Below are 54792 nucleotides of genomic sequence, written 5' to 3'. Positions count from 1 at the left end.
CATCTCCAACGCCGACGTCGCCCAGATCGACGTGGCCCGCGAGGTGCTCGGCGGCCGGCTCGTGTCGGTGCAGAACCAGTTCTCGCCCGCGTTCCGCTCCAGCATGCAGGAGCTCGAGCACTGCGCCGACCTCGGTATCGCGTTCCTGCCGTGGAGCCCGCTGGGCGGCATCGGCAACGCGAAGGACCTCGCGGAGCGCCACGGAGCGTTCCAGCAGGTCGCCGACGAGACCGGCGCGAGCGTCCACCGGGTCGCCCTCGCGTGGGAGCTCGCGCTCGCACCCGTCGTCATCCCGATCCCCGGTGCCTCGCGCCCCGAGAGCATCCGTGACTCCGCCGCCGCGGCCGACCTCCAGCTCACGGCCGACCAGATCGCACGCCTGTCCGCCTGACGCGTCCACGCCGCACACCTCCAGGCCACACACCTCCAGGCCCTACCGAAAGAGCCATATGAAGACCTTCACCCTGCCCGGCACCGACATGGTGGTCCCGAACGTCGTCCTCGGTCTGATGCGCATCCAGGAGATGAGCGACGAGGCGGTGCGCACGCTCGTGCACACCGCGCGCGACGCCGGCATCACCTTCCTCGACCACGCGGACGTGTACGGCTCGGACACGCACGGCTGCGAGCGCCGGTTCGCGGAAGCGCTGGGGCTCAGCTCCTCGGAGCGTGAGCAGTTCGTCATCCAGTCCAAGGCCGGCATCGTGCGGGACGGCCCGTACTTCGACTTCTCCCACGAGCACATCGTGCGGTCGGTGAACGGCTCGCTCGAAGCCCTCGGCACCGACTACCTCGACATCCTGCTGCTGCACCGCCCCGACGCGCTCGTCGAGCCGGAGGAGGTGGCCCGGGCCTTCGACGAGCTGTCGGCGGCGGGCAAGGTGCGTGCCTTCGGTGTCTCCAACCAGACGCCCCGGCAGCTCGACCTGCTGCGCAAGTACGTCAGGCAGCCGATCGTCGCCAACCAGTTGCAGCTGTCGATCACCCACGCGCCGATGATCGCGCAGGGCGTCGCCGCGAACATGCAGGGCCTGGACCAGTCCATCGTGCGTGACGACGGAATCGTCGACTACTGCCGCCTGCACGACATCACCATCCAGGCATGGTCGCCCTTCCAGGCCGGGTTCTTCGACGGCCCGTTCATCGGCTCCGAGCGCCACCCCGAGCTGAACGCGGTGATCGACCGGCTGAGCGCGAAGTACGGTGTGCCGGCCGAGGCGATCGCGGTCGCCTGGATCACGCGCCACCCCGCGCGGATGCAGGTGGTGCTGGGCACCACCACACCGGAGCGGGTCCAGGCCGCCGCGCTCGGCTCGGACCTCCCGCTCACCCGCTCCGAGTGGTACGAACTGTTCCGCGCCGCCGGCTACACGGTGCCGTAACCGTCGTCCACTCCCGGGACGGTCCGCGCGGCCGATGGCTGCCGGATGCCGCCCCCGGCCCGTGGTCCGGGCCGGGGGCGGGTGCGCGGTGCCGTGCCACCGGGGCCGGGGCGTTCGTCCCCTCAGGCCGCCATCAGCGCCGCCAGGGCTCGGTCCATGGCGGCGTTCAGCTCTTCCGGAGCCAGGGGCAGCCGCGACTTGACGTCCCGGCTCCACTGGTCGGCGAGGACCTCGGCCGAGCCCGCCTCGACACCGTCGAGCGCCGCGTCGGCCAGGTCCGACGGGGCGATCTTGGCCACCGGCCAGCCCGCGGCCATGTCGGTGTCGGCCAGTCCGAGGTGCACCGCCGTGACGAGCGTGCCCTGTTCGGCCAGCTCCAGGCGGACGCCGTTGGTCATGGCCCAGGCGGCGGCCTTGGACAGGTGATAGGCAGTGGCACCCCTGCCCCCGAACCACGACATGGCGGAGAGGACGTTGACGATCGCGCCCCCGCCGTTCCCGGCGAGCGCCGGCGCGAACGCCCGGACCATCTCCAGCTGGCCGAACATGTTGGTCTCCAGCTCGTGCCGCACCGCGTCCGGCGGACCGGTCACCAGGTCGGCACCCGTACTGATCCCCGCGTTGTTGATCAGCAGTGAGACGTCGGGGGCGGCCTCGGCGGCCGCCTTCACGGATGCGGGGTCGGTGACGTCGAGGGGCAGTACCTCGACCCCGGGCAGGTCCACGGTCTCCGGCCGGCGGGCCGTCGCGTAGACCTTGCGGGCGCCCCGTTCGAGCAGACGCTGGGAAAAGGCGCGGCCCAGGCCGCGGTTGGCACCGGTGACAAGGGCGACGGAGTTGTTGATGTCCATGTCCGGTACGCTAAAAGCTGACGCTAACGTCAGAGGCAAGTGCCGACCGCCAGACCCAGGGTGAGAGGAATCACCATGTCTGTCACAGTGGACCCGACCGAGCGGCTGATCCGCATCGGCGAGGTGGCACGGGGCGCCGGCGTCTCGGTGCGCGCCGTGCGCTACTACGAGCAGCAGGGCCTGCTCACCGCGGAACGCAGCCCGTCGGGCCAGCGCCTGTACCGGCAGGACGCCATCCCCCTGGTCCACTTCTTCCAGCAGATGTACGCCGCCGGCCTGACCAGCCGACGGATCACCGAACTCCTTCCGTGCTGGGACTCCGGACACACCGACGCCGACCAACGAGCCATGCTGCGCGTCGAACGCGAGCGCATCCAGGCCAGGATCGAAGACCTCCAGGCCGCCCGGGACCGCCTCGACGAGGTCATCGCGATCACCGACACGCATCCGTAGCCGGCCCACCGGCCGGCCGGCGGGCTAGCGGAGCGGGGGTTCGATGCCCTGGTCCCCGGCGGGGCGCGGGCCGAGGATGCGCCGGTCGGCCTCGTCGATCCGTACGTCGTTGATGCTCGCCTCCCGTCGCGCCATCAGGCCCTCGGCGTCGAACTCCCACAGCTCGTTGCCGTAGCTGCGCCACCACTGTCCTGCCACGTCGTGCCACTCGTACTGGAACCGGACGGCGATACGGTTCTCGTGGTACGCCCACAGGCTCTTGCGCAGGGCGTAGTCGAGTTCGCGTTCCCACTTGCCGGTCAGGAACCGGACGATCTCCTCGCGGCCGGTCACGAACACCTCGCGGTTGCGCCAGACCGAATCGGGTGTGTAGGCCTGCGCGACGCGCTGCGGATCGCGCGTGTTCCACGCGTCCTCGGCCGCCCGCACCTTCAGCAGCGCGGTCTCCTCGGTGAACGGCGGGAACGGCGGACGGGGCTCGCTCATGTTTCCTCCTCCGGTTGAGAACGTGCGTTCTCGATGTGGTGCGGCTACCGTAGGGAACGAGCGTTCTCAACGTCAAGGAGGCTCCCCATGCCGGCGCCGCTCAGCGAGGAACAGAAGACCCGCGACCGGGACGGCCTGCTGGACGCCGCCGAGGCGCTCTTCTACGAGCGCGGCATCCAGGCGGTCGGCATGGACGCCGTCCGCGCCGCCGCGGGGATACCGCTGAAGCGGATCTACGGACTCTTCGCCACCAAGGAGGAACTCGTCGTCGCGGTGCTGCGGCGACGGGACCGCCGGTGGCGGGCGAGTCTGACCGAGTACGTGGAGCGCCACGAGGACCCGCGCGAGCGGTTGCTGTCGGTGTTCGACTGGCTCGAACGGTGGTTCGCCGAGCCCGGCTTCCGGGGCTGTGCCTGGATCAACGCCTACGGCGAACTCGGCACGGCCTCGCCCGCGGTCCTCGCCGAGGTGCGTGCGCACAAACGGGCCTTCCACGAGCAGATCACCGCATGGGTCGACGCCGCCGCGGACGTGCCGGCGGAGCCCGTGTGCCTGATGGCCGAAGGCGCGATCGTGACCGCCGCCATCACCGGGGACACGAAGGCCGCGCGCCCCGCCCGGGAGGCCGCCAGAACCCTCCTCGGCTGAACGTCCACACCGCCCGGCCGCCGGGCGACCACCGAGGCCGGTGCCCGCACCGCTCGCCGCCGTGCGGCCGCGGAGGCGCGCAGCACCCGGCCGGGGTGGTATGCGGGAGGATGGTGGGCATGGAGCAACTCGGTGCCACGCTGCGGGCGTGGCGGGACCGGCTGGACCCCGCGACGGTGGGGGTCGCACACGGCTCACCCCGCCGGGTCCCCGGTCTGCGACGCGCGGAACTGGCGACGCTGGCCGGCATCTCCGTCGAGTACGTGGTCCGGCTGGAGCAGGGCCGCGTGGCGACACCCTCGGCGCAGATCTGCTCGGCCCTCGCCCGTGCCCTGCACCTGTCCGACGAGGAGCACGCGCACCTCCTCCGCATGGCCGGTCACGCGGCGGATCCGAGCCGGGTCCCGCGCATGATCCCGGGGAGCCTGTACCGGATCGTGGACCAGCTCGCCGGCAACCCGCTGGCGGTCTACGACGCCACCTGGCAGCTGCTGCACTGGAACCCGCTGTTCGCGGCCACGTTCGGCGACCCCACGGTCCGCGGTGCGGGGGACCGCAACGTCCTGGTCTGGCAGTTCCTCGGCGAGCTGCCCCGCGTCCGGCAGACGGCGGCCGAGCGGGCGGCGTTCGAGGAGTCCCTCGTCGCCGACCTGCACGCGACGACGAGCCGGTACCCCGGCGATCCCGATCTCACGGCACTGGTGTCGAGGCTGAACCACAGCCCACGGTTCCGCGAGCTGTGGAACCGCCGGGCGGTGGGCGGCCACCAGAGCGCGCACAAACTCGTCCGGCACCCGGATGTCGGGGACATCGCCCTGAACTCCGACATCCTCAACACCCAGGACACCAACCTCCGGCTCGTGGTGTACACGCCGCAGCCGGGCACCGACGCCGCCGGCAAGCTCGAACTCCTCGCGACCCTGGGGGTCCAGAAGATGTCTCCTCAGCGCTGAGTGCTCCTCGGCGCTGAGCGCCCGTCCGCTGCCGCATCCGGTGGACCGGACCATGCCGCTGGGTGGTACGCGCCGTACCAGCAAGACCCGTAGCTCCCGCCGACGCTCCTCCGCGCCCAGCATGAAGTGCGTGAACAGCGCACGACCGTGCTGTCCGGACCAGGAGGAGCCCGCATGACCACCACCCTCATCACCGGGGCCAACAAGTCCCTCGGTTACGAAACCGCCCGTCGCCTCGTCGAGGCGGGACACACCGTCCTCCTCGGCGCCCGCGACCCCGAGCGCGGCCGGGCCGCCGCCGAGTCGCTCGGCGCCCGGTTCGTGCGGATCGACGTGACCGACGACGCCTCGGTCCGGGCGGCGGCCGAGGACGTCGCCGCGCACGAGGGAACGCTCGACGTCCTGGTCAACAACGCCGGTGTCCTCGGCACGGTCGGCCCCGTCGAGGACTACACCGCCGCCGACATCAGCGCCGTGCTCGACGTCAACGTCGTCGGACTCGTGCGCGTCACCCACGCCTTCCTCCCGCTGCTGCGCACGTCGTCCAACCCCGTCATCGTCAACGTCTCCAGCGGGATGGGCTCCTTCGGCATGACCCAGGACCCGGCGCGGGTCGAGTCGCGGTACGCCCTGCCCCTCTACTCCGCCTCGAAGGCCGCGGTCACGATGCTCACGACGCAGTACGCCAGGGAGTTGAAGGACGTGAAGATCAACGCCGCGGACCCCGGGCAGACCGCGACCGACTTCACCGGCGGCCTCGGACACAGCGTCGCCGAGGGCGCCGAGTCCATCGTGACCCTCGCGACGATCGGTCCGGACGGACCGACGGGACAGTTCATCGACCGCTCCGGCAACCTTCCGTGGTGACGCCGCCCTGCACCCCTCTGCCGTGACGGCCCCGGTCCGCACCTCACCGGTCCGCACCTTGCTGGTCCGTACCGACCGGCGCGGGCCGGCCGGGGGGCTACTGGGCGGCGGGGTGGGCGGTCCGGCCGCCGACCTGGTCCAGCCAGTCGAGGATGACCTGGAGGGCGAGGCCCTGGTTGCCGATCTGGCAGTGGTTGTGGGCGTGTTCCGCTTCGGTGAAGACGCGGGCGCTGAGCGATCGTGCGGCGGGCAGGGTCAGGATCTGGTCGCCGAGCATGTGCAGGGGGACGTAGTGGTCGGCGGCGCCGGCCAGCAGCAGGACGTCCTGGGTGACCAGGTGCGAGACGTCGTCGGTGCGGTAGGCGCGCCAGGCGTTGAACACCTCGGCCGGTGTGCCGGCGCCCATGACGCGCTTGCCCTGTTCGAGGAACCAGTCCGCCAGCAGGTCGGTGCGGCAGGCCTCCTCGACGGCCGCGTCGAATACCGGTGCGGGGAGCTGGTCGAAGTCCGTGGTGATCGCGCCGAGGCCCAGGGCCTCGAAGAGCTTGGCCGAGGCTTCGAGGAGGTCGGGGAGGATGTCCCAGGCGATGACCCGGCTGACGCGGGGCTCGTGCGCGGCGGCCCGCACGACCAGGCAGCCGCCGAGGGAGAAGCCCGCCAGGGTGACGTCGGACAGGCCGAAGTGGTCCAGGACGGCGGCCACCGGCAGGTGCCAGTCCGGGGTCATCGGTGTGCCCGCGTCGAGGACGGTGCCCTGGCCGGGCCCGTCGAAGACGACGGTGTCCAGCCCGGCGTCGCGCAGGGCGAGCGCCGCGGGCAGCCATTCGGCGATGTAGCTGTCGTAGCCGCCGAACACGACGATCGTGCCGCGCGGCCGGGTGGGGGTGAAGCGGTAGGCCGTGAGCTGCGTCGCCTGGTACGGGACCTGGTGACGGTCGGCGGCGGTGACGCCGTTGCCGGCCTCGGCGTTGTCCAGGAACCGCTGCCGGGCCGGGGCGTGCCGGGGGTCGTCCGGGCGGAGGAAGAACTGCGCCGCGCGGGCGTAGTAGGCGGCGGGCAGATGACGGCCGGCGGACAGCGCCGTGTCGCTGAGTGCGAGCATCTCGCGCGTCCAGTCGGCGTAGTCGGCGATGCGGGGCGCCGCCGTCCGCATCTCCTCCAGCATCAGTTCCTCGTTCGCCCAGCCGTGGAACCGGTTGAGCTGGAAGTTGAGCGAGACGTTCGGGTGCAGCGGGTAGTACCCCACCGGGAACCGGCCGGTGATCTCCTGGTCGCCAGTCATCATCTGCATGCCTTTCGTGCGCGGTGATCCCCCTGTGGGTGATCCTCGCGGGCCGGGGCTGCCGGGACGGAGGCTCTGGCACGCCAGGGGGCGGCTCTGCCGCGCCAACTCGTCCCTGGGGGGAACGTCGCTCACGGGACGGGGCTCATGCCCCAGCGGTGGAGTGCGCCGCGCAGGGCACGGGCGTCGGCGAAGCCGAGCCGTGCCGCGACCGCCTTCCGGCTCAGCCCCTCGGCCAGCAGCGCGGCGGCACGGTCGCGGCGCACACGGTCGACGAGGTCCCGCCAGGTGGTGCCCTCCTCCGCCAGACGGCGCTGCAAACTCCGCGGGCTCAGCGCCAGCGCCCTGGCCACGCCCGGCAACGACAGGCCACCGCCGGCCAGCTGGGCGGCGATGACCTGCCGGAGCCTGTCCGCCCAGGGAGAGGGCGGCGCCGGGACGGACCCGGACGCCGCCTGCGCCGCGATCACGTCGGCCGCGTGACGCCGTAGAACCTCCCCCAGCCGGACATCGGCGTCCGGCAGCGGCAGCGACAGGTCGTCGGACGCGAACGTCATGGCGGTGGTCCCGACACCGAAGTCGAGCCGCCGCGCCCCGAAGCGGTCCGCCAACTCCCGATGGCGCGCGGGGGCGTTGGAGGCCAGTCCGACGTGCAGCGGCCGGATCTCCCGTCCGGCCACGTACCGCGCCCGGAACAGCACCGCCGCCAGCGCGTACTGGCTGGCCATGGCATCGACCTCGAGATCACCCGACCGGATCTGATAGGTGACGGTCCCCGGGCCGCCCGCGCCGCCGGTCAGCCGGATCTCGTTGGGGGCGGTGTTCAGGAGGGCCGAGTACCGCTCCGTCCACGCGAACGCCTCTTCGAGCGTGGGCGCGTTCGCGACCAGGTAGTCCATCAGCCTCAGCCGCCCGAAGCGCCACTGACCGGCGGCCTTCACCCCGAGACAGGGATCGTCGGCCGCGACCAGCCGCTGCCGCCACAGCCTGCTGAGGAACTCGGTCGGCACCCGGACGTCCTCACCGTCCGGCACCTGCCTCTCCAACCCCGCCCCGCCCCGGTCGGGACCGGCACCCGCCAGCCCGGCCCGCAGCAACCGGAATGCGGCCACGTGCGCGGTCGGCCCCGGGGGAAGACGAGGCGTCCCGGTGCGCCGAGCGACGGAGGTGTCGGGGCGGGACGTGGCGCGAGCCTCATGCATCACTCCATCGTACGAGCGCAGCCGTGGTGTCCCGGGGCCGCCGACCGGCCGCCGAGTTGTTCGAGGAGACGGAGCGGGCCTGCCAGGCGGTGGGCTGGGGCTGGGTGGACGACCGTGGTGCCGTCGGGGTCCAGGACGCGGTGCACGTGGGCGAGGTGGGCGACGCGCTTGGCGAAGATGACCATGGCGGTGACGGAGCCGACGACGACGCCGATGGCGAGGCTGTCGGTGGCGACCATCACAAACGCGCACGCCAGGAACGTGGAGAGGCGTGTGCGGGCGGTGGTCCACGCCTGCCGCAGCGGTCCAGTGACCTGAGGGGTGGCCCCCGGTCGTGGACCGCTGCCGGGTCGGTCTCAGCGCAGTTGGCGGAAGAACTCGGTGATGTCGTCGGCGAGCAGTTCGGGCTCTTCGTGGGCGGCGAAGTGTCCGCCGCGCGGCATCGACGTGTACCGGGTGATGTGGTAGGTGCGTTCGGCCCAGGAGCGCGGGGGCCGGGTGAGGTCAGCGGGGAAGACGACGACGGCGGTGGGCACTTCGACCCTCTCGACGCGCGGGGTCAGGCCGCGGGCGTACTCGTAGTACGGCCGGAACGATGTTGAGATCGTGCCGGTGAACCAGTACAGGGACGCCTGGGTGAGGACGAAGTCGTCGGTGAACCGGGACGACAGGTCGCCGCCCGAGTCGCTCCAGGCGCGGTACTTCTCCACGATCCAGGCCAGCAGGCCGGTCGGAGAGTCGGACAGCGCGTGGGCCAGGGTGAGGGGCCGGGTGTTCTGCTGGTGCTGGTAACCGCCTTCCTTCGCGCTCCAGTCGGCGACCTGGTCGAGGTAGGCCTGTTCGTCCGGGGTGAGGCCGGCGGCGTCGTACTCCTGGGGTGCGGCGACGGCGAGCAGGTGGATGCCGGCCAGCGAATCCGGGTAGGCCTCGCCCAGACGCGAGGTGATCCCCGCGCCCAGGTCCCCGCCGTGGGCGGCGTACCGGTCGAAGCCGAGCTCGTCCCGCATGAGCCGGTGCCAGATCTGGTGGGTCTGGAGCGTCGGCGGCAGGTCCGGGCGTTGCGGCGAGAACGCGTAACCGGGCAGCGAGGGGACGACGACCGTGAACGCGTCGGACGCGTCGCCGCCGTGCTTCGACGGCTCCGCGAGACGCCGGGCGAGGTCGGTGAGCTCCAGGAAGGTGCTGGGCCAGCCGTGGGTCAGCACGATCGGCAGGGCGCCCGGTCGCTCGCCGTCGAAGCGGAGGTAATGGACGGGCGTGCCGCCGATGACGGCCGTGTGATGCGGCAGGGCGTTGATCCGCGCCTCGTGGGCGCGCCAGTCATAGCCTGTGGCCCAGTACTCCGCCAGGCGGCGCACCTCAGTGGTGTCGGCGCCCGCTTCCCAGCCATCGACGGGCCACCGGGTGGGCCACCGGGTGGCGCGCAGCCGCGCGCGCAGGTCTTCGAGTTCGGCATCGGTCACAGCGATCAGCGGCGGGTGGTCGGTCATGTGCCTCTCCTGGTCGTGCTCACGTGTTCACGTTCTGGTCGTGCGACAGCGCCTGGACCTGGTCGACGCCGTCGCCGGCCCGGGCCGACCTGCGGTCACCGCGTGGCGGCGGCCAGTGCCGCGCGGATGACGTCGTCGCCGGCGGGCCGCCCCTTCTCGTTCGAGTACGGCCCATAAGGGCTGCCCCACACCGGTGTACCCGTCGCCTGCCGCCAGCTGTCGGCCAGCGGTCCCGCGTCCACCACGCCGTACCCGATGGAGCCGATGAAGTCGGTGACCGCCGCCTTCGCCGGCGCCGAGTCCGCGGCGATCGGCAGGTACGACCGGTCGGCCGCCCCCGCCGGGCGGGCGAGTGACAGCAGGTGCTTGAAGTAGATGGTGTTGAACGCCTTCACGAGTCCGGCGTCCGGGACGTGGCGCAGCAGCAGTTCGCTCGAGGTGAGCGACCCATTGTCGAGCTCGAGGATGTGCCCGTCACGCTCGGGGCCGTAGTTGCACGTGTCGATGACCGTCTTTCCCGCCAGTGGCTCGGCGGGAAGGTCGGGGAAGGCCGTGACCGGCACCGTGACGACGACGATGTCACCGGCCGTCGCGGCTTCCTCGCTCGTCGCCGCGGAGGCCCGCGGACCCAGTCTCGCGACCGTGTCCGCGAGCGTCCCGGGACCGCGCGAGTTGCTGAGCACGACCTGATGTCCGGCATCGACGGCGAGCCGCGCGAGGGTGCTGCCGACGGATCCGCTTCCGATGAATCCCACAGTCGTCATGTTCTGGGCGTCCTTCCAGAAGAGCCTTGGTCCTTGTACGACCCTCGTCGTAAGAGCCTCGTTCTTGCCATGCGGCGGACTCGTCGCGACCCGGGCCCCTTGTTGTCAGCCGGCGGGGAAGTAGTGGCCGTTGTCCAGATCGGCGAGGAGGCGGGGCCGAGCCGGCTCCCAGCCGAGGGTCCGGCGGGTGATGAGGTTGGACGTCGGGTAGCTCTGCGTGACGACGTTCGTGAGGAACCCGAAATGTGCCGGGAGGATCAGCTCGTCCAGGGGAACGCTCACGGCGGGCAGGCCCAGGCGGCTGCCGATGGCCTCGGCGATCTCGCGGAACGGGATGCCCCCGTCCTCGACCGCGTGCCAGTAGCTGCCGGCCGGGCCCTTCTCCAGCGCCAGACGGAACAGGGAGGCGACATCGCGGGCGTGCACGGCGTTCCACCGGTTCGCGCCGGCTCCGGGGTAGCCGGCGAAGCCCTTGTCCTTCGCGAGCGCGATCAGCATGGGGAGAAAGCCACGATCGGTCCTGCTGTGCATGATGTTGGCGATCCGCACGACCGAGGACCGTACCTTCTGCTCGGCGAGTCCGACGACGGCGGACTCCACGACATTGCGGGCCCGCAGGGTGCCCTTGTGCTCGTCGCCGACGGGCAGGGCCGGGTCTTCCTCGGTACCCGGCCGGCACAGGTACGTCCCGGTCCCGGGCGAGCCGATGCTCCCCGCCGCGACCAGCGGCTTACCGGTCCCCGCGAGGGCCTCGCCGTACGCGAGCACGACCGGGAGCTCTGCGGCGGCCACGGCGGCCATCCCGCCGGACGGAAGCAGGTCCTGCCGGTGCGCGACGTGGACGACGCCGTCGGAGTCCGCGGCCGCCTCCTTGAGCCCGTCGAGGTCCTGGAGGTCGCCGCGGCGTGTCTTCGCGCCGAGCGCGGACAGTGCCGCGGCGGCCGCGTCCGACCGGGCGAGGCCGGTGACCTCGTGTCCCGCGGCGATGAGTTCGGGGATGATGTACGAACCGGAATGGCCGGTCCCGCCAGTGACGAAGACACGCAAGGTACTGCTCCTTGTCAGTGATGTGGTGCGCGAAGTGGTGGTGCGGGGTGAGGGCGCGGGTGTGCTCAGCCGCGGAGGTCGACGCCGAGGGCGACGTCGAAGGTCCCCGCGCCGTTCTGGGCCAGGCCCATCAGCAGCGGCCCGATCCCTTCCAGCCAGCGGGCCATCTCCAGGCCGCCGACGTCGAGGGGACGCAGTCCGAGGCTCGCGATGAACGCCGACACCTCGGCCTTGGCCCGGGCATCATCTCCGGCGAGGAACACGTCCAACGGACGCTCCTGGACCAGGACATGGCCGAACACTGTGTTGAACGCCTTCACGACGTGCGCGCCCGCCGGGGCGGCCTTGGCGATCTCCTGCGCACCGGACGTGCCCTCGGGAGTGACCACTCCGGTGGCGTCGGCGTCGAACGTGTTGGAGATGTCGATGATGACCTTGCCGGCCAAGGCATCCCCGTACTGGGCGATGACCGGCACGGCGCTGCTGTAGGGCACGGCGAGGACAACGATGTCGCCCACAGGGACGGCGCCGAAGGCTCCCACCGTGGCCCCGGCGCCGAGCTCGGCGGCCAGGCCCTTGGCCTTGGCGGCGTCGCGGCCGATCAGCTCGACGGAGCTACCGCCCGCCACCGCACGAGAGGCGATGGCGTGGGTCATGCCCCCCCAGACCGATGAAACTGATGCTGCTCATGGTGAGACTCTCTTTTCTGGTCCGAATCGAACGGCTTGTCCGCCCGTCGTTTCTCCGCCCGTCGTTTCTCCGCCCGTCGTCGCTTCGGTGGTCACAGCCGGCCGGTACGTTCGATCACCTGGCCGGCGAAGTCGAGCAGCTGGTCAAGGCCGGCGAACATCGTGAAGGCATCGAAGTACGCCTCATCGACACCGGATTCGGCGTACCGCTTCAGTTGGTCCGCGACCGAGTCGGCGGGCGTGCCAGGCTCGAGGTTGATCCGCATGGCCGTCTTGAGTGCGTCGGGATCGCGGCCGGCCTCCTCCGCCGCTTCACGCGCGATCGACCACAGGCGGCCTGTGCCCTCGTCCTGACTACTGACCGACGCGGCGGGCGCCGGCCCTTCGACCCCGAGCCAGCCGACCCCGCTGCGGCCGACCCGGCGCATCGCGGCCTCACTGGCACCACCGATCCAGATGGGCGGCCCGCCCGCCTGGACCGGACGGAGGTCGGCGTGGACCGGTGGCATGGTGAAGAACTCGCTGTCCAGGACACGGGACTGGTCGTCCACCACGCCCGCAGGAACGCCAGCATGTCATCGAGCATCCTGCCGCGCCGGCTCCAGTCCGCGCTGCGGGCGACGTCGTACTCCTGCTTCATCCATCCCACCCCCACCCCCACGCCCACGCCGAGGCGGCCGCCGCTGAGCACGTCGAGCGTGGTCAACTGCCGCGCCAGGTGCGGTGGTTCGTAGGAGAACGTGCTGAGCGTGCTGGTGTTCAGGCGCACCCGGTCGGTCGCCGCCGCAGCGACGGTCAACAGCAGCATCGGATCGAAGGAGCGGGCCATCTGTGGCCCCCGGTCCAGATAGCCGTTGCCCAGACCAACCGGCGTGACCAGGCGGTCGCCGACCCACAGGGTGTCGTAGCCGAGATCCTCGAGTCCGCGTGCGAAGGCGCTCAGGGCGGGGGCGTCGCCGACCGCGGGCCCGACAAGGGGAATCACGAAACCGAGCCGCATCGCGTTGCGCCTCCTCGGGCGAACTATTTCGCCACTATTGGCATCTGGCATCTGGCATCTGGCATCTGGCATCTGACATCTGGCATCGACGAGTCGGTGGTTCCGTCAATCAGCCGGAGCCGCACGGCGGCCTATTTGCCCGCTGTTTGGTCAGCCCCGGAGGGTCAGCCCGTGAACTCGTTGACGCCCAGGGCGAAGTTCCCGTGGCCGATCCCGTTGCCGGCGAGGCCTACCGTGAGCACGCCCGCTCCTTCGAGCCAGTGCGCCATCTTCAGGCCGCCGACGTCCAGCGGGCGCAGTCCGAGGCTCTCGATGAATGCCGCGACGTCCGCCTTGGCCTGCGGGTCGTCACCGGCGAAGAACACGTCGGGCCGGCCGTTCTCCAGAACGCCACGGAAGATGGTGTTGAAGGCCTTGAACACATTGGCGTCGGCCGGGGCCACCTTGGCGACTTCCTGCGCGATCGAGGTCTCCTCGCTGTGGGCCAGGCCGTCGCCCGTGGTGTTGAACGGGTTGCTGATATCGACGATGGTCTTGCCCCTGAGGGCGTCCCCGTACTGGGCGACGGTCGGAACGACCCCGTCGTACAGCAGAGCCGTGATGACGATGTCCCCGGCCGGGACGGCGCCCCACTCACCCGTCGTCGTACTGCCGCCCAGAGTCTTGGCCAGACCCTCGGCCTTGGACCGATCGCGTGCCATGATCTCGACGGTGTTGCCGCCCGCTACCGCGAGCGCGCCGATCGTGCGGGCCATGTTCCCCGCACCGATGAAGGTGATGCTGCTCATGGGCCGTGCTCTCTTCCTGTCCTCGGGGGCGCCTGTTCTCCGGGCGCCGCGCTGTCGTGTTCGTGCGTGGTCCGGTCTCGTTCGTGCGTGGTTCAGACAGCGGTGGTGCCGCCGTCGGCGACCAGCTCCAGACCGTTGACGTAGCTGGAGTCGCCGGAGGCCAGGAAGAGGGCGATCGTGGCGATCTCCTCGGGGCGGCCCATCTCTCCGCGGGGGATCAGGGACTCGAAGGCGGTCCTGGTCGCCTCGTCGAACAGCTCTTCCTGCTTGGCCGTGCCGACCTGGCCGGGGGTGAGGACGTTCACCCGGATCTTGCGGTCGCGGAGCTCGTTGAGCCAGACACGGGCAAAGGCCTGCTGGACCGCCTTGCTTCCCGCGTAGAGGCTCCAGCCGGGGAAGGCGCCGAGGGAGGCGTTGGATCCGGTCATCACGATCGAGCCGTGGTCGTTGATCAGTGGCAGTGCCTTCTGCACGGTGAACAGGGTGCCGCGGGCGTTCAGCGAGAAGGCGCGGTGGAACTGTTCCTCGGTGATCTCGCCGAGCATGGCGGGCTCGCCCGTCCCGGCACTGGCCCACAGCACGTCGATCGAGCCCTTCTCCCGCTTGACGGTGTCGTACAAGCGGTCCAGGTCGTCCAGGTCGGACGCGTCACCCTGGACGGCGGTGACGTTGCGGCCGATCAGTTCGACGGCCTCGTCCAGTGCTTCCTGCCGCCGGGCCTGGATGAATACATATGCTCCTTCCTCGACGAAAAGCTTGGCCCCGGCCAGTGCCAATCCGGTGGATCCACCGGTAATCACCGCTACCTTGCCATCGAGCTTTCCCACGATCACTCCATTGAATTGATGAGCAACGATTACCGATGCCGAATTCTTGTACCGAATTCTCTCGGCCCTTTGAACGATGCCATTTCCCTGAGCGGGTGTCCAAGACCCATTTCAACCGTGGTGATAACCTCAAGGCATTGCCGGACGGGAGAGGCCCCATGGATCTGGATCTCCGCAAGTTGCGCTACTTCGCCGCCGTCGCCGACAGACTGCACTTCGGCCGCGCCGCCGAGGACCTGCACATCGCGCAGCCGGCGCTCAGCCGGCAGATCCGCGCACTGGAACAGGACCTCGGCGCCCCCCTCTTCACCAGGGACAGCCACGGCGTCACGCTGACGGACGCGGGCCGGCAACTCCTGGACGACACCGGTCCGTTGCTCGCCTCCGCGCAAGCGGTCAGGCGTCGGGTGACCGCGGCTGCCCGTGGCGGCCGGCGGCTGGTGGTCGGTTTTCGGGCTGGGATCCCGGTCATCCCCGCGGCGCGAGAGTTCGGTGGCCGCCATCCGGACGTGGTCGTGGACGTGCAGCGCATGGAATGGGACGACCAGGTCCCTATGCTGCTCGACGGCCGCGTCGACGTCGGCTATGTGCGGCTGCCCATCGACGAGACCGGCCTGCGCCTGATGCCTCTCTACACCGAGCCGCTCATGGTGGCGCTGCCCGCGGGCCACCGGCTGGCCGGCAAGGAGGAGGTCACCGAGGCGGACCTGGCCGGTGAGCCGCTGATCTGGCATGCCGACCCGAGCACGCAGCCCACCCGGCGTCCGCACCCCGACTCCGGGCACCGGGTGCGCGGGGTGGAGGAGAAGCTCGAGCACGTCGCGGCCGGCCGTGGCATCTCGTTCGTGGGGCGCTCGGAGACCGTGTTCTACTCACGGCCGGACATCAGGTACGTGCCCGTCCTGGACCTGGCGCCCGACCAGGTATTCGTCGCGATGGCAGCGTCGCGCACCTCGCCGCTGGCCGACGACTTCTTCGCCGCGGCTCAGGCGACGGCTGAGATCACGGCAGAATGCGGGAACTATGAGATGTGGCAGCTGGTGACCGACGCCGCTGCACAGCGCGGTTGAGCGGTTCGGCTGAGAACAGCAGAACCCGGCCTCCCGGACGCGTATGCCCTGTGGCGCGCTGATCGACGGAGCGGTTCGTTCCCGATCACCGTGGTGTTCACCGCCGCCCAGCAGGCCGAGCGCGATCTGTGCGAGCAGGTAGCCGCGCATACTGGTGGCCAACGGGTCGAACGGGGAATCGCACGGCGTGAAAGACCCGACGCGCCACTCGGGGGCCTGCTACGGCCGGACGTATGGGCGAGTCATGATCTCCATGTTGTGGCCGTCCGGGTCGTCGAAGTACGCACCGCGACCGCCGAAGAGGCGGTTGATCCGGCCGGGCTCGGTGTGGCTGGGGTCGGCGTAGTAGGTGACCCCGACCGTTTCCAGGCGGGCGATCATGGTGTCGAACTGATCGTCGGGCACGAGGAACGCGTAGTGCTGCGACTGGATCGGCTCGTCGCGCTTCTCGTAATAGTCGAGTGTCACGCCGTTGCCCAGGTCGACGGGCAGGAACGGCCCGAAGGGGGCGCCGACCTTCAGCCCCAGGATCGCTGCGATGAACTCGGCCGACAACTGCCGGTCCGTGGCGTAGATGGCGGTGTGGTTCAGCTGGACGGTGGCCGACGATTCGGGTTCATGCTGGCGGTGCTCATCATGTGGCATGAGTGGATGTGTCTCCGAGTCTTGGATCCGCTGTGGAGCGCCGCGTACGGGCGCAGGGAGGAAGACGCGGAGAAAGGGCGGGGCTCTTGCCCGCCTCGTGCTCACGCCGAGGCCGGGTGCCTCACTCGTGTATGGCCCATGGCCGACCCGGCAGTCACCTGAGCGACCCTAGTGCCTGACTGTGCGTCACGGCAACGCCGGATACCGTTGTCCGTGGACAGCCCGATTTCCACCCGGCCGGCCGGAGGACTGCTCACCGGGCCGCGCGGGCAGTACGGCAACGCCTTCAGCCCCCAGCAGCAGCGCCGGCGCGTGAAGCAGCTGCGCGAGCGCGCCAGCCGGCTGCGCCGCGAGGAGAAGGATCCAGGCGGCGGTGCTGTCGCCGACCAGCTGGAGTTGGAGAACGCGCTGGGCGAGCCCGGCGAGGGCGTCGTCCTGGCGGTCGCCCACCGCGATGACCTGGGCAGGCTGGTCAAACTCATCTGACAAACGGCCAAGATCGCCTGCCAGAGGGCAGCCGCCGCCGGTGGTCTGCCCTCTGGCAGGGGCGCCGTAGGAGGGTTCGCCCCGGCCCTTTCGCCTGGCGTACGACCGCCGTCGGCGGCGTCCCGGCCGGCTCAGCCGGCGGTGAAGGCGGGGTAGTCGGTGTAGCCCTCCGCGTCGCCGGCGTAGTGGGTGTCCCGGTCGTCGTCGGCCAGCGGGTGGCCGTGTGCGAAGCGCTCGACCAGGTCGGGGTTGGCGATGAAGGGGGCGCCGAAGGAGACCGCGTCGACGACGCCGTGGGTGAGGATCTCGTTGCCGAGGGCCCGGGTGAAGCCCAGGTTGGCGATGATGTTGCCCTGGTAGTGGGCACGGTAGCGGGAGAAGAGGGGGAGGCGTTCCTCAAGGGTGCCGGGGGCGCCCTGGAGGTGCAGGTAGGCCAGATCGTTGTCGTTGAGCTTCTTGAGGAGCTGGTCGTAGTCGGCGAGCGTCTCCTCGTCCGCGGTGAAGGCGGTGCCGCTCGTCCAGAGCGGGGACATCTTCACGCCGACGCGGTCGCTTCCCCACACGTCGCTGACGGCGTCGAGGATGTCGAGGAGGAAGCGGGCCCGCTTCTCGCTGCTGCCGCCGTAGGCGTCGGTGCGCCGGTTGAGGCGGGGGTTGAGGAACTGCGGGATCAGGTGGGAGACCTGGGCGTGGATTTCCACGCCGTCGAAGCCGGCGCGGCGGGCGTTCTCGGCGGCGTGGCGGTAGTCGGCGATGGTGGCGGCTATCTCGGCGGCGGTGAAGGCGCGCGGGGTGAGGGTGTCCTTGGGGCCGGAGGGGGTGAAGGACATCTCGCCCGGGTTGACGGCCGAGGGCCCGGCGGGCAGGCGGCCGCCGAGGTGGTCGGGGTGGGAGACCGCCCCGACGTGCCCGAGCTGGGAGACGATCCGCCCGCCCGCCTCGTGGACGGCTTCGGTGACCTTCGCCCAGCCGGCGGTCTGCGTATCGGTGTAGATGCCGGGGACGTCGATGAAGCCGATCGCGTCGGGACTGACCCAGGTCCCCTCGGTCACGATCAGCCCGGCGCCGGCGCGCTGCCTGTAGTAGGTGGCGTGCAGGTCGGTGGGGGCCAGCTCGGCGTTGTGGGCCCGGGCGCGGGTCATGGGAGCCATGACGACGCTGTTGGGGAGCTCCAGGGCACCGAGGCGGACGGGCTGGAGCAGGGGCTGGGTGGTCATGAGCAATGTCCTTGTGCTGAGGGGGAGATGAGAAGAAGAGGAGCGGTCCGGGAGGACCCGGTTCAGTCCTGTCTGAGGGCGTGCAGGGCGGAGAGCGGGCCGCCGAGCTGCATGAGGCGTCCGCCCTCGCGCAGGGAGCCGAGGTCGACGGGGGCGAAGCCGAAGCCGGCGGTGAGGTCCGTGACGGTCGTCTTGGCGTCGGCGTCGTCGCCGGCGAGGAACAGCACCTGGCGTCCGGCTCCGTGGCGCGGGTCGGCGGCGATGTACTGCGCGTAGAGGGTGTTGAACGCCTTGACGACGCGGGCTCCGGGCAGCAGCGAGGCCACGTATTCGCTGCCGGTCAGCTCACCCAGGTCGGCGATCTCCGCGTGCGGGGGAGGGGCGGCGAACTGGTTGGTGGCGTCGATGACGATGCGTCCGCCGAAGTGCGGCAGTCCGGCCGTCGCCTCCGGGACCTGGGGCCAGCCGACCGCGAGGAGCACGACTTCCGCCGCGGCGGCCTCCTGCGGGGTGCCGGCCTGGGCGAGCGGTCCGAGCTCGTTGGCCAGTCCGGTCAGGGAGGCCGGGCCGCGGCTGTTGCTCAGTACGACCTCGTGGCCGTGGGCCACGGCATGACGGGCGATGGCCTGGGCGACGGTGCCCGAGCCGAGAGTTCCGATCTTCATGACAGGTGCCCTTCTCGGGGTTCAGGCGGCGGGGCTGGTGAGCAGGACGGTTCCGCTCTTGCCGGGGCGGCGGACATGGTCGATGGCCGTCGCGAAGTCGGCGAGGTCGTAGCGGCCCGCGACCTCGAAGAGTTCCGGTTCGGTCGTGGCCAGACGGGCAGCGAAGGCGACGTCCTCGGCCCGTTCCTCGGGCGTGCGGGTCATCCACTGCTCGATGGACACGCCCCGCACGGTCAGGTCGCGCGGTATCAGCGCGAGTGACTCCAGCGCTGTGCTGCCGTCGCCGAGCTGACCGTAGGTGATCAGTGTGCCGCCGTCGTCGAGCAGCCCGGCCAGCTCACCGGTCAGGGAGCCGCCCACCGCGTCCAGTACGACCCGGGCACCCCGGCCGCCGGTGGCGTCCCGGACCTGGGCGCGCCAGTTGGCGTCGGCCGTCGAGAGGGCCGGTATGCCGGGGAAGCGCCGGCGCAGGATCTGGGCCCCCGTGGCGCTGCGCACCAGGTTGACCAGCGGGATGCCGTGCTCGAGTGCCGCGGCGGTGACGAGTTTTCCCACCGACGAGCCGGCGGCGGTCTGCACCACCGGGCCCGCCTGCCTCTTGTGCTGGGCCTCTTCGACCGCGCGCAGCAGGGTGAGCAGGGTGATGGGGTTGACCAGCATCAGCGCCGCGGTCTCGTCGCTGACGCCCTCGGGCACCGGCACCACCTGTTCGGACGGCGCCGTCACGAGTTCGCTCCACGCACCCGGCACCGGGAAGAACGCGACTCGCTGACCGGGGCGCGGCTGCTGTACCCCCTCGCCGACACTCTCGACGACGCCCATCCCCTCCAGGCCGGGAATCCGCGGCTTGGCGAACGGCCCTCGCGGCGCACCCGGGAAGCCCTGCACCACCGCCAGGTCGCCGGGGTGGACGGGCCGGGACAGGACCCGTATCCGCACCTGCCCAGCGGCGGGCGGGGGAGGGGGCGGCTGCTCGCTGAGGCGCAGTACGCGTCCGGCTTCCGCGTGCTGGTCGTAGACGATGGCGCGCATGGTGCTCCCGTTCCACAGAATTTTGATGACGAGTGTCATCGTAATGATGCCTGTTATGATGAGAGGCATCATCGAAAAGGTCAAGTCGAGAGTGAAGGCGGGAGGACGGCAATGCCGCGGATCACCAAGGAGGACAAGGCCCGCAACCGGCAGAACATCCTCGAGGCGGCGGGCCGCATGTTCCGCTCGCAGGGCATCGACGCGGTGGGCATCGCCGAGTTGATGAAGGAGGCCGGACTCACCCACGGCGGCTTCTACAACCACTTCGCGTCCAAGAACGACCTGGTCGTGGAGGTGTGCGGAGCCTCCTTCGCCGCCTCACTCGGAGTCCTGGCCCAGGAGATCGAGGACGGCCCGGACCGGCACGGCTCCCCGCTGAGGCGGGTCGTGGACGGATACCTGTCCACCGCACACCGTGACGCCCCCGACGGCGGCTGCCCCTCCGCCTCCCTGGTCACCGACGCCGGACGGCACAGCGAAGCCGTACAGAGCGCGTTCGCGCAGGGGGTCGAGGGCTACCTCGCCGGCTTCGCCGCCGAGTTCCTGCGCGAAGCCGAGCAGGAGGGCCGCACACTCACCCCGGACGAGGCCCGCCGCAAGGCCATGCGCCTGCTCAGCGAAATGGTCGGCGCCCTGGCGCTCGCCCGCGCCGTGCGCCACGTCGAGCCCGGACTCTCCGAGGAGATCCTGCGGGCCGGCCGCCGCCAGGCCCTCGACTGACGCCGGCTCGGAGGGCACCGGAAGCGGGCGGGCCGCTCGCCGGCCCCGGCTCTCTGTTCAGCCCGAGCACGAACTTCCGCACGTACACCCGCACGAACTCCCGCGTGTGACGCCGCGGTTCAACCAGCGGAACCAGGGGCGATCCAGCCCCTCAGGGCCTCGAACGTGTCCTGCCAACGGTCAGGATCCATGCTGTGGCCTGTGGCCTGTGGCCTGTGGCCTGTGGCCTGTGGCCTGTGGCCTGTGGCCACCAGATGTTCTTCTGTCTGCGCGCACCGATGGGCACCGGTGGCCATACCCAAGCCCAGGGCCGGCCCACGACCAGCAAGGACACGATCCCCGGCTGGAGTACTAGGCGTTACTAGGCGTTTTGTGCGGCCGCGGGTGCGGGCGCCTGCTTGGCCCTGCCGGCCGCCTGCACGGCCTCGATCAGGTTCGCCATGCCCTGGTCGAAGCGCTGCTGGTACTTCCTCACCTGCTCCGGGCTCATCCGCTCAGGGCCGAACGTGTGCGCGAAGTCGATCAGATTGAGCTTCGCCGACGCCGCCGAGGTGCCCTCCGCGGGCTCTTCGTCCACCGCGATGAGCACGCTGGCCGCGATGAAGGCGAGGCCCGAACTTCTCGCGGCCTCCCGGGCGTGCCGCAGCTTCTGCACGAGGACCTCGTAGATGCTGCCGTCCTCGGCGAAATCGTTCACGATCTGCCCGGACTCCTGCCCTATCTGGCGTCGGCTCTTCCCTTTGAGCCCCGTGCCGCCGACCGCCCTGTAGCCGCGGCTCGCGGAACCGGTCACCACGTCGGCGACCTTCAGTTTCATCTTCTTCTTCCAGGCGTCGGCCTTCGACATGCTCGTGAGCAATTCCTGCTTGCTCGCGGTGCTTTCGCCCACCTTGATGTCGAGGAGCTTCGGCTTCGTCATGCCGGACGTCAGATTCGCGATATAGATGTGAGTGGCGTCGTCGCCCTTCTTGCCATCCTTCTGCTCCACCTGCTCGGCGGTGTACGACGCGGGTGCCACGCCGTCCAGCGCGGGATGCTTGCCCGCGCGCATGTCGGCGTAGAACTCCCGCTCCACGCCGTTCGTGGGCTTCCCGATGATGCTGCTGCCGGCACGCCACTCCATCCCACCGTGCCCGCCGGTCGCCTCTCCCTCCGCACGCTGGACCGCCCGGGCGGGCGCACCCGCGCGTGCGGCCCGCTGGATCGCGTGCAGACCCGCCGACCCGCTGGGCCACCCGCCGGCGGCGAGCTGCGCGACGGCGGCGTTGCCCGCGGCCCCCTGCATCGTCTGCATCATCGCCGCTACGGAGCCGGCTGCCTGCGGACGGGCGCTCGCGTTGTCCGGGCTCACCGGGCCCCGCCGGGCTCGGGCCTCGTATTCGATCTCGCGCCGATCTCCGTGCAAGCGCAACGCTGCTCCTTCCAGTGGACCTTCGCGGCCCGGCCTGCGGTCGACGGGTGATGAGAACATCAATGAATACCGGAGTGGCAGTGGGTAACGCAATCGGACCGCATGCCGACAACAACTGCACCCGCGCCGGGAGTTGACCAACCCTCCTCACCTTCCCCAGGCTCCGCCCCCACCATCGTGGCTGAGCACACGGAGGTGCTGGCGTGGCGCATTGCCGTTGCCCGGGCGGATCGCACGCTGTCTGCGAGGCATCCAGGTCTCGGCGCTACCTTGTCGATGGGCAGCCGCGGACCTGCTGCGCGACTACGCCCGCCGGGGGATGCGTGCCGCCATCCTGACGGTCGGCGACGGAGCTCTCGGTTGCGGTGGCGGTCGGTGAACGCGCCCCGCCTGGTCACCCTGGCCCGGGCCGGAGCCCGCTTCGAACGCGGCCAGCTCGCCGAACGCCCTTACGAATCAGGAGGTGACCAGCAAACCGCGGTGACCAAGGCGGCCCTGCGACCCTCGGATGCCAGTCCCAGAGCGTGTCTCCTTGACCTGCTCGTTCGGTTGATCGGATGTGTCTGTCCGGTGGCTGATCACTGATGCGATGTGGGACCGGATCGAGCCGCTGATGCCGGTCGATCCGGTCCGCGGCCGGCGATGCGCCGGCCTCCGGCGAACCCTGGAAGCCATCGTGTGGAAGTACCGCACAGGCTCGCCTTGGCGGGACCTGCCGGATGAGTCGAGCCCATTCCAGACCGCTCACGAACGACTGCTCAGGTGGGCCGTGGACGGCACCTGGGAACGGATCCTCGCCACGCTCCTGGCAACGGCCGACGGCGCTGACGACATCGGCTGGACCGTGTCGGTGGACCCGACTGTCTGCCGAGCTCACCAGCATGCCGCCGGAGTCAGGAAATAGGGGCGCCGCTTCGGGACGAGCCCGAAGACCACACGCTCGGACGTTCCCGCGGCTGCCTGAGTACGAAGGTCCACCTCGTAAGCGACAGCCATGCACGGCCCTTGGCCCTCCGCGTCACCGCGGGCCGGGCAGGCGATGCGCCGGCCTTCGAGGGGGTCATGGCAGGCCATGCGCGTTCCGCGAAGCGGACCGGGAAGACCTCGGCCCCGGCCCGATGCCGTCCTGGCGGACCGCGCGTATTCATCCCACGCGAGCCGTGAGCACCTCCGACGGCGAGCGATCCGTGCCGTGGTCTTGCAGCTCACCGGCCAGATCGGTCACCGACTGCGGCGAGACCGCACCGGTGGTCGCCCGCCCAGCCTCGACGCTGAGGCATACAGGCAGCGCAATCCCGTCGAACGGTGCATCGATCGCCTCGAGCAGTGGCGTGGTCTGACCATGCGAACCGACAAGCCCGCCATCGCCTGCCAGGCCGCACTGCACCTCGCTGCGATTCTCCTGTGGACACGGCCCTGGCCGAGGCCCAGAGCCTAGGACAGCGGCAGACCGCCAAGGCCGGTCCGTCTGACGCCGCGAGGTGAGAACGTCATCGGTCCTATCCACCCCGGGCGGACGAGGGCGATCTGGGAAGGCAACGGTGTCACCGGGTCGAGTGCCCTCCCGCGCGCCCAGTTCCTGAACAGCCCTTCGGTCGTCTCGACGGCGGACACCACCATGGTCGCCTTCCAACCCTCGTCGCTCCAGGTGTTCCACAGCGCCCAGCCCTCCGGTCTGGGTTCGACGCCGATCCGTGCACACACCTCCTCGTACGGCTCCTCCACCCCGGCCGGCATGGCCCCGGGCTTCAACACGGAGGCTCCGACGAGACGGACCAGAGGCCGGTCCTCGTCCAGGCAGCCGTCACCGTCGAAGTGGTAATGGCGCAGAGCCCGAGCAAGCACGTTCACGCTGCGCTGGAGCGGTGTCGCCTCATCCGGGTCTGCCTGGAGCGAAAGCCATCCTTCGTCGGACGCCTCCACTCTGACGCGGTTGGCAAGGCGCTCGATCTCCCGGAGATAGTCCAGGTCGCTGAGCTCGGGTGAGGTCATGGTCCAAAGTTTCGCACCATGCCGCCGACGCCGACACAGATTATCGATACAGCCTGCGACACCCTGCGGACCGTACTTCCAAGAGACAGGCTCCAGGGAACTTCCGGGTCAGTTCCGGCTGGTTGGAGGGCGGGTGCATGGGGGACTCAGACATGCGGGGTTGGCCGGTAGATGAGTTCTTGGGTGTGGCCGTCGAGCGTCCGGCTCTCCAACAGCTCGAGATCGAAGTCGGCCGCGCCCTGGAAGACAGGGTCTACGCCGGTCTGGCCGTTGATCACGGGGAAGAGCGTCACCTGGACGCGGTCGACCAGCCCGGCGGCCAGCAGCGCCCGGTTCAGCGACAGGCTGCCGTGCGAGCGCAACGGCACCTCGGATTCCTCCTTGAGCCGGGCGACGATGTCGACAGGATCTCCGCTCACGACGGTCGCGTCAGGCCAATCGAGGGGTTCTTTCAGCGTGGTTGACACCACCGTTGCCGGCAGGTTTCTCATCCGGGTGACCCAGGGGTCACTCAGCTCGGACTCCTCGATGCCCGAGGCCAGCATCTGGGAGTGCGCCCGATACGTGTTGGCCCCGAGGGGTGCGGGTCCGCTGTTGAAGTCGTTTGAGTCTGTTGCGGACGAGGGCTTCGAAGACCCTCTCCACGACCAAGGTCACCTGACTCTTACTGACTTCGGCGTTTCCGGGTGAGGTCGTGGGCTCAAGGGTGAGTCCGGTGCCGGCTATGAAGCCGTCGAGCGGCCCAGTTGCCGCGCAAGGCGGTGGAGACCGGCTCATTCCGTCCGCTTCACATCCCCAGCACCTCCACGTGAAGAATCGAATCGTGAATCCGTCGCCGACGATCGCGGCCTGGCGGGTGCTCAGCGCCTGGGTCACGTCGTGGACCCGGATGTTCAGAGACCGGAGCCCGGCCTCGACGGTCTGGTTGGCCGGGTGGTCGGCACTGAGTACTGCCATAGCGGTGGCGGTAGTGCTCAGCGTGGGAGGAACGGTCGAACGGCTCCGGCAGGTCGTACGTGCCATCCATGTCGAAGGCGATACTCCCGTCCTCCCGAAGGGTCACGAGGTCGCCGTGGTTCCTGGTCCGGCCGGCCGGGAACAGAGCCGTGACCGCCGCACCGGTACCCGAGTCGGGATCCGATTCCCAGGTGTACTGGTTGATCCGCTCCGCCAGGCCGACGTGAATAGAGCAGTCATCCTCGATCATGGTGTAACCGGGCGCCGGGTCTTCGGTGGCCATCGGTGCCTTCTTGTCGGGGGAAGATCCTTCTCCTCTCGGCCCTGGCATGGCCCGGTCCGACAACGCATCTGGGAAGCTTCCTGTCCGCGTCACGGCGGCCCCGGACTTCAGAGCTCGTCGGGGCCAGCCGGCAGCCCTTCGAGGCGTTGGCCTCGGGTGTCACGGAGAGGGGCGTCGAAGACTGGCCAAGTGAGCGAGGAGTGCCTCTGAGCTGTGAGGACACGGCTTGTCGAAGGGCCTGTTCGGCGCCGGGAGAGAAGCACTCCCCGAGTGAAGGAGCGTGGCGGGTCTTGCCCGCCTGTCCGAGTCGAGGGTAATGGCTTGCGGTGCAGCTTCCCCTTGATCGTGGACGCCTGGGCCGTCACGTTGGCCGACGCGGGGATGGGACTGGCCCGTGTTCAGCGATCGGCCAACCGTGAGGCTTGAGCCGCCACGACGCGGTCTGCGATGTGGTCGATGACCACGTTGACCGCGCGGCGGTACGGGGTGGCGTCTTGGTTCACCTGCGACAGGAGCATCCCGCCTTGGATCGCGGCCAGCAGTGCGACCGCGAGCGCCGAAACGTCCTCGCCGGCTCCGAGGTCGCCGCGCTCGCGCATGCGGGCAAGCCCGGATTCGATCGCCGCCTGCCACGCGGCGAATCCCGTGGCCAGGCCGAGGCGAGCCGAGGGGTCGATGTCCGACAACTCGCTCGCGAGCGAGCCGATCTCGCACCCTCCGGCGCAGTGCACCGCGTCCAGGCGGACGGCGGCGCGTTCGCACCATTCGCGCAATGCGTCGACGCTGTCGAGGTGGTCGAGCAGTGGCCGCTGCTGTTCGAGCTTCACGGTGCTCTGGTACTCGATCACGGCCGCCGTGAGGCCCTGCTTGTCTCCGAAGTAGTGATAGATCTGCGAGGCACTCACCTGAGCACGGCGTTGCACGTCGGGGATGCTCGTACCGGCGACGCCCTGCCGGAACATCAGCTCGGCGGCGGCGTGCAGGATGCGGTCTCGCGTGCGACGGCCACCCTCGGTACTCGCTGCCCTGCCCCGGGTCTCGACACTGCGCTTCTGCATGGGAGCGAGCCTACCAAATGATTGGAATTGACTTTCCAATCCAGTGATTCCTACGGTTGGAGTGCTCATTCCAAGATCGTTCTCGCAGCCCGCGAAAGGTGAGGCTCATGGCCCCCAATCCCCAGATCCAGACCGTGCTCGACGAGTTGGCCGCGACCCCGACGCCCGCTGCCAACACCCTCACCGTGGCGGAGAACCGCGCCGTCGGTCTTGCGTTCGCCTCGTTCGCGGGTGATGTCGTTCCGGTTCGCGAGGTTCGCGACACGGCCTTCCGCAACGGCGACCATGACGTCCCGATCCGCATCTACACACCTGAGACGACCCCGACGGGCCGGCCCGCTCCCGTGACGGTGTTCTTCCACGGCGGCGGCTGGGTGTTCGGCGACCTCGACAGCCAGGACCACTTCGCCAGGGTCCTCGCGACGCGGTCGAGGACCACCGTCGTCTCCGTCGACTACCGCCTGGCGCCGGAGCACCGGTTCCCGGGAGCCGTCGAAGACGCCTACGCGGCACTGCGGTGGGTCGCGCGGAACGCGGGCACCTTCGGCGCCGATCCGAAGCGCATCGCTCTGTTCGGAGAGAGCGCAGGAGGCAACCTCGCCGCCGTCACCGCGCAGGAGGCGAAGCGACGCGGCGGACCGGCCGTTACCTTCCAGGCCCTCGCCTATCCCGCAACCGACCGTTTCGACGACAGCGCATCGATGTACGACCACGCCGCCGGCCCCCTGCTGACGCGCCCTTGGCTCGAGTGGTTCTGGGGCGCCTACCTGAACACCCCCGACGAGGGGGCTGACCCCCGCGTCTCGCCGCTGCGCGCGCAAGACCTCACCGGGCTCCCGGCCGCGCTCATCGTCACCGCCCAGCTCGACCCGCTGCGCGACCAGGGCATCCGATACGCGGACGCTCTCCGCGAGGCCGGGGTGCCCGTGAAGCACCGACCGGTCGAGGGAGTGCCCCACGCATTCCTGTCCTTCACCCGCGACGTCCAGGTCTCACGCGATGTGCTGAACGAGATCGGTGACGCCATCGGCGCAGCCTTCGCGTGACGATGGGCGTCCCGCGGCGAGCACTGCAATCCGGATCTCCACGACACAGAGAGCAGCGGAACCGACACCGTCGTACCAGCCGGTCGACGAACACCAGCGGAGACCTGGGCGGCGAGTCGATGCCGGGCACCTGCCCCACCTCGCGTTTCCTGGGCCCACCACGTGTCTTGTGACGGCGTCCCCCGACCAGGCCCTCCCAAGGATCGGCCAACTCCTCGACCAAACCGACCAGATGCCGCCGGAGACCCCTGTGAACAACTAATGCGCGAGGATGTTCCGGTTGATCCTGATCACCACGGACCGGATCATCTCACCCCCGCGCGATCACACCTCAACCACAATCACGCACCAGCTCGTTGGCGACAGCGGGACAACTGACACGCCGGCAGATACTCGAAGGCGCGCCCGGGCCCGACGGCGGGCGGCCTCGGGCCGCCGAGCCGTACGCCGAACTCCGTGCACACCAGGCCACGCTTCCCTGGCCCCGGGAGCCGCATCCGGGAGCCGCATCCGGGATGGCGGGTCCTGCTGCGGTCGGTGCCTGCCCAACGCTAGGGTGAGCGCCGTGCATCAGCATCGGATCATCTGCTCGCCGCCCCGCTTCTGAGCGGGGTGTCTGCTGGGCCCGGCTGGACGAACGGCCGTGGCCCCCTTCGGTGCTGTCTGATCAGCCGTCGATCCGCTGATGCCCTGCTTTGACGCTATTTCCCTTTCTCTGCGTCGAAGCTGGAGTCCTCTTTCATGCCTGCACGCTCGTCCCGTTCCGCTGCACCCATGCCGCGGAACGGCACCATCCTGCTCGTTCTGGCTGGAGTGCTGTGGGGAACCGGCGGTCTCGCCGGTTCCATCCTCGCCTCGTACACCGGCTTGGCCCCGGTCGCTGTGGCCGCATACCGCCTGCTGACTGCGGGCATTCTCCTCACGGGATATGCCTTGGTGACTGGACGACTCGTTGGGGTACCGCGGTTGAACCCACAGGGCCTGGTCCGCATTGCCGCCGCCGGTCTCCTGCTGGCCTGTTACCAGGCCGCCTACTTCGCAGCAGTAGCCGCGACCTCGGTCGGCCTGGCCACCCTGACCACGATGGTCGCCGTCCCCGTCCTGATCACTGCTGGGACGGCATTTCTCGACCGGCGCCGACCACCCCGCCGCGCCATCGTCTCCCTGGTCATCGCGTTCGCGGGTCTGGTACTACTGATCGGCTCGCCGACCCCGGGCACTCACCGGACGGTCGGCACCGGCCTGGCGCTAGTGGCCGCTGCGGGCTTCGCCGCGCTGTCGCTGGACCGCCGTGAAACACTTCCCGGCCTGGACCACGTCACCACCATCGGGCTGGGCTTCCTGGCCGGAGGTCTCCTGCTGCTGCCCATCACGTTGACTGTCGGAATGGGCATCCCGGCCCGTCCCGCACCGATCGGTGCCGTGCTGTTCCTCGGCCTGGTTCCCACAGCTGTCGCCTACAGCAGCTACTTCACCGGCCTGCGACATGCGGGCCCCAGGGCAGCAATCATCGCTCTCCTCCTCGAACCACTCACCGCCACCCTGCTCGCCGCACTCGTCAATCAGGAGCATCTTTCCGGAACACAGATGCTCGGAGCGCTCCTCATTCTGTCCTCGACCACGATCCGTCAGGACTCCACAGCTTGACTACCTGACCCCCTGAGATGTCCTGACCACATCTGCTACCACTCCGGCGATGACCTGTACTCGGCCTCGATGCACGGTGGGGAAGGGGAGATTCCTCCCTCCCGGCGTACCGCGCACCGTCAATCTGCGTAGGAGTGGTGCGAGGGTGCGGGAGATGCCTTGCATCCCCCGCACCTCGGTGCGTTCCACCGGGTGGAGTGAGCCTCCGCCAACTTGAAGCCGCAAGTCAAAGGGCGGGTGCGACCGGTTCTCGGGGCGCTCATGCTGGTCATGGGCGACTGTCTGAGTAGTAGATCGTCCGTCAGCGCAGTCGACGCCTGAGCCGAAAGGCGGTCGACGGGATCATCTCGTGCAGGGGATCATGCGTAGGTGTCGCCGATCGAAGTCGCAACCGATGACCTGCAAGACCTCGCTGTTCTCTGGAGTATCGGCGAGGCCCGTGCTCACGATGTCGTCGAGGCTGCCTGCGCGGCACTCGTCGCCGGACTGGACAGCCCGGCACTGCGCATTCTGGCCGGATACACACGTGCCGAGGCGGAGTACGACGTTCCCGACCTGCTTCCCGTCGTACTCGACGAGCTGGACCTTGTGTTCTACCCGCGCGACAGCGAGGCCGGGCAGGACGCTGCCGTGCGGGCGCTCGCGCACCAGATGCTGGCGGGCCGGCTGACGCCGCGAGAGCTTGCTATGCGCATCCCCCAGCGGTTCGGCCACCAGCTCCCCCTGGCCGAGCGCCTTGCTGAGCTTGATGACGAGTACGACATCGTTGAGTACGGGAACAGGACGTTGGTGCAGCTCGATGCCGAGGTCACGGCCGAAGCTCAGCGTCTGGCGCATGGTCGGCCCGACCAGAACCGACATTCGTAGCGATCGAGCCTTGAACAAGCGGTCGTCAGCAGAAGTAGGTAGCTGAACTGTCCGGTTCTTGCTCGCCGTATTCGGGCAGCCTTTCACGATCCGGTGCATGCTGGATCCCGAGCTGCTGGAACGGATCACCGCGTGGCGTGCGGAATTGGGTGAACTCGAAGAGCAGCTGGTCAACCAGCTGGCGGAAGTGCGGGCCGAGTGGGACGAACTCGCCGTCGCCGAACGCGTCCTTGAACGGATGACTGGGCAGCTCGCCGACGAACGCGCCCAAGCTGCGCCGGTGCCCGGGCAGGTGGGCGGCCGGCCGGTGATGCTGATCCCGCACCGCGAGCCGGGAGTGGAGGAGGACGCCCTGCCATGGGACTACCAGCGCATCATCGCCGTTGTGCGGCAGGCCGCCGGACCCGTCATCGCCCGTGAGGTCGGCGAGGTGGCGGGGGTGGACATCAGTGTGCGGTCCAAGCTGGAACCGCTGCGCAGCAAGCCGGTGGGGCTCGTCGATCGCGGCTGGCTGCGCAAACTGCCCGACGGCCGGTTCGCCACCCGCCTGTGACCAGCGAGACCGCCGCTCGGAGCGGCTCGGCACGGCCCTAACCGGGGTGCCCCCGGCGGCCGTTGGAATTGTGTGACGAATATCGAAGAGCGCGCCGAGGGCACCTGCCCGCTTGTCTACCAGTGCCGTCTGCCGCTGTCCACGAGCACCGTCAACCACCTCGCCGATCTGCTACGGCGCCACCTGAAGATGATTCGCTCCAGGTGGCGCATCCTGCCGCCCGGGAAGATCGCGGTGATCGTCCTGGCCGTGCTGCGTCACGACCAGTGCCTGGCCGACATGGCCGACGGAAACAATGTGTCCGAGTCCACCGTCCGCCGCTGGCGCGACGAGCTGATCGGGCTGCTCGCCGCCCAGGCGTCGCGCCTGGACCGCGCCCTGATGAAGGTCGCCAGGCAGGGTGGGGAGGCGGTCCTGATCGACGGCACCCTCATCCGCACCGGACGCCGCACCGGCAAGGCCGACCGGCGGAACTACTCGGGCAAGCAGCGCAGCCATGGCCTGCACTTCTTTGCCCTGACCGAAGAGAACGGGCGCCTGATCTGGATGTCCGCCGCCTGGCCCGGCGGCACCCACGACAACACCGCCGCCCGCCGCGACCACGTCCTGGCCCACCTGCACGCCGCTGGCCTCGGAGCGTTGGCAGACCTCGGCTTCCGCGGCCTGGACAACGACATCCTCGACCCCGTGATCGTCACCGGCTGCATCGCCACTCGTACCCACAAGCTCACTCGAGGCGAGAAGGAGCCGACCGTGTCCTCGCCGTCGGACGGGCACTGGTCGAGCACGGCTTCGCCCACCTCAATAATTGGCGGATCCTCACCAAACTCCGCACTGCCCCCGCCCGCGCCACCCGTCATCTGCGCGCCCTGCTCGTCCTGACGAACCTCGAAATCAACCGCTGACGGGTGATCTTCTCCACGGACTCCCGCCCACGACCAGCAGGACTACCCCGAGAACCGATCACACCAGCCCTTTGACCTGCGACTTCAAGTTGGCGGAGGCTCAGTGCACGACATCGACCGCACCGAGTGGAGACCATCGCGATGCGCACCGGGTACAGGTGGAGTCCTTTGAGCCACCGCCAACCTGAAGCCCCTGGCCAAAGAGCTGGTGTGATTGGCTCTCGGGGTACTCGGGCTGGCTGTGGGCGGGAGCCCACGGAGAAGAGCATCCCTCAGCACGGCTGATGCTGAGCGTGGCCTTTTGATTTCTGGCTAAGGGCTGTCCCGCAAAGATCTTGGCTCCGAGTACGGAGCAACCTGAAGGGCTGGCGAGGTGCTCAGCCGGTGGTTCGTGAGGTGTCCAGGGAACTGGCGAAGTCGGCGAGCGTGTGGAAGTCGTTTTCCCGCAGGCCGATCCGCGGGTTGACGTGGTGCAGGAGCCCGAGCCCTTGATGGTGGGCGGCCACGTACGTCTGATCCAGCTCACTCTGCTCGTCGTCCACCCAGGCGAAAGGACGGCCGCCTGCGTAGTCCACCAGCCGCCCGGTCTTCCAGTGGACTCCATCAGGGCGTTCTTGGAGTAGGACGTCGTCGAAGTCGACGAAGGGAAGCTCCGGAAGGCCGAGGACCGGTGCGATCCACCGGTTGGCGTCGTCCATCCATGTGGTGGCCCAGCACAGCTCGAAGCCGAGCTGGAGCAGGATTCGTCCGTGCTCTGGGTTGAGCCAGACACGCAGGGGGCGTCGTCGGGACGATAGGCCTCTGTCGTCCTCATGGGCGTCGTGCCGGGGAACTCTGAGTGTGGTGTAGCCCTCGGGACGCCTTTCCGGCTGGGCCGCGTAAGGGTTGAGTGGCCCGTCCACGTCGAGGAACAGCAGCGGTCGGTTCACGGTTTTCCCCGGGTCGTGCTCACTGTGGACTGCCCCGATCAGCGTAGCTGTGGGATTGTCTTGGCATTGGGCCAGCGTGATTGATGATCATGATGTGGCGAGTGTGATCACGGCAAGATCATCTCACCTCTGACCAGCAGTTACGGGACACCCCTTAGACCCGCACTTCTGCGAGCTGTTTGGCCAGCTGTTCTTCGAGTTCGTCCAGTTCCGCGCGCCGCGCGGCGATCCGTTCCAGCAGCTCGGGATCCAGCATGCAACGGATCGTAGAAGACTGCCCGGCCCCTGCGAGTAGGAATCGGTCGTACTGGAAGTGCCAAGCGGCCGGCCCGGGGTTGAGGTGGATCTTGCGAAAGTGTAGGTCGGGTTGTGGCACATGAACAGTGATCAGCGGGGCGGGAAGGAAGCCAGAGCGAGGTCCCACTGGTCAGCCGCGTGAAGTAGCGCCGCAGCGTCCATCCTGACCTCCACGACGTACTGGTAGATGTCGGCCCGGTCGTCACCCTGTTGCCTCGGGGGCGCTGCCTCCAAGGACAGATGAATCCGAATCACCGCAGCCCCGCCCTCGCTCCGATCGGCGAGGCTGAAGGCGAGGAGCGGCTCAATGAACCAGGTGTCCGGCGAAAGCTCACCTTGTGCATCAGGTTCGGTCACGGCCACCTTCCCCGCGGCCACCGCGCGCAGCCACGCGGCCACCTGACGAGCCTCATCAGTGAGCAAACACGGATCGGCGAAGGACCAGCTGCCCTCGGGAGTCGTTACCGTGCCGTCAATGACCAGCCAGTTGTCGTCATACGAGTCGCCCCGGACCGCGGCGAACTGGTAGCGCACTGGGCGAAGGTCGACGCTGCTTGTGGGGTCGTTCAAGAGCACTGAGTCAGGATGTCATGTGCCGGCCAGCAGGACGAGCCGTGCCTTGACCCCAGGTGCACAGGTCGGAGCGCCGACGAGCCTCCGTCAGATGATCTCCTCCCCGCATTCCCGCTCACGACCAGCGCGAGCAGGCCGAGGACCAGTCACACCAGCCCCTTGACCTGCAAGCGCGGCAAGGATGCCCTGGCGATCGCCGACCAGGGCGGCTGGGCCCGGGGCTCCCGCTCGATGAACGGCTACTTCCAGCGTGTCGGCGGGTGGGAGGACAACGCCACCGCCGGCCTCACCAGGCCCGCCCGTCGCACGGCCGCAGCTCCGCGGGCCCCTCCAGCCCATGGTGCCGACGTACCGATTCCGGCTTCGGATCAGGCTGCTCGATCGGAGGTGTAGCGGGCGAGCATGGTCTCCACGGCCTGATCGACGGCGTAACGGATGTCAGAGGCTGCGGGATTCCAGTCGGTCAGCAGCATGCGGGGCCACAGGACGTAGTTGGCGATCATTCCGAGGAACTGGTTGGCGGCGCTCTCGGCGTCCGGGACGTCGGCGTTACCGGCCTCGTGTTCCGACTCCAGGTAGTGCTGGACTGAGGTGAAGTAGGGCAGCTTGCCGAGCTGGAACTGCATTCGTCCCAGTTCGGGGAAGCGGGGCAGCTCGGCGATGACGATGCGGAACAGGGCTGTCATACCGGGCCGGCCGATCAGATCGGCGTAGCGGTGGCCGATGGAGGCCAGGCCGGACCGCAGGTCCCCGGCCGGAGGCCGTGCGACGGCGCCTCCGGCGTCGCGCTGCCAGGACTCCGTGACGATGGCTTCGAAGAGGGCTGCCTTGGTGGGGAACTGCTTGAACAGGGTGGACTTCGAGACTGCCGCCCCTTCGGCGATGCGAGCGAGGGAAGTGCCGTCGTAACCGCGGTTCAGGAAGAGGTCCGTGGCCGCGGAGATGATCGCCTCACGTTTCTGCTGGGCGAGACGGCGGTGATGTGCGGAGAGCTCTGCTGCCATGCGTGCAGTATGCCCCAGCTCCGAGGCGAGTCACTTGACTCGCCTCTTTCGGCATGCCTACGGTGCGGTGGAAGGCGAGTCGAGCGACTCGTATCTTGATCGCGGCACCCCGCTGTCTCTCGGGCGCCGTGCGATGAGGGAGCAACTGATGACAGTCGACAGGATCGCTTTGGTGACCGGGGCCAACCGTGGCCTGGGCCGGAGTACGGCTCTTGCCCTGGCGGCGCGCGGGGTGCGGGTCGTGGCCACTCATCGCGGTGATGCGGCCGGGGCCGAGGAGACAGCGCGGCTAGTGCGAGCCGCAGGCGGGACTGCCGCTGTCGTGCGCCTCGACATCAGGGACGTCTCCTCGTTCGGAGCCTTCACTACCGAGCTGAGCGAACTGCTCGAGGGCTGGGCGGCTTCGCGGCTCGATATCGTGGTCAACAACGCGGGGGTGGGTCTCTTCGGCCCGCTGGAAGCTGTCACGGTCGATGACTTCGACACCGTGTTCGGCACGAATGTGCGGGGCACGTTCTTCCTCATCCAGGCGCTTGTGCCGCTGCTGGGGCAGGGAGCCCGCGTCCTCAACGTCTCGTCGTCGTTGACTCGCCACACCAGTCCCGCGACCTCGGTCTACTCCGCCTCGAAGGCTGCCGTCGAGGGCCTGAGCCGCACTCTGGCCGCAGAACTCGGCCCCCGCGGCATCCGGGTCAACTCCATTGCCCCGGGGCCGACCGCCACCGACTTCAACGGCGGTGCCATGCGGGACGACGCCGAGATGCGCCAGGGTCTCGCCGGACAGACCGCGCTCGGCCGCGTCGGCGAACCCGAGGAGATCGGCGACGCCATAGCCACGCTGGCGTCCGAGGGCCTGCGCTGGATGACCGCCCAGCGCATCGAGGTCTCCGGTGGCGCCCTCCTCTGACCGACCCCAACCGGGCGAGCTTGTGCCGGGCCGCAGACAACGGCGGGCCGGATTCATTCCCCCCGCCCCGCCCCTGCCCCGTCATCGTCTTCGGCCAGTTTCGGCGAGTCCGGGTGAGCGTCCCGGCCCTACTGCCGACGCCACCGTTGACGACCCGTCAACGGCCGTAGCTTCGCCGAGGCTGCTGCGTCGCCCGGGCTTCGCACAGGTGCGCGGGCTGAGCGGCTGCGGTGGCCGGTCCCGGGGCGGTCCCTGTCCCTGCCCCCCGTCCCGGTTCCGTCGCTGTCGTGGAACGTGCCGGGCGGCTCGAGCCGAGGGCCGCTCGGTTAGCGTCCCCCCGGTTACCGCCGTCTCGAGGGGCAATCATGGCTGACCGGACCGGACGTGCCGGTGAGCGGCCATGTTCAGTCGGGCACGCGCGGTGTCCATCCCGTACGCGGCGCCGTGCGCACGAGGCTTGCCGCGGCCGCCTGTTCGGCCTCCGCGACCTTTTCGTACTGCTCCGGCAGTCGCCCCGTCTGGTGGCGGGGCGGCGGGTGGAAGCGGTGGGTGGCGTCCGGAGGCCGGTGGTCGATGTTGTCGGTCACCAGGGTTGACTCGATACGCGCGGACGGTGACGGGCATGGCCGCGGCCGGCTGCCACCCGGTCGCCGTCGTGCGGTACAGCGTCTGCGTCAGCCCCGCCAGGCCGCCGGTGTCGGCGAGGATGTCGCGGGCGTCCCGCTGCTGCCTCTGCTCGCGGGCCGTCGGCCCCTGGCGGCTGCTCAGTCGGGTGGGACGGCTGGGTCGATGATCCGGTACCCCACGCCGGGTGTGGTGGCGATGACCGGGGGGTCGCCGAGTTTGCGGCGCAGGCGGCTGATGGTCACGGTGACGGTGTTGGTGAACGGGTCGGCGTGTTCGTCCCAGACCTGTTCGAGGAGGTTCTCCGTGCTGAGGAACGCGGGGCTCGCCTCCAGGAGGGCTTCGAGTACCGCGAATTCCTTGACGGAGAGGTCGAGTTGGTGGCCGTCGCGGCTGGCGGTGCGGCGCATCGGGTCGAGTGCGATGCCCGCCGTGCTCAGGGTGCGGGACCGGGCGGCGGGGCGACGGCGTGCCAGGGCGCGGATGCGTAGGACGAGTTCGGGGAAGTGGAAGGGCTTGGCGAGGTAGTCGTCGGCACCCAGGGTCAGGCCGCTGACGCGGTCGCCGGGCGAGTCGGCGGCGGTTAGCATCAGGACCATCACGCGGCCGTCCTGCTCGGTGATCATCTGGCAGAGGGCGTCGCCGTGGATGCCCGGCAGATCGCGGTCGAGCACGACGACGTCGTACGTGTTGACGTCCAGCTTGGCCGCGGCGTCGAGCCCGTCGTGGGCCACGTCCACGGCCATGCCCTGGTCGCGCAGTCCCTCGGCGATGACTTCGGCGAGGGGGCGGGCGTCCTCGACCACCAAAACTCTCAACGGGCCATGCCTGTCTCTGTGTCGGAGGCTTCCGCCGTCGCCCTGTCGTCCGTACGGGGGAGGGTGAGGGTGACGCGCAGGCCGCCGTCGGGGCGGGCGCGCAGGTCCAGGGTGCCATGGTGGGCCTGGGTGATGGCCGCGACGATGGAGAGCCCGAGGCCGCTGCCCCGGCCGGTGCCGGTCCGGTCGGCGCCGAGGCGACGGAAGGGCTGCGCGAGGTCCGTCACCCGCCGCTGGTCGAGGACCGGTCCGCTGGACTCGACGATGAGGGACACTGCGCCTGCGTCGTCTCCTTCGGCTCGTACCGCGACACTGATCCAGCCTCCGGGGTCGTTGTGCGCGATCGCGTTGTCGACCACGTTGTCGACCGCGCGACGCAGCAGCGTCTGGCTGCCCCACACCCATGCGGAATCGTCGATCTGGTTTTCGCGCACGGTCAGGCTCTTGGCTGCGATGTCCTTTGTCTGTCCGGTCAGGGCGGTCAGCGCGAGTCGGCCGAGGGTGAGGCGCGCCGAGTCGGTGAACTCGCCGTGCTGGGTGCGAGCCAGGACGAGGAAACTCTCCAGCAGCCGGTCCACCTGGTCGAGTTCGGCGCGCACCCGGGTGGCCAGCGTGGCCGTGGTTTCCGGTACCGGGCCCGGCTTGGCGAGGGCCACGTCCAGGGAGGCCCGCATCGTGGTGAGCGGGGTGCGCAGCTCGTGGGAGGCGTTGGCGACGAAGAGGCGCTGGGCGTCGAAGGATGCCTCCAGGCGGCCGAGGAGGTCGTCGATGGTGTCGGCGAGGTCCTTCACCTCGTCGCGGGGGCCGCCGATGGCCAGGCGTTCGTGCAGGCTGTCGGCGGTGATCCGTCGGGTGGCCGCTGTCATCACGCGCAGCGGGCGCAGCACCCGGCCGGCGACGATCCAGCCGAGGCCGACCGAGATCACCGCCATGACGCCGAGGGCGATGGCGGAGCCGATCAGGATCTGCCGGGACTGGGTGGCGTGCGCCTGGGCCAGCTGCTGCTCCAGCTCGTCGATGCGGCCCTGGGCCTGTGCCGCCGTGGCGGCCTGATCGGTGCCGCCGTCGGGGGCGGTACGGCTGGAGCGCGATCCGCCGGATGCCACCACGGCCGCGAGGGCGAGCAGCGCCGTTCCCGACAGCAGGAACAGCGTCACGTACAAGGCGGTGAAGCGGGCCCGGGCAGTGCCACGGCGCAGGCCGAGCCGGGCAGTCGGGCCCGCGAGCCGTCGGGGCGGACCCCATTTCATCCGCATGCTCCCCTCTCGCCACCGCACCAGGACAGGTACGAGTTCGCCACCGCACCAGGACAGGTACGAGTTCGCCACCGCACCAGGACAGGTACGAGGCCAGGCTAAGCCGAGGCGCCTAACAGCGAGATGACAGCGGCCGTTCGGCCCCTGTAACTTGCTCCGTCACAGGGTGGGGCCATGAGCGAGGAGAGTACGAAGGCGACGATCGAGGTCATCGGTCTGCGTAAACGCTTCGGGCCACAGTCGGCTCTGGACGGGATGACGTTCACCGTGCGGCCCGGACGGGTGACCGGCTTCGTCGGCCCGAACGGCGCGGGCAAGTCCACCACCATGCGCGTGATCCTGGGCCTTGACGCGGCTGAGGAGGGAAAGGCCCTGGTCGGCGGGGTGCCGTACCGTACCCTGCGTCGCCCGCTCCGGCATCTGGGGGCACTGCTCGACGCCTCCGCGCTGCAACCGAGCCGCACCGCCCGCAACCACCTGCTGTGGCTGGCCCACTCACAGGGCGTGCCGGCCCGGCGGGTGGACGAGGTCATCGAACAGGCCGGCCTGGGCGCGGCGGCACGGCGCAAGGCCGGCGGCTTCTCGCTGGGCATGCGCCAGCGCCTGGGAATCGCGGCGGCGCTGCTCGGTGACCCGCCGGTCGTCATGCTGGACGAGCCGTTCAACGGCCTCGACCCCGACGGCATCGTGTGGATGCGCGGCTTCCTGTCGTCACTGGCCCGGCAGGGCCGCGCCGTTCTGGTCTCCAGTCACCTGATGAGTGAACTCGAAGACACCGCGGACCATCTCGTGGTGATCGGCCGCGGCCGGGTCGTCGCGGACACCAGCGTCTGTGAGCTGCTTACCGAGGCGTCCGGCGGCCGGGTCACCCTGCGTACCTCCGCGCCTGCGCGCGCCGTCCAGGTCCTGCACGACGCGGGCGCCACCGTTCTCGCCACCGGCCCCGACACCCTCGGTGTCACGGGCCTGCCCGACGAGGAGATCGTGGCCCTGCTGGCACGGAACGGGGTGCCGTTCTCCCAGGTGTCCGCGCACCGGGCGACGCTCGAAGAGGCGTACATGGAGCTCACCCGGGACGCGGTGGAGTACCGGGGCATCCCGGCGGGGGAGGCCACACGATGACCGCCACCCTCGCCCCTCGTCCCCCGGCCACGAGGAGCACCGAGCGGGGTGGGTTCCTCAGAACGCTGCGCGCCGAGTGGACGAAGTTCCGCACGGTACGCGGCTGGATCCTCGCCATGGCGGGGGCGCTCCTGGTGACGATCGTGCTCGGTCTGCTCGGCACGGCCGCCCCTGCCCCCGGCGGTCGCGGTGCCGACTCCGCCTCCTATCCGAAGGGCCCCGGCGGCGAGGCCGTCAACGACAGCTTCTACTTCGTCCACAAGCCGCTCACCGGCGACGGCACCCTCACCGTTCCCCTGCGGTCCCTGACCGGTGTGGCCGGCACCGGGACCGGCACGACGGCCCGGGGTGCCCAGCCCTGGGCGAAGGCGGGGATCATCGTGAAGGAAAGCCTCACCCAGGGATCCCCGTACGCGGCGGTCATGGCCACCGGCGGCCACGGCGTGCGCATGCAGTACGACTACACGCACGACACGGCGGGCCCTTCCGGCAAGGTCTCCCAGGAGTCCCCGCGCTGGCTGCGCCTGGTCCGCTCCGGTGACAGTCTCACCGGTGCCACCTCCACCGACGGCTCCCACTGGACCAAGGTCGGCCACGCGAAGCTGCCGGGGCTCGCGCACACCGTGCGGGCCGGGCTCTTCGCGACGTCACCGGAGGCGAAGCAGGACACCGCGGCGGGCACGGGCTTCAGCCCCGCCGTGGCCACCGGCACCTTCGGCCGTCCCGGCCTCACCGGCGGCTGGTCCCAGAGCGCGTGGAGCGGCACGCAGGTGGGCGGTGACGCGGGCACCTCCGGCAGCTACACGAACACCACCGAGGGCGGCTTCACCCAGACCGACGGCGGCGGGTTCGCCGTGACCGGGGCCGGTGACATCGCACCGGTCGTCGGCGGGCCCGTCATGGGCGTCGGCTTCTCCGTCGAGAACTTCCTCGTCGGTACCTTCGCCGGGCTGATCGTGGTGGTCGCCGTGGGCACGGTGTTCATCACCGGCGAGTACCGGCGTGGTCTGCTGCGTACGACCGTGGCGGCAACTCCCCTGCGGGGCCGGGTGCTTGGCGCCAAGGCGCTGGTGGCCGGGGGCGTCGCGTTCGCCATCGGCCTGGTCGCCGCCGCGCTCACCATTCCCGTCGGGGAACGCGGCGCGCATGGCAGGGGCTTCCGCGTCTTCCCCGTCACGTCGGCGACCGAAGTGCGCGTCATGGTGGGAACCGGCCTGCTCTGCGCGGCCGCCGGCGTGCTCGCTCTCGGCGTCGGTGTCCTGCTGCGGCGCAGCGGCACGGCGGTCGCCCTGGTCATCGCGTCCATCGTGCTGCCCTTCCTGCTTGCCACCTCCGGCGTCCTGCCCCCGGGCGTCTCGGAGTGGCTGCTGCGGGTGACTCCGGCTGCGGGCTTCGCCATCCAGCAGACCCTGCCGCGGTACGCGCAGGTGCTCAGCGTGTACGAGCCGTCGACCGGCTACTACCCGCTGGCGCCCTGGGCCGGCCTCGCCGTGCTGTGCGGATACGCGGCGCTTGCCTTCGGTCTGGCCGTGGCGCGGCTGCGCGGGAGGGACGTATGAGTTCCCTGAGCGGTGCGCGACTCGCGAGGACGGCGGACGGCGTGTGGCGAGGGGGCTTCGGCCGCGCCGTGCGCGCGGAGTGGACAAAGCTGCGCACGGCAGGGGGAACGGCCAGGTTGCTCGCGCTCGCCGTCGCGCTGACCGTGGCCGTCGGCTGCGGCACCGCCAAGGCCGTGAAGTGCCCGGACACGGGGTGCGGCCAGGACGCCGTCAAGCTCGCCCTGACCGGCGTCACCGTCGGGCAGGCGGTCATCGCCGTCTTCGCGGTGCTGGCCGTCAGCGGCGAGTACGGCACCGGGATGATCCGCACCACGCTCACGGCGATGCCCAACCGGATCACCGTCCTCACCGCCAAGGCGACGATTCTCACCACGGTCGTCCTGGCCTCCGGGACGGCTGCCGTCCTGGCCTCTCTCCTCGCCGGCCGCTACATCCTGCCCGGCAACGGATTCACCGAGGCGCACGGCTATGTCCCGCTGTCCCTGGCCGACGGCCCGACCCTGCGGGCGGCCGTGGGCTCGGTCCTCTACCTCGTCCTGATCGCCCTGATCGGCCTCGGTCTGGCGACGGCGGTACGGGAGGCGGCGAGCGCCATCGGGATCGTGCTCGGGCTGCTCTACCTCTTCCCGGTCGTCACCCGAGTGGTCAACGACCCGGAGTGGCAGCGCCACCTCCAGCAGATCTCGCCCATGACCGCCGGACTCGCGGTCCAAACCACCGTCCATCTGCACGAGTTGCCCATCGGCCCATGGGAGGGCCTGGGCGTGCTCGCCATGTGGGCCGCGGCCGCGCTGCTGGTCGGCAGCCTGCTGCTGCACAGGCGCGACGCGTAGCCGAATCGAGCCGTCCGCGAGCACGGCGGCTCCGGGCCCCTCCCCGGCCCGGAAGTGTGCTGTCTGCCGGGACCACGCTCTCCAGACCGCCGGGCAGCAGGTCCAGCTCCCGGTACCAGGAGGTGAGACGGGCTTCGGTGACGTGCGCCAGGTGGGCGGCATCCGCCTTCGGCGCGTGCCGTACCAACGTCGCTTCCAGCGGCACGTCCAGGTAGTAGCACCCTGAGACACCGCGGTGATCCCGTACCAGAGACGTGATCGTGTGTCCGTAGCGGTCGGCATACAGGATCTGTCCGAGTACGACGTGGAAGCCGGCGTCGAACGCTGCGCGTGCGCTCGTGGCCAGCAGGGCGCTGTCGGCGCCTCGCGCGGTGTCGTGTTCCCTGAGCACGTTCCGGCGGATCACGTCATGGCCCACGATCGCGATACCGCGGCCGTAATGATCTCGCAGGCTCTGGGCCACGCTCGGCTTGCCGGACGCCGAGTTGCCGCGGATCACCACGAGGCGGGTGTCTGGACGCCCCGCCGCTGTCGCAGCGGGCATGCGACTGGATGCGCCGGTCGATGCGGCGGTCACGCGGGCCAGCCCGTCTCGCTGTACAGCTCGCCGTTCTGGATCTTCTCGATGGCCAGTCGGGTATAGGGGACGAGGTCGGCGGGAAGGGCGGCCGGGTCCCAGAATTTCCACTGGGTGCACTTGTCCGGCTCGCGCAGCTCTGGCTCGCCACTCCAGGTGCGAGCGCGGAAGAACAGGCCCATGCGGGGCGGGTTCCTGGGCTTGCCGATGTGGTGGACGACGTGGACGAGTTCGACGTCCCGGCGCTCGATGTGCAGCCCGGCTTCCTCCATCGCCTCCCTGATCAGGCAGGCGATGGCGTTCTCCTGCTCACAGTGGCCGGCCAGGACGTGCCAGGTGGACGGCGCGAACGCGGAGTCGGGGTGGCGCAGCCCGAGCAGCACCGTTCCGTCGGGGCGTTCCAGGTAGAGGTGAACGCCGATGATGTTGGGGACCGTGCCGTGCGGCGAGGCCAGACGTGCCTCCTCGGATGTGGGCCCGCTCTGCGCCGCCGGGAGGCTGGCGGCGTGGCGCCGTACGAGGTCGCTGGTGGTTTCCGCGATGCGCAGGCGGTGGAGGTCGTCGGGGGCGAACCAGGCGAGCATTACTCCTTCGGTCAGGCGGAGTTCGCGTGGGTCGCCGCTCCAGCGGCCTGCGTAGATGGCGATGGGTACGGTCGTGCCGTCGTCGTGGGAGGCGTACTCGGTGCCGAACGGGGACAGGTCGGCGAGATCGAGGCCGGCCTCCTCGGCCAGTTCGCGCCGCACGGTGTGCTCCAGGGTGGCGTCTTGGGGCTCTCGGCCGCCGCCCAGCAGGGACCACATGCCCGGCTCCCAGATCTGGCCGGGGAAGTAGTCGCGGAGATGGAGCAGGTACTCGCCGCGGTCGTTGTAGATCAGGGCCGAGGCGTTGGCCGTCTCCGGTTCGACCTGGAGCGGCAGTTCGAGCAGCTTCTCGCGCAGTGCCGGGGAGGTCACCCGGTCCATGGGACGCCACTCGATGCCGCCGACCTTCTCTTCCTGCGGCACGGCCGACACCTCGGTCGTTTGCAGACGGAAGAGGAACCGGAGGTCGAAGTGCTGGTGTCCGGGCTCGCCCTTGCCCGGATGGACGTCGATGTCGTCGATGTCGATGTGCAGTGGCACGGTCTCGTAGCCCGGCCACGGCGTGACGGCCCGAGACGGGATACCGGTCTCCTCGTGCAGTTCACGCAGAGCCGCCGCTGCCAGGGAGTCGTCGGTGGGCTCGGTGTGGCCGCCGGGGATGAGGACCTCCCCGCTGGCCAGGTGCAGCGCGTGCAGGACGCGGCCGAGCTGGTCGACGACGATCGCGCGGCAGGTGACGTGCCCGGTGAAGGTCGAGCGGCTGGCGATGTCCTCGCCGGTCCGGTCGAGGGCGCCCAGGAGGACGCTGAGCTGCTCGCGCTCGTGAGGGTGACGGGCGAGGTAGGTATCGACGGTGGTGCGGACGTGGTGGTGCGACAACGGCATGGGGACTACCTCGGGGGCGTGGGGCGGGAAGGAGGCGAGGTGGGCGGGGTCGGGGTCAGCTCCCCGACGGCCGGGTCGTCGTCGTGGCCGACCCCGGGCCGCGGCGCGCGCTGCCGATGCTGATGAAGCACCACGCCCAGGCTTGCTGCACGAGCAGCCGCTCGGGGACAGGGCCGCGGTGGAGAGGGCTGTCCCACAAGGGCCGGTAACGCACGTGGACGTCGCGCCGGTCCAGGGCCGGGACGTCGAGAATGTGTCGGCCGTCGGCGAGGTGCGCGGCGGCGGTGTTGCCGAGCCGGGCACGGTAGGCGGCGAGCATGATCTGCCCGTCCACGGGGCGCAGCCGCCGGACCGCGTTCCGGGTCTCAAGAAAGGCGTACTCGGACAGCTCCTGGTGTGGCAGGCGGATCGCCTCCCCCTGGTCGGGGCGGGAGCTCCCCCGTCGAAAACGAATCGGATCTCTCCGGGGCAGTCCGTGCCGGGTTGGAGGTCGGGATGGTGCGCGGAGAGGGAGTGGACGGCGAGCACGGCCGACAGCGGCAGGTCCAGGCCCAGTTCCTCGGTGATCTCGCGCCGACAGGTGACGTGCGGGTGTTCACCGTGTTCGACGACACCGCCGGGCAGCACCCACGAACCGTCCTCGCGGTAGGTGGGATGCACCAGCAGGACCTGGCCCACCTCGTTCGTGATGATCGCGGCGGCACCAAGCCAGGCGGCATGCCGGGTCGCGGCGTACCGATCTGCCGGTACACCCGCACACGCTGAGACGTGATCCGAAGAGGACACGGGAGAACTCACGTAACTCTGCCTTCCGAGACGGTGGACGGGCGGGCTTCCAGCTGTCGACGAGGGTCGCTCAGAGGGCACCGCTGTTCATACGCTGCTGCGGCTGCTCGCCCTACCGGGAAGCGGGTTGCCCGCTCGGTGACGACCGGGTCGATGTCGAGGGTGGTGACGTGCCCGGTCGGACCCGTGAGTTCAGCGATCAGGGCGGCGTTGTAGCCGCCGGAGCCGATCTCCAACACGTGGTGGCCAAACTTGATACGCGCGGCTTCGAGCATGTCGGCCCGCAGCCAGGGCGCGGAGATGGAGCTGATCACCCGGCCGTCGGGCGCATGGCGGGTGGGGACGGTGTCGTCGGCGTACGCGGCATCGAGAGCCGCCTCGGGGGCGAAGGCGTGACGGCGCACGGTGCGAAAGGAGCGCTCGACGGAAGCGGTGCGGATGTGGTTGTCGCCGCGGAGTCGCTCGACGAGCTGGTGGCGCAGCTCGCTCGCATCGCTGACCTCGGTAGCCGGGGGATGTGTCACAGCAGTCCTTCGAGGTTGGTGCGGCGGGTTCGGACGTGGGGCGAAGGTGCGGCGGGTTCGGACGTGGGGCGAAGGTGCGGCGGGTTCGGACGTGGGGCGAAGGGAGCATCGGGAGCGGGCCGGTGTCTATGTCCGGCGGACCGGTGGCCTGGCGCGGCCCGGTGATCAGGGGGCGTCGCCGCTCATCCGGCGTTGCAGCTCCCACAGGGTCCGGAACAGCCCTGGCCGCTGGGTGAGCTGGGCGTAGGTCCCCTCCTGGACGATCCGCCCTTCGTCCAGGACCACGATCCGGTCGGCGACGGCCACGTTGGTGAGACGGTGCGTGATCAGCAGGATGGCGCGGTCCTTCGCCAGTTCGCGCAGACCGGCGAAGATCCGGTGCTCGGCGCGGGCGTCGAGGGCGGCCGTGGGTTCGTCCATCACCAGCAGCGCTGCCTGCCGATGGAACGCGCGGGTGAGGACCAGGCGCTGCCACTGCCCGCCGGAAAGCTGCTGTCCTCCGAACCACTCGCTGGTCAGGAGGGTGTTCAGGCCCGAGCGGAGTTCGGGAAGCATCTCCGCGGCGCCGGACGCCTCGCACGCGGCGAGCAGGGCCGCGTCGCTGGTGTCGCCCTGCCCGAAGGTGATGTTGTCGCGCATCGTCAGCGGCAGATAGGTGAACTTCTGCGGCACCAGCGCGACCTGCTTCCACGACCCCCACGGGTCCAAGGCCGCGGTGGAGGCGTGGTCCCAGGCGACGTCGCCCTCGGTGGGCAGCAGCAACCCGCACAGCAGGCGCGAGAGGGTCGTCTTGCCGGAGCCGTTCTCCCCGACCAGCGCCACGATCTCCCCGCGCTTCACATGCAGGGAGACGTTGCTCAGGCTGTCCTTGGGAGCGCCGTCGTAGCGGTAGGTGACGTCACGGACCTCAAAGCGCTCCGGAGCCGCGGTCACGGGCGCAGTACCGCGGGAGGCGGTCATGGCCTGGCCATGGGCGTTGTCGAGGAAGTTCTGCCAGTCCTGCACGTACCAGCCGGTGCGCACCAGACGGGCCCCGCCGTTGATGATGCCGCGCACCGAGCCGGTGGCGGTCTGCAAGGCGAAGACGGCGCCGCCACCGGCCGCCAGGCCCATCCGCCCGGAGGCCAGAAGCCACAACAGCGCCGCCCACACCGCGGTCGACGCGACCCCGCCGGCCACGGCCCCGGCCAGCCCCATCCAGGCACCCGTGTTCGCAGCCTTGCGCTCGGCGGCGTTGACCGAGGCCGCCAGCCGCCGGTACCGCCCGATCAGGAAGGGACCGGCCAGGCAGGCGCGCATCTCCTCACTGGACTCCTGATAGGCCATGTGCCATCGCAACTTGCCCAGCATCCGGCGCCGCCCGGAGGTCTCCAGCCCGGCGAGGTAGAGCACGCGGGCGGAGCGGACGTACGCGGCGGCCTGCGGCAGGCAGGCGAGGAAGAGAAGGGGAAGGAGCAGGGGGTGCAGGACGGTCAGGACAGTGGCGCCGGCCGCGAGCGTGGCGGACGCTGCGAGCACGTCCTGCGCTTCTTCGACGAGGTCGGGGGTGACCTGGGCGCCGCGGTCCGCGATGTCGTAGGCGTCGTTGTAGCCAGGCTTGTTGTTGGCGGCCAGCTCCGCGCCGAGCGCGGCCTCGATCATCGTCAGCTCCGCCGCGCGGCCGAGGACCGGGCGAAGTCGGCCGGTCAGCCAGACCACGGCGATGCCCAGCAGGGCGCGCAGACCGGCGGCGGTGGCGATCACAGTCAGCTGCGGGGCGGCGTCCCACAGCCGCTCGGTGATGACACCCGAGGAGACCAGCGCGGTGATCGTGCCCGTGACGGCCAACAGGCCGAGGGCGGCAAGGACGCCAGTCCCGATCTGGCACACCAGCAGGCCGATGGTCGCGCCGCGGTCCACGCGCCAGGCCATCCGCACCGAGCGTCGCACGAGCGAGGGAAGGCGCCGCGCCATGGTGCGGGAGGTCAGCAGGGAGCCGGCCTGGAGCCGCGACGCGTCGCGGTAGAGGTATTCCTCTTCTCGAACACCGGTGTCCTGCGGTTCGTCTGCCGGCACGGGCCCTTTCGGCGGTTGCGGCGGCTGGTCCTGTGTAATGGCCGAGGTCATCGTTCCCCCTAGGACGGTCGCTGACGGTCGCTGCGGCTGAGTCGTGAGGTCTAACGACACGGCTGCGATTTCGAACACACGTCATTCGGTCGTGCTGGAAAGCCCGTTGTTTCCTGCGTCAGGGATCCCCGAGGGCGTCGGATCCCTGATCTGGCTTGGAGCGGCTGCGGGCAGGAAGTGGCCGAAACGCCGACGCCGCCGAACCGCATGAGCGAAACCGCGGTCTTCCCGGCCATCCCCCCTCCTGACTGGGTGCTGGTACGGCCTGCAGCAGACTTTCCAGCTCTGCTTCGGCGTGACCGACCCCGCCTGTGTCAGAGCCTCGTGATGGTGGGCGGAAAGGACACCGGATCCCAGTCCGGCTGCGGTGATCACCGCGTTCAGCGCGTCTGTCGCGCGATCGTCCAGGGCGGACGCGGCGACGGGGCGGTGCAGGGCGTCGCGTGCGGCGTAGGCGTCGAGTCGGGCGACGCCGACGAGGGCGTCGAGTATCCGGGCGGTGTGGCGTCCGGCGCCGTCCGGTTCCAGGGCTGACAGGCCCGCCCGGGTCTGGAAGACGGCGGTCGGCGCATCGGGGTGGGCAAGGAGCTGGACAGCTGCATCGAGGGTGTGGTCGAGGTCAGCTTCTGGGATGGGGGCGTCCGCGGGTCGGCAGTGGGTGTGCAGGAGGAGGGCGGCGGCTTCCTCGCAGGGCTCTGTTGGCGCCCGTAGCCTTTCAAGGAGACAGGTCCTGGACGAACCGAGATGTTCTCCACTGCTCGGCTTCAGCGAGCAGACCGCCGCGGATTGGACGGCCGAGAGCGGAGGCGACGACGTCTCCTACGCTGCCTGTCGAACCCGCAGCGCAGCCGCCGCTCAACCGACGGGACAGGGCGATACGGCGGGGCCGGCACCTTGACGTCGAACAGCCCATCCGGAGGGCGCTTCAGCGTGGGCAGCCGGAGGCGTCGTACGCCGACGGTAGTGCCTCACCGACGGGGGCGGGGCTACCGCTCGCAGTTGGGCTTGTGCGGTGTCGTCCAGGTGTGTCGTGGCCTGCACACGCGTTATCCGAGAGCGGGTTGACCGCCCATGGCACTGAGGGTGGCGCCGTTGACGTAACTGGCGTCGGGGGAGGCCATGAAAGCGATGGCCCCTGCGATCTCCTCGGGGTCGGCGAGGCGTTGGAGGGCGACTGCTTGTCCGGCGGATTCGAAGGCGTCGCCGTAGGCGGCGGTGCCTTCTGTGCGGGTGGGGCCGGCGGCGACGGCGTTGACGCGGACGCCGGCGGGCCCGTACTCAGCGGCCCAGACGCGGGTGAGGGATTCCAGGGCGGCTTTGGTGGCTCCGTAGATGCCGGTGCCGAGGCCGGGTGTGCCGGCGGCGCCGCTGCTGACATTGACGATGGCACCGTGGCCGCGTTGCGTCATGCCGGGGGCGAGGGCCTGGACGAGGAGGTAGGGGGCGCGCAAGTTGATGGCGATGTGGGCGTCGAAGGTGGCGGGGACGGTGTCGGCGGTGCGGGCGAAGTGGAAGATGCCCGCACTGTTGACCAGGATGTCGACCTGACCGGCACGTTCGGCCAGGTCAGTCACCTGCGCGGGGTCGGACAGATCGGCCGGCTCGAAGCGGGCCCTGCCTCCGAGAGCTGTGATGCGCTGGAGGGTGTCGGCGGCGCGCTGCTCATCGCGGCCGTGAACGATGATGTCGACGCCGCGGGCGGCCAGGGCCAGGGCAGTGGCCCGGCCGATACCGGCGGTGGCCCCGGTGACCAGGGCGGTCTGCTGTGCGAGGTCGTGTTGCATGGTCGTGCTCGTTTCTGCGTGGCGTCGGTGTAGGTGAGAGGTGTGGGGTTACTGGGTGCGCTGGGCGGTCAGGACGGTGTCGTGGATGGTGACGTGCCGGCCGTCGGGTGCGGTGGCGGTGCGGGGGCGAGCGGTGCGAGTGACGGCTCTCCAGGCGATTGAGGGGAGGTCGTCGATCAGGTCGTCGGCGGTGTAGAAGATGTCGGGCTGGGGCGGGCGGGGCATCTCGGTCTCCAGGTCGTTGGGGTGGTGGCCGATGATCACCAGATGCCCGGCGCCGGCCACCCGCGCGGCGAGGGCGGCGAAGCACTGGAGGCGGGATGCGGGTGAGGGTGCCGACGCCATCTGGCTGGCCCAGGCAGGCCGGCAGGTCACCGGCACCGACTTCTCCGGCCAGGCCCTCGCCCGCGCAGCCGACCACACCCCCACCGCGCTCGCCGGACGCCTCATCTGGAATCGGGCCGACATCCGCACCTGGACACCGAAGGACGACGCCCCCCGATACGACTGGTCCCAGAACGCAGCTTCGTAGCGTGGATCGGTGTCGCTCATCAGGGACTCTCCAGGGTGTGCTCGAGAACTGTGATGATCACGCGGGGACGGTGTCGGGGGCGGGGATGCGGCGCGCCCAGAGGCCGAACAGGAGCAGGCCGGCCAGGGGGAAGGCGGCGGTCGCGAGCAGGGTTGCTCCCAGACCGCCCTCCAGGCCGCCTTCCAGGCCGCCGGCGGCGGACAACACGCTGGCCAGGGAAAAGCCCAGCTCACGACCGATGTCGGGCAAGGCCACGTTCACGATCGAGGTGTCCACCACGAACTTCAGCCGCGTCAGCACCAAGATCCCTACCGCCACCGCCACCGCCACCGCCACCGCCACCGCCACCGCCACCGGCCCACGGCGCACGGCGCACCGCCACCGCCGCTCCCGGCGGCGCTGTAGCCCGCTGTACGCCCCTCACCTCACTCCTGCTGGTCTGCCTCATCGCATCTCTCCCCCTGCCGTACGGCAGCCCCGGTCAGAGCGCCTGCCACCACAGTCGGGCCGTCCAGCAGAACGCGCAAAGATCCTTGCTGCGGTGGCAAGGTGGAGGGATGGACGAAGAAACGCAGTCGACGATGGCGGCCGTAGGCCCGCGTCTCAAAGGGCTGCGGACCCAGCGCAGCCTTTCCCTGACAACCCTGGCCGAGGCCACCGGGATCTCGCTGAGCACACTCTCGCGCCTGGAATCGGGCCAGCGGCGCCCCACCCTCGAGCTGCTCCTCCCCCTCGCCCGGGAGCTACGCGTCGACATTGGCCAGCTCATCGGCGCACCCCAGACGGGCGACCCCCGGGTACACCTCCAGCCCGTCACCCGCCACGGCATGACCATGCTCCCGCTCACCCGACGGGCAGGCAGCCTGCAAGCCTACAAATTGATCATCTCGCCGAAGATGCGCTCGCCCGAGCCCGAGCAGGCCAGCCACGAGGGCTACGAATGGATCTACGTCCTCGACGGCCGACTGCGCCTGGTCTTGGGCGACAAAGACCTGATCATGGGCCCCGGCGAAGCCGCCGAATTTGACACCCGCACCCCCCACTGGTTCGGCAACGCCGACGACCACCCCGTCGAAATACTCAGCCTCCTCGGCCACCAAGGAGAGCGCGCACACCTACGCGCCCGAACCACGCCCCCGCCCAAGCACACCCGCGAGATTCCCTGACCGGCCGGACAGCTCCCGCCCGTACAGAAACGCACCTACGCCAGTTGGCACCACCCGGGGCAGGGCATTGCGTAGGTCGGAACATCCCGCTGTACCAGCAACTGCCATAGGTCGGGTGTCCTCAAGTAGGGGGTGTGCTAGCTAGGTGGATGTCGAACTGCCGGGTGGCTTCCCACCCGGTGGGGAACGTCCGGGCGATCTCCCGCTCGGCGAACAGAACTCCCAGGGCGGCGCGGCGCCGCCGGTAGGGTCAGCCGGTCCCGGTGGTCGGGGTACGGCCGAGGCGGAGCAGGTCGGAGACGGCGAAGTGCGCCGGTTGCTCGGCGGCGGCCCGGGCGGCGCTCGTGCCCCGGTGGCGCAGCCGGTCCTGGAGCCAGTCGAAGGCGAGGTGTCCGGCTGCGGCCTACCCGATCAGCTCACTGTCGAGGGCCGTGCGTCCGGCAGCTGCCGCACCGCTGCGGCCACGATCTCCGGGAACGGCGGCCCCATCCGTGTGCCGCTGCGGGAGCGGAGTACGACCTCGCTACTGTCGACGGCCGGGGCTACCCGGAAGCCGGCCCACTGGGCTCCTCGGCGGCCCCGGTCGGCAGGTGGGAGTCGTCGACGGCGGTGGTGTGCGTCGGTTCAGGCAGGGTTCAGGCCATGCTGGGATGGCTACCACCGCGGTCGCCGATCGCCTATCGCCGCGGCTTCGCTCCTGTCCGGGACTTCGCTGGCGGAGCCGCCCCGGCAGACACCCCCGAGCTGCTGGGAGTGACCCGGCCCCGGGGCGGTCTGTGGAAGCAGGGGGTGCCGTACGGCGGGCGGACGGGTGTCTGCGGGCAGCAACTGGGCCGCCATCAGGACACTGACTGACAGCCTCTACCGCTTCTTTCCAGGACGGGGGCGAGGTGGCGCGTGCCGCCGCTCGTCCGCCGGCCGAGGGAGACCAAGCCGGGTTCAGATGCGCCAGGAGCGGAGCGTGTCCGCGATGTCGTAGATCTTCAGGCGGGTTTCGCGGGCTTTTCCGATCAGGTCGGAGAGCGCTCCGTAGGGCGGGTCGATGCCTTCACCGCACTGGTCGAGGTACTGGGTGGTGACAAAGGCCGCGAAGAGGCTGTTGCGATGGGGGAGCGGTTCGAGCCGGACGATGGTGTGCAGGAGGGCCGCAGCGCGCCATGCGGCGTCGGGGTTGGACTCGGCGAGCGTCGGCGTGCGGGTCTTGTGGCGGGCGACAGCCGCGACGAGAGCGGAGTAGTCGGTGACGGACACGTCGTCGTGGCCGAGGGCGATGTCCTGGACGTCCAGGAGCCAGGAGACATCCACATACAGGGTCTCGCTCATCAGGCGGCCGTGGCTCCCCGGTCGCGCTCGGAGGGCGGGACCTCGTCCGGGAACGCGGTGTCGAACTCCTCGCGCAGCCTGTCCGCCCAGGACGCGGCACCTGCCACGAATCGCTTGCGGTGCATCTCGCGCACGCCCAGGTCGTGGACGTACTGCTTGAGGCTCTTGCCCTCGGCGGCGGCAGCGGCACGCACGCCTTCCATCTCTTCCTCGGTGAACGACACATTCAGTGACGGCATACCCGCATGGTACCTACTTGGTGCCTGCCGAGGAAGCGGAGGAGACGCCGACGCTCCCGCCCGGTCCAGGACTGGGCGGGCGGCCCCAGCACAGCCCCACCAGCTGAGAGGCGGTCGGCGAGAGGGCCGTTCGCGTGCGGTCGCTCAGAGGGTGAGCACGGGGCGTGTGGAGAAGTCTTCGTAGATGTCCTCTCCGTCCGGTCCGTACACGAACTCGGCCATGGCGGGGTTGCGGTTGGCGGTCGCCAGGGGGAGCCAGGCCAGCAGGTGGCCGTAGCCGCCGCATACCGACTCGCCCCCGTCGCCGCCGTGGATGGCGGTGACATCGCTGGTCAGCTCGGCGCGGTAGGTGTCGTAGGCGATGCGCAGGCCGAACGCGTTCAGCTCGTTGTGCGGGCCGGTGTCGTCGTCGTAGGGGATGCGGTCGAGGGGACAGTCGTCACCCCACCGGAACAAGGTGTCCGCCCCGGCGCCGCAGGCGTGTTCCCACTCGTCGGAGCTCGGCATCCGCAGACCACGGGCGAGGAGGGCAGCCGGCATGTCGGCCGGGGGCTCGGTCAGGGTCTCGTCCTGCACGGCCATGAGGACGGTGGCCAGGTGAACGCTGCGGCGGGCGCTGAGGATCCGCTCGAGGTGGCTCCGCAGGTCGGGCCCGTAGCCGTAGCCCTCCTCCAGACTCTGCGCGTAGTCGGCGGCCTGCTGCGCGGTCGGCTTCCAGGCGTTGGGGTCGAAACCCAGGGACACCTGGCCTCCGGGTATCAGGGCGAACTCCTGCCCCTCCCGCTCGATCCGGACGCGGTGCAGCGGGGCACCGAGGTGTTCCGTGGCCTCGACGAGCGACACCCGGCCGCCCACATGGTCAGCGGCAGTCCGGGCGATCCGTCGGGCGGCGGCCTCGTCGAAGGTCCGCCACCGGTCGAGAGTGAGATCAGCGAGCGACATGGTCGGCAGTGTGGCACGCGGCACTGACACAGCATCGATGTCCGCGTGCAGGGGCACGGCCTGGATGACTTCATTCCTGCACAGAACTACCTGTAACGGGCGTGACCGGCTTCTTGCTGTGGCGTTGCGCAGGGCACGGACGATCCGGACGAGCCGGTATGGACGTGACCGACTTCCCCGACGACCTGGTGCGGACGCAAGCCGCCTGGAACGCCGCCTACGACGCGCTCGCCGCACCTACCCCGCCCCCCCCGCGACACCACCGCCCTGCACCGCCGCCTGCTGCGCCTGTCCGTACGGCTGTGGTGGCACCCCTACGACCACGAGGACGGCGGTCAGGCCGGCGCCTACGAGGAGTTGCAACGTCACGGGCACCGTCATGCTGCGACTGCTACCAGGGCCGCCGCCACGGAGACGATCACGATGATGACAACGGCCTCGGCGCCGCCCAGGCGCCAGGGGGAATTCCGTTCTCCACACAGGAGACGGAAGGGGACTTCGACACAGGGGCTCCCTACCCTTTCTGGTTCGGCGACCCATCGGTCGCCGGACACCTGTCGCTGACTCCAACCCGACGCGTATCACGGGCGGTTGCAGCCGCCCTGCGTGTGGTGCGTGGCATGGATGGTGGCAGCCGCAAGGGGCCGGAAGTCCCTGTCGGAGCCCTTTCGCAGGGGGTTGATGCGTCGGTGTCCCCCTGCCCACGGGGGCACTCGCGCGCGAAGAATGCGACACAGAGTCAGCGCCGCACCGCGCACACATCCGTGACCTGGGTCTCTGGCACCCCGTCCAGCGGAGACCGAATGCCGGTCACACGTGGTGGCGAACGCATTGATGCGTGCATGCGTCGATCGCGGTTGCGTGAATGTCAGTGGTGGGCAACGCTTTCCCGCATCTCGGCTTGCACCCGACAGGGTGCGGGCCTTGCCCTGATCCTGCTGACTTCAACCGAAGTGAACAGGGATTCCCGGCCTTGCGTTGCAGCGCGAGGCCACCGGGAGCCGGTGGGGCAAGACCGCGACCTCTCCCGATCAGCAGCCCTGCGGGGAGAGTTGGATGTAGTAGACCGGAGTCCAGTCCGGGTACGAGACCGATGCGTTCACATCACCCTCAAAGCAGTCGATGAGCCTGCCGGACGCATTGAGCGTGCGAAGCGTTGCACCTCCGGTCTGGCGATTGTTCAGCCACCCCTTGCCGATCCAGTTCTCGAGCGAGTACACACCGTAGTTGTAGTACCAGAAGTCGGCATAGTACGAGTCGTACTGGTGAACCCTTATGCACGCATAGCCCGGACTGCATTCAGAAACATCGTCCGACAGGTCGCCGTTGAAGTAGGCGGGCGCCGGATCGCTCCACGGGCCACCCTTCATGATTGCAAGGTCGGCCCGAGGCGCCGGTATCACTTCGGCAGACGCCATCTGTTCGGCCGAAAGCTGCCACTGTGATCCCGGTCCCTGCGGCGCGGCAGAAGCCGTGGCGCCTGCCGTGGCCAGACCTGCAAGGAGTAGTGCCACCAGTCCCGATACCAGGCGATAGGTTCGAACTCGACGCATGAGCGGCCTCCGGTCTTCATCGCAGTCGGTTCTCCGGCGCTCACTGTAGATTCCGCCCAGCAGCTGCGCCCATCCTTTCGAGGACGGTCGAATAGTTGGCCAGTGGAGCATCTCCCCCTCTGCTCCCTTACCTGCCCTTCGCGGAGATACTCGATGGCAGGAGGCGGTCGCCCGCCCACAGCGGGCACTTGCTTCCATGCCAGTTGACGGCCGGTCTCAACGCGGACTTCAATGCGGTCAACGTGCGAGAACACCCGTCGCCAGCCGTCCCGGCCCGATCGTGTGTGGATGCCCGCCAGCGAGGACCGCCCGGTCAGCGCACCGCCGCCGGCCTCCTCCCTGGGCACGTACCGGTTGCTCCGGCACCACACCCTCATGGTGCTGACAGAGCCGAGGGCGACCCAGAAGGTTTCTGACATGGCGGGGATTCTGGCCCCACCCGTACGGCCGTGGATTAGCCGGCTGTACCCACGAGAGGGATGCCAGGTATGGCGTAGCTGATGGTGTGCTTATTGATCTTGATTGTGGCCTGCTGTTGTTCAGTTGTACTGGGTGGTAGTTCTGGTCAGTCGGTGAGGCTTACGCG

General features: G+C 69.8%; 55 protein-coding genes and 6 pseudogenes (1 of these 61 only partly in view). 21 read left to right on the top strand and 40 right to left on the bottom strand.

All coding sequences use genetic code 11. From position 1 onward, the window contains the following. Together IO29_RS05610 and IO29_RS05605 are read left to right on the top strand one after the other, a co-directional pair. Positions 1-391 carry the end of an aldo/keto reductase gene (locus tag IO29_RS05610; protein WP_030377718.1) on the top strand. It extends 467 nt beyond the left edge of the window, so only the last 391 of its 858 coding nucleotides appear in the window; its start codon lies beyond the left edge, outside the window; it ends in the stop codon at positions 389-391. 58 nt (positions 392-449) lie between these two features. After that, entirely contained in the window at positions 450-1382 is a 933-nt protein-coding gene (locus IO29_RS05605) for an aldo/keto reductase (protein WP_030377719.1), read from the top strand. Between the two features lie 122 nt (positions 1383-1504). Here the strand turns inward: IO29_RS05605 and IO29_RS05600 are convergent, their stop codons facing one another. Beyond that, positions 1505-2233 carry an SDR family oxidoreductase gene (locus tag IO29_RS05600; RefSeq protein WP_030377720.1) on the bottom strand — a complete coding sequence of 243 codons (729 nt, stop codon included), beginning with the start codon at positions 2231-2233 and terminating at the stop codon, positions 1505-1507. Positions 2234-2308: 75 nt separating this feature from the next. On the opposite strand from IO29_RS05600, the gene IO29_RS05595 reads away from it, so the two are divergent. After that, positions 2309-2686 carry a MerR family DNA-binding transcriptional regulator gene (locus IO29_RS05595; RefSeq protein WP_030377721.1) on the top strand — a complete coding sequence of 126 codons (378 nt, stop codon included), beginning with the start codon at positions 2309-2311 and terminating at the stop codon, positions 2684-2686. Positions 2687-2710: 24 nt separating this feature from the next. Here IO29_RS05595 and IO29_RS05590 read toward each other — a convergent pair whose 3' ends face one another. Then, the gene (locus IO29_RS05590) at positions 2711-3172 is read right to left on the bottom strand and encodes a nuclear transport factor 2 family protein (RefSeq protein ID WP_030377722.1); all 462 of its coding nucleotides are present in this window, start codon (positions 3170-3172) and stop codon (positions 2711-2713) included. A gap of 87 nt (positions 3173-3259) precedes the next feature. Between IO29_RS05590 and IO29_RS05585 the strand changes: the two genes are divergently transcribed. The 3 genes from IO29_RS05585 (at position 3260) to IO29_RS05575 (ending at position 5640) form a co-directional block, all read left to right on the top strand. Next, positions 3260-3820, top strand: coding sequence for a TetR/AcrR family transcriptional regulator (locus IO29_RS05585; RefSeq protein WP_030377723.1), 561 nt, complete (start codon positions 3260-3262; stop codon positions 3818-3820). Between the two features lie 119 nt (positions 3821-3939). Continuing rightward, a complete protein-coding gene (locus IO29_RS05580) occupies positions 3940-4773 on the top strand; it encodes a helix-turn-helix transcriptional regulator (RefSeq protein WP_030377724.1) in 834 nt (277 codons plus the stop codon). Positions 4774-4947: 174 nt separating this feature from the next. After that, complete coding sequence (locus IO29_RS05575) at positions 4948-5640, top strand: SDR family NAD(P)-dependent oxidoreductase (protein ID WP_030377725.1); 693 nt, start codon at positions 4948-4950, stop codon at positions 5638-5640. A 97-nt stretch (positions 5641-5737) separates the two neighbouring features. Here IO29_RS05575 and IO29_RS05570 read toward each other — a convergent pair whose 3' ends face one another. The 10 genes and pseudogenes from IO29_RS05570 to IO29_RS05525 form a co-directional block, all read right to left on the bottom strand. Next, a complete protein-coding gene (locus IO29_RS05570; protein ID WP_051707327.1) occupies positions 5738-6931 on the bottom strand; it encodes an alpha/beta hydrolase in 1194 nt (397 codons plus the stop codon). 122 nt (positions 6932-7053) lie between these two features. Then, positions 7054-8124 carry an AraC family transcriptional regulator ligand-binding domain-containing protein gene (locus IO29_RS05565; protein ID WP_078618082.1) on the bottom strand — a complete coding sequence of 357 codons (1071 nt, stop codon included), beginning with the start codon at positions 8122-8124 and terminating at the stop codon, positions 7054-7056. A gap of 104 nt (positions 8125-8228) precedes the next feature. After that, positions 8229-8366 (bottom strand): annotated as a pseudogene (locus tag IO29_RS40335) (sodium-independent anion transporter); the annotation flags it as partial. 114 nt (positions 8367-8480) lie between these two features. Beyond that, positions 8481-9614, bottom strand: a complete 1134-nt coding sequence (locus IO29_RS05555) for an epoxide hydrolase family protein (RefSeq protein WP_030377729.1) — start codon at positions 9612-9614, stop codon at positions 8481-8483. A 95-nt stretch (positions 9615-9709) separates the two neighbouring features. Further along, on the bottom strand, positions 9710-10378 hold the full coding sequence (locus IO29_RS05550; RefSeq protein ID WP_030377730.1) for an NADPH-dependent F420 reductase: 669 nt from the start codon (positions 10376-10378) through the stop codon (positions 9710-9712). Positions 10379-10483: 105 nt separating this feature from the next. Further along, entirely contained in the window at positions 10484-11425 is a 942-nt protein-coding gene (locus tag IO29_RS05545) for an SDR family oxidoreductase (RefSeq protein ID WP_030377731.1), read from the bottom strand. A 65-nt stretch (positions 11426-11490) separates the two neighbouring features. After that, a pseudogene (locus tag IO29_RS05540) lies at positions 11491-12115 on the bottom strand (NADPH-dependent F420 reductase). 91 nt (positions 12116-12206) lie between these two features. Further along, a pseudogene (locus IO29_RS05535) lies at positions 12207-13114 on the bottom strand (TIGR03619 family F420-dependent LLM class oxidoreductase). A gap of 164 nt (positions 13115-13278) precedes the next feature. Further along, positions 13279-13902 (bottom strand): NADPH-dependent F420 reductase, encoded by a 624-nt coding sequence (locus IO29_RS05530; protein ID WP_030377732.1) that lies wholly within the window; start codon positions 13900-13902, stop codon positions 13279-13281. 92 nt (positions 13903-13994) lie between these two features. Further along, entirely contained in the window at positions 13995-14729 is a 735-nt protein-coding gene (locus tag IO29_RS05525; RefSeq protein ID WP_030377733.1) for an SDR family NAD(P)-dependent oxidoreductase, read from the bottom strand. Positions 14730-14887: 158 nt separating this feature from the next. Between IO29_RS05525 and IO29_RS05520 the strand changes: the two genes are divergently transcribed. After that, positions 14888-15799, top strand: a complete 912-nt coding sequence (locus IO29_RS05520; protein ID WP_030377734.1) for a LysR family transcriptional regulator — start codon at positions 14888-14890, stop codon at positions 15797-15799. A gap of 219 nt (positions 15800-16018) precedes the next feature. Here the strand turns inward: IO29_RS05520 and IO29_RS05515 are convergent, their stop codons facing one another. Next, entirely contained in the window at positions 16019-16444 is a 426-nt protein-coding gene (locus IO29_RS05515) for a VOC family protein (protein WP_030377735.1), read from the bottom strand. Positions 16445-16657: 213 nt separating this feature from the next. Between IO29_RS05515 and IO29_RS05510 the strand changes: the two genes are divergently transcribed. After that, positions 16658-16930: a hypothetical protein gene (locus IO29_RS05510; protein WP_030377736.1), complete on the top strand. Its 273-nt coding sequence runs from the start codon at positions 16658-16660 to the stop codon at positions 16928-16930. Between the two features lie 131 nt (positions 16931-17061). Here IO29_RS05510 and IO29_RS05505 read toward each other — a convergent pair whose 3' ends face one another. The 3 genes from IO29_RS05505 to IO29_RS05495 form a co-directional block, all read right to left on the bottom strand. Beyond that, on the bottom strand, positions 17062-18147 hold the full coding sequence (locus tag IO29_RS05505) for an alkene reductase (protein WP_030377737.1): 1086 nt from the start codon (positions 18145-18147) through the stop codon (positions 17062-17064). A 62-nt stretch (positions 18148-18209) separates the two neighbouring features. Beyond that, entirely contained in the window at positions 18210-18812 is a 603-nt protein-coding gene (locus IO29_RS05500; RefSeq protein ID WP_030377738.1) for an NADPH-dependent F420 reductase, read from the bottom strand. Between the two features lie 21 nt (positions 18813-18833). Beyond that, positions 18834-19883: an alcohol dehydrogenase catalytic domain-containing protein gene (locus tag IO29_RS05495; RefSeq protein ID WP_234307386.1), complete on the bottom strand. Its 1050-nt coding sequence runs from the start codon at positions 19881-19883 to the stop codon at positions 18834-18836. 72 nt (positions 19884-19955) lie between these two features. Between IO29_RS05495 and IO29_RS05490 the strand changes: the two genes are divergently transcribed. Further along, complete coding sequence (locus IO29_RS05490; protein WP_030377740.1) at positions 19956-20564, top strand: TetR/AcrR family transcriptional regulator; 609 nt, start codon at positions 19956-19958, stop codon at positions 20562-20564. Between the two features lie 361 nt (positions 20565-20925). On the opposite strand, the gene IO29_RS05485 is transcribed toward IO29_RS05490, so the two are convergent. Further along, a complete protein-coding gene (locus tag IO29_RS05485) occupies positions 20926-21975 on the bottom strand; it encodes an inositol polyphosphate kinase family protein (RefSeq protein WP_158709287.1) in 1050 nt (349 codons plus the stop codon). A 559-nt stretch (positions 21976-22534) separates the two neighbouring features. Between IO29_RS05485 and IO29_RS36295 the strand changes: the two are divergent. Beyond that, positions 22535-23413, top strand: a pseudogene (locus IO29_RS36295) (IS5 family transposase). Here IO29_RS36295 and IO29_RS05470 read toward each other — a convergent pair. From IO29_RS05470 to IO29_RS05460, 4 genes and pseudogenes are all read right to left on the bottom strand, one after another. Further along, positions 23410-23967, bottom strand: a complete 558-nt coding sequence (locus IO29_RS05470) for a hypothetical protein (RefSeq protein WP_030377744.1) — start codon at positions 23965-23967, stop codon at positions 23410-23412. The pseudogene IO29_RS36295 and the gene IO29_RS05470 overlap by 4 nt on opposite strands. Before the next feature lie 146 nt (positions 23968-24113). Further along, positions 24114-24542: pseudogene (locus IO29_RS05465) on the bottom strand (dihydrofolate reductase family protein); the annotation flags it as partial. Positions 24543-24754: 212 nt separating this feature from the next. Then, complete coding sequence (locus IO29_RS38405) at positions 24755-25207, bottom strand: hypothetical protein (RefSeq protein ID WP_158709288.1); 453 nt, start codon at positions 25205-25207, stop codon at positions 24755-24757. A gap of 398 nt (positions 25208-25605) precedes the next feature. Further along, positions 25606-26265 (bottom strand): TetR/AcrR family transcriptional regulator, encoded by a 660-nt coding sequence (locus tag IO29_RS05460; protein ID WP_030377746.1) that lies wholly within the window; start codon positions 26263-26265, stop codon positions 25606-25608. Between the two features lie 107 nt (positions 26266-26372). On the opposite strand from IO29_RS05460, the gene IO29_RS05455 reads away from it, so the two are divergent. From IO29_RS05455 to IO29_RS38810, 5 genes are all read left to right on the top strand, one after another. Then, positions 26373-27311, top strand: a complete 939-nt coding sequence (locus IO29_RS05455; protein ID WP_030377747.1) for an alpha/beta hydrolase — start codon at positions 26373-26375, stop codon at positions 27309-27311. A 774-nt stretch (positions 27312-28085) separates the two neighbouring features. Then, positions 28086-28958: a DMT family transporter gene (locus tag IO29_RS05450; RefSeq protein ID WP_234307387.1), complete on the top strand. Its 873-nt coding sequence runs from the start codon at positions 28086-28088 to the stop codon at positions 28956-28958. A gap of 369 nt (positions 28959-29327) precedes the next feature. Further along, entirely contained in the window at positions 29328-29825 is a 498-nt protein-coding gene (locus IO29_RS05445; RefSeq protein ID WP_030377749.1) for a hypothetical protein, read from the top strand. A 97-nt stretch (positions 29826-29922) separates the two neighbouring features. Then, on the top strand, positions 29923-30378 hold the full coding sequence (locus tag IO29_RS38815; protein ID WP_199806836.1) for a hypothetical protein: 456 nt from the start codon (positions 29923-29925) through the stop codon (positions 30376-30378). 72 nt (positions 30379-30450) lie between these two features. Continuing rightward, on the top strand, positions 30451-31260 hold the full coding sequence (locus tag IO29_RS38810) for a transposase family protein (protein WP_234307388.1): 810 nt from the start codon (positions 30451-30453) through the stop codon (positions 31258-31260). Between the two features lie 400 nt (positions 31261-31660). On the opposite strand, the gene IO29_RS05430 is transcribed toward IO29_RS38810, so the two are convergent. The 3 genes from IO29_RS05430 to IO29_RS05420 all read right to left on the bottom strand — a co-directional run bounded on the left by IO29_RS05430 (position 31661) and on the right by IO29_RS05420 (position 34086). After that, positions 31661-32212 (bottom strand): hypothetical protein, encoded by a 552-nt coding sequence (locus IO29_RS05430; protein WP_030377751.1) that lies wholly within the window; start codon positions 32210-32212, stop codon positions 31661-31663. A gap of 387 nt (positions 32213-32599) precedes the next feature. Continuing rightward, a complete protein-coding gene (locus IO29_RS05425) occupies positions 32600-33085 on the bottom strand; it encodes a WapI family immunity protein (RefSeq protein ID WP_030377752.1) in 486 nt (161 codons plus the stop codon). 365 nt (positions 33086-33450) lie between these two features. Next, complete coding sequence (locus tag IO29_RS05420) at positions 33451-34086, bottom strand: TetR/AcrR family transcriptional regulator (RefSeq protein WP_030377753.1); 636 nt, start codon at positions 34084-34086, stop codon at positions 33451-33453. 148 nt (positions 34087-34234) lie between these two features. Here IO29_RS05420 and IO29_RS05415 point away from each other — a divergent pair, with 148 nt between their 5' ends. Further along, complete coding sequence (locus IO29_RS05415; protein ID WP_030377754.1) at positions 34235-34993, top strand: SDR family NAD(P)-dependent oxidoreductase; 759 nt, start codon at positions 34235-34237, stop codon at positions 34991-34993. 404 nt (positions 34994-35397) lie between these two features. Here the strand turns inward: IO29_RS05415 and IO29_RS05410 are convergent, their stop codons facing one another. From IO29_RS05410 to IO29_RS05400, 3 genes are all read right to left on the bottom strand, one after another. After that, complete coding sequence (locus IO29_RS05410) at positions 35398-35580, bottom strand: hypothetical protein (RefSeq protein ID WP_030377755.1); 183 nt, start codon at positions 35578-35580, stop codon at positions 35398-35400. A gap of 177 nt (positions 35581-35757) precedes the next feature. Then, positions 35758-36435, bottom strand: a complete 678-nt coding sequence (locus tag IO29_RS05405) for a response regulator transcription factor (protein ID WP_199806837.1) — start codon at positions 36433-36435, stop codon at positions 35758-35760. After that, positions 36432-37685, bottom strand: coding sequence for a sensor histidine kinase (locus tag IO29_RS05400; RefSeq protein ID WP_051707330.1), 1254 nt, complete (start codon positions 37683-37685; stop codon positions 36432-36434). The genes IO29_RS05405 and IO29_RS05400 overlap by 4 nt, the downstream gene beginning before the upstream one ends. A gap of 180 nt (positions 37686-37865) precedes the next feature. Here IO29_RS05400 and IO29_RS05395 point away from each other — a divergent pair, with 180 nt between their 5' ends. Genes IO29_RS05395 through IO29_RS05385 form a run of 3 tightly spaced genes read left to right on the top strand, consistent with a single transcriptional unit; the run spans position 37866 to position 41205 of the window. Further along, positions 37866-38813, top strand: coding sequence for an ATP-binding cassette domain-containing protein (locus IO29_RS05395; RefSeq protein WP_030377758.1), 948 nt, complete (start codon positions 37866-37868; stop codon positions 38811-38813). After that, positions 38810-40372, top strand: coding sequence for a DUF1349 domain-containing protein (locus tag IO29_RS05390; protein ID WP_030377759.1), 1563 nt, complete (start codon positions 38810-38812; stop codon positions 40370-40372). The genes IO29_RS05395 and IO29_RS05390 overlap by 4 nt, the downstream gene beginning before the upstream one ends. Next, entirely contained in the window at positions 40369-41205 is an 837-nt protein-coding gene (locus IO29_RS05385; RefSeq protein ID WP_078618087.1) for an ABC-2 transporter permease, read from the top strand. The genes IO29_RS05390 and IO29_RS05385 overlap by 4 nt, the downstream gene beginning before the upstream one ends. A 573-nt stretch (positions 41206-41778) precedes the next feature. Here the strand turns inward: IO29_RS05385 and IO29_RS05380 are convergent. The 5 genes and pseudogenes from IO29_RS05380 to IO29_RS05365 form a co-directional block, all read right to left on the bottom strand. Next, positions 41779-43251 (bottom strand): NUDIX domain-containing protein, encoded by a 1473-nt coding sequence (locus IO29_RS05380; protein ID WP_030377761.1) that lies wholly within the window; start codon positions 43249-43251, stop codon positions 41779-41781. A gap of 55 nt (positions 43252-43306) precedes the next feature. Then, positions 43307-43585, bottom strand: a complete 279-nt coding sequence (locus IO29_RS39285; protein WP_234316383.1) for a hypothetical protein — start codon at positions 43583-43585, stop codon at positions 43307-43309. Between the two features lie 206 nt (positions 43586-43791). After that, a pseudogene (locus tag IO29_RS39280) lies at positions 43792-43911 on the bottom strand (NUDIX domain-containing protein); the annotation flags it as partial. A 134-nt stretch (positions 43912-44045) separates the two neighbouring features. Continuing rightward, positions 44046-44561: a class I SAM-dependent methyltransferase gene (locus IO29_RS05370; protein WP_030377762.1), complete on the bottom strand. Its 516-nt coding sequence runs from the start codon at positions 44559-44561 to the stop codon at positions 44046-44048. 165 nt (positions 44562-44726) lie between these two features. Further along, positions 44727-46667, bottom strand: coding sequence for an ATP-binding cassette domain-containing protein (locus IO29_RS05365; RefSeq protein WP_030377763.1), 1941 nt, complete (start codon positions 46665-46667; stop codon positions 44727-44729). A 327-nt stretch (positions 46668-46994) separates the two neighbouring features. Here IO29_RS05365 and IO29_RS05360 point away from each other — a divergent pair, with 327 nt between their 5' ends. Beyond that, complete coding sequence (locus IO29_RS05360; protein ID WP_030377764.1) at positions 46995-47201, top strand: hypothetical protein; 207 nt, start codon at positions 46995-46997, stop codon at positions 47199-47201. 512 nt (positions 47202-47713) lie between these two features. Here the strand turns inward: IO29_RS05360 and IO29_RS05355 are convergent. From IO29_RS05355 to IO29_RS38805, 3 genes are read right to left on the bottom strand one after another with little or no spacing between them, the layout of a single operon-like run. Continuing rightward, positions 47714-48451 (bottom strand): SDR family NAD(P)-dependent oxidoreductase, encoded by a 738-nt coding sequence (locus tag IO29_RS05355; RefSeq protein ID WP_030377765.1) that lies wholly within the window; start codon positions 48449-48451, stop codon positions 47714-47716. A gap of 48 nt (positions 48452-48499) precedes the next feature. After that, on the bottom strand, positions 48500-49003 hold the full coding sequence (locus IO29_RS38400) for a hypothetical protein (protein ID WP_051707332.1): 504 nt from the start codon (positions 49001-49003) through the stop codon (positions 48500-48502). Positions 49004-49040: 37 nt separating this feature from the next. Further along, on the bottom strand, positions 49041-49337 hold the full coding sequence (locus IO29_RS38805) for a hypothetical protein (RefSeq protein WP_033224629.1): 297 nt from the start codon (positions 49335-49337) through the stop codon (positions 49041-49043). 203 nt (positions 49338-49540) lie between these two features. Between IO29_RS38805 and IO29_RS05340 the strand changes: the two genes are divergently transcribed. Further along, positions 49541-50149 carry a helix-turn-helix domain-containing protein gene (locus tag IO29_RS05340; RefSeq protein WP_033224631.1) on the top strand — a complete coding sequence of 203 codons (609 nt, stop codon included), beginning with the start codon at positions 49541-49543 and terminating at the stop codon, positions 50147-50149. Between the two features lie 939 nt (positions 50150-51088). Here IO29_RS05340 and IO29_RS05335 read toward each other — a convergent pair. The 5 genes from IO29_RS05335 to IO29_RS05320 all read right to left on the bottom strand — a co-directional run bounded on the left by IO29_RS05335 (position 51089) and on the right by IO29_RS05320 (position 54167). Then, the gene (locus tag IO29_RS05335) at positions 51089-51472 is read right to left on the bottom strand and encodes a hypothetical protein (protein ID WP_030377768.1); all 384 of its coding nucleotides are present in this window, start codon (positions 51470-51472) and stop codon (positions 51089-51091) included. Continuing rightward, entirely contained in the window at positions 51472-51711 is a 240-nt protein-coding gene (locus tag IO29_RS05330; protein ID WP_030377769.1) for a hypothetical protein, read from the bottom strand. Before IO29_RS05330 ends, IO29_RS05335 begins: the two co-directional genes overlap by 1 nt. Positions 51712-51855: 144 nt before the next feature. Then, positions 51856-52653 carry a hypothetical protein gene (locus IO29_RS05325; protein WP_030377770.1) on the bottom strand — a complete coding sequence of 266 codons (798 nt, stop codon included), beginning with the start codon at positions 52651-52653 and terminating at the stop codon, positions 51856-51858. Positions 52654-52890: 237 nt separating this feature from the next. Next, positions 52891-53034, bottom strand: a complete 144-nt coding sequence (locus tag IO29_RS38800) for a hypothetical protein (protein ID WP_199806838.1) — start codon at positions 53032-53034, stop codon at positions 52891-52893. Between the two features lie 650 nt (positions 53035-53684). Continuing rightward, the gene (locus IO29_RS05320) at positions 53685-54167 is read right to left on the bottom strand and encodes a hypothetical protein (RefSeq protein WP_158713241.1); all 483 of its coding nucleotides are present in this window, start codon (positions 54165-54167) and stop codon (positions 53685-53687) included. Between the last annotated feature and the right edge of the window lie 625 nt (positions 54168-54792).

It is taken from the genome of Streptomyces sp. NRRL F-6676, from assembly GCF_000725625.1.
Classification (GTDB): Bacteria; Actinomycetota; Actinomycetes; order Streptomycetales; family Streptomycetaceae; genus Streptomyces.
Note: the sequence above shows the minus strand (reverse complement) of the source record. Positions and strands in the feature narration are given on the sequence as shown.

What these genes read in the sequence shown, in the direction of transcription:
- IO29_RS05605 (WP_030377719.1), top strand. Translation starts at nt 450, where the DNA reads ATGAAGACCTTCACCCTGCCCGGCACCGACATGGTGGTCCCGAACGTC.
- IO29_RS05600 (WP_030377720.1), bottom strand. Translation starts at nt 2,233, where the DNA reads ATGGACATCAACAACTCCGTCGCCCTTGTCACCGGTGCCAACCGCGGC.
- IO29_RS05595 (WP_030377721.1), top strand. Translation starts at nt 2,309, where the DNA reads ATGTCTGTCACAGTGGACCCGACCGAGCGGCTGATCCGCATCGGCGAG.
- IO29_RS05590 (WP_030377722.1), bottom strand. Translation starts at nt 3,172, where the DNA reads ATGAGCGAGCCCCGTCCGCCGTTCCCGCCGTTCACCGAGGAGACCGCG.
- IO29_RS05585 (WP_030377723.1), top strand. Translation starts at nt 3,260, where the DNA reads ATGCCGGCGCCGCTCAGCGAGGAACAGAAGACCCGCGACCGGGACGGC.
- IO29_RS05580 (WP_030377724.1), top strand. Translation starts at nt 3,940, where the DNA reads ATGGAGCAACTCGGTGCCACGCTGCGGGCGTGGCGGGACCGGCTGGAC.
- IO29_RS05575 (WP_030377725.1), top strand. Translation starts at nt 4,948, where the DNA reads ATGACCACCACCCTCATCACCGGGGCCAACAAGTCCCTCGGTTACGAA.
- IO29_RS05570 (WP_051707327.1), bottom strand. Translation starts at nt 6,931, where the DNA reads ATGCAGATGATGACTGGCGACCAGGAGATCACCGGCCGGTTCCCGGTG.
- IO29_RS05565 (WP_078618082.1), bottom strand. Translation starts at nt 8,124, where the DNA reads ATGCATGAGGCTCGCGCCACGTCCCGCCCCGACACCTCCGTCGCTCGG.
- IO29_RS05555 (WP_030377729.1), bottom strand. Translation starts at nt 9,614, where the DNA reads ATGACCGACCACCCGCCGCTGATCGCTGTGACCGATGCCGAACTCGAA.
- IO29_RS05550 (WP_030377730.1), bottom strand. Translation starts at nt 10,378, where the DNA reads ATGACGACTGTGGGATTCATCGGAAGCGGATCCGTCGGCAGCACCCTC.
- IO29_RS05530 (WP_030377732.1), bottom strand. Translation starts at nt 13,902, where the DNA reads ATGAGCAGCATCACCTTCATCGGTGCGGGGAACATGGCCCGCACGATC.
- IO29_RS05520 (WP_030377734.1), top strand. Translation starts at nt 14,888, where the DNA reads ATGGATCTGGATCTCCGCAAGTTGCGCTACTTCGCCGCCGTCGCCGAC.
- IO29_RS05515 (WP_030377735.1), bottom strand. Translation starts at nt 16,444, where the DNA reads ATGCCACATGATGAGCACCGCCAGCATGAACCCGAATCGTCGGCCACC.
- IO29_RS05505 (WP_030377737.1), bottom strand. Translation starts at nt 18,147, where the DNA reads ATGACCACCCAGCCCCTGCTCCAGCCCGTCCGCCTCGGTGCCCTGGAG.
- IO29_RS05500 (WP_030377738.1), bottom strand. Translation starts at nt 18,812, where the DNA reads ATGAAGATCGGAACTCTCGGCTCGGGCACCGTCGCCCAGGCCATCGCC.
- IO29_RS05495 (WP_234307386.1), bottom strand. Translation starts at nt 19,883, where the DNA reads ATGACACTCGTCATCAAAATTCTGTGGAACGGGAGCACCATGCGCGCC.
- IO29_RS05490 (WP_030377740.1), top strand. Translation starts at nt 19,956, where the DNA reads ATGCCGCGGATCACCAAGGAGGACAAGGCCCGCAACCGGCAGAACATC.
- IO29_RS05470 (WP_030377744.1), bottom strand. Translation starts at nt 23,967, where the DNA reads ATGACCTCACCCGAGCTCAGCGACCTGGACTATCTCCGGGAGATCGAG.
- IO29_RS38405 (WP_158709288.1), bottom strand. Translation starts at nt 25,207, where the DNA reads ATGGCCACCGAAGACCCGGCGCCCGGTTACACCATGATCGAGGATGAC.
- IO29_RS05460 (WP_030377746.1), bottom strand. Translation starts at nt 26,265, where the DNA reads ATGCAGAAGCGCAGTGTCGAGACCCGGGGCAGGGCAGCGAGTACCGAG.
- IO29_RS05455 (WP_030377747.1), top strand. Translation starts at nt 26,373, where the DNA reads ATGGCCCCCAATCCCCAGATCCAGACCGTGCTCGACGAGTTGGCCGCG.
- IO29_RS05450 (WP_234307387.1), top strand. Translation starts at nt 28,086, where the DNA reads ATGCCGCGGAACGGCACCATCCTGCTCGTTCTGGCTGGAGTGCTGTGG.
- IO29_RS38815 (WP_199806836.1), top strand. Translation starts at nt 29,923, where the DNA reads ATGCTGGATCCCGAGCTGCTGGAACGGATCACCGCGTGGCGTGCGGAA.
- IO29_RS05420 (WP_030377753.1), bottom strand. Translation starts at nt 34,086, where the DNA reads ATGGCAGCAGAGCTCTCCGCACATCACCGCCGTCTCGCCCAGCAGAAA.
- IO29_RS05415 (WP_030377754.1), top strand. Translation starts at nt 34,235, where the DNA reads ATGACAGTCGACAGGATCGCTTTGGTGACCGGGGCCAACCGTGGCCTG.
- IO29_RS05400 (WP_051707330.1), bottom strand. Translation starts at nt 37,685, where the DNA reads ATGAAATGGGGTCCGCCCCGACGGCTCGCGGGCCCGACTGCCCGGCTC.
- IO29_RS05395 (WP_030377758.1), top strand. Translation starts at nt 37,866, where the DNA reads ATGAGCGAGGAGAGTACGAAGGCGACGATCGAGGTCATCGGTCTGCGT.
- IO29_RS05390 (WP_030377759.1), top strand. Translation starts at nt 38,810, where the DNA reads ATGACCGCCACCCTCGCCCCTCGTCCCCCGGCCACGAGGAGCACCGAG.
- IO29_RS05385 (WP_078618087.1), top strand. Translation starts at nt 40,369, where the DNA reads ATGAGTTCCCTGAGCGGTGCGCGACTCGCGAGGACGGCGGACGGCGTG.
- IO29_RS05380 (WP_030377761.1), bottom strand. Translation starts at nt 43,251, where the DNA reads ATGCCGTTGTCGCACCACCACGTCCGCACCACCGTCGATACCTACCTC.
- IO29_RS05365 (WP_030377763.1), bottom strand. Translation starts at nt 46,667, where the DNA reads ATGACCTCGGCCATTACACAGGACCAGCCGCCGCAACCGCCGAAAGGG.
- IO29_RS05360 (WP_030377764.1), top strand. Translation starts at nt 46,995, where the DNA reads ATGGTGGGCGGAAAGGACACCGGATCCCAGTCCGGCTGCGGTGATCAC.
- IO29_RS05355 (WP_030377765.1), bottom strand. Translation starts at nt 48,451, where the DNA reads ATGCAACACGACCTCGCACAGCAGACCGCCCTGGTCACCGGGGCCACC.
- IO29_RS38400 (WP_051707332.1), bottom strand. Translation starts at nt 49,003, where the DNA reads ATGAGCGACACCGATCCACGCTACGAAGCTGCGTTCTGGGACCAGTCG.
- IO29_RS05340 (WP_033224631.1), top strand. Translation starts at nt 49,541, where the DNA reads ATGGACGAAGAAACGCAGTCGACGATGGCGGCCGTAGGCCCGCGTCTC.
- IO29_RS05335 (WP_030377768.1), bottom strand. Translation starts at nt 51,472, where the DNA reads ATGAGCGAGACCCTGTATGTGGATGTCTCCTGGCTCCTGGACGTCCAG.
- IO29_RS05330 (WP_030377769.1), bottom strand. Translation starts at nt 51,711, where the DNA reads ATGCCGTCACTGAATGTGTCGTTCACCGAGGAAGAGATGGAAGGCGTG.
- IO29_RS05325 (WP_030377770.1), bottom strand. Translation starts at nt 52,653, where the DNA reads ATGTCGCTCGCTGATCTCACTCTCGACCGGTGGCGGACCTTCGACGAG.
- IO29_RS38800 (WP_199806838.1), bottom strand. Translation starts at nt 53,034, where the DNA reads ATGACGGTGCCCGTGACGTTGCAACTCCTCGTAGGCGCCGGCCTGACC.